At 71.4% G+C, this 57400-nt stretch carries 50 protein-coding genes (2 of these 50 running past the window's edge); 32 read left to right on the top strand and 18 right to left on the bottom strand.

Annotated features, from left to right (window positions below):
- From IPJ17_06150 to IPJ17_06090, 13 genes are all read left to right on the top strand, one after another.
- Window positions 1-101, top strand: the 3' end of a protein-coding gene (locus tag IPJ17_06150; GenBank protein QQR75162.1) for a diguanylate cyclase. Its footprint begins 1336 nt before the window's first position; the window shows 101 of its 1437 coding nt (coding positions 1337-1437); its start codon lies beyond the left edge, outside the window; the stop codon is at window positions 99-101.
- On the top strand, window positions 34-582 hold the full coding sequence (locus IPJ17_06145; GenBank protein QQR76101.1) for a Smr/MutS family protein: 549 nt from the start codon (window positions 34-36) through the stop codon (window positions 580-582). Before IPJ17_06150 ends, IPJ17_06145 begins: the two co-directional genes overlap by 68 nt.
- Before the next feature lie 725 nt (window positions 583-1307).
- Complete coding sequence (locus IPJ17_06140; GenBank protein QQR75161.1) at window positions 1308-4100, top strand: hypothetical protein; 2793 nt, start codon at window positions 1308-1310, stop codon at window positions 4098-4100.
- A 47-nt stretch (window positions 4101-4147) separates the two neighbouring features.
- The gene (locus IPJ17_06135) at window positions 4148-4318 is read left to right on the top strand and encodes a hypothetical protein (GenBank protein ID QQR75160.1); all 171 of its coding nucleotides are present in this window, start codon (window positions 4148-4150) and stop codon (window positions 4316-4318) included.
- On the top strand, window positions 4309-4575 hold the full coding sequence (locus IPJ17_06130; protein QQR75159.1) for a diguanylate cyclase: 267 nt from the start codon (window positions 4309-4311) through the stop codon (window positions 4573-4575). Before IPJ17_06135 ends, IPJ17_06130 begins: the two co-directional genes overlap by 10 nt.
- Window positions 4576-4598: 23 nt before the next feature.
- Entirely contained in the window at window positions 4599-5150 is a 552-nt protein-coding gene (locus IPJ17_06125) for a Smr/MutS family protein (protein ID QQR75158.1), read from the top strand.
- 62 nt (window positions 5151-5212) lie between these two features.
- Entirely contained in the window at window positions 5213-5749 is a 537-nt protein-coding gene (hslV, locus tag IPJ17_06120) for an ATP-dependent protease subunit HslV (GenBank protein ID QQR75157.1), read from the top strand.
- Window positions 5746-7143, top strand: coding sequence for an ATP-dependent protease ATPase subunit HslU (gene hslU, locus IPJ17_06115; protein ID QQR75156.1), 1398 nt, complete (start codon window positions 5746-5748; stop codon window positions 7141-7143). Before hslV ends, hslU begins: the two co-directional genes overlap by 4 nt.
- Window positions 7133-8317, top strand: a complete 1185-nt coding sequence (locus tag IPJ17_06110) for a hypothetical protein (GenBank protein QQR75155.1) — start codon at window positions 7133-7135, stop codon at window positions 8315-8317. The genes hslU and IPJ17_06110 overlap by 11 nt, the downstream gene beginning before the upstream one ends.
- On the top strand, window positions 8314-9162 hold the full coding sequence (gene dapF / locus IPJ17_06105) for a diaminopimelate epimerase (GenBank protein QQR75154.1): 849 nt from the start codon (window positions 8314-8316) through the stop codon (window positions 9160-9162). The genes IPJ17_06110 and dapF overlap by 4 nt, the downstream gene beginning before the upstream one ends.
- Window positions 9163-9221: 59 nt before the next feature.
- Window positions 9222-9797: an RNA polymerase sigma factor gene (locus IPJ17_06100; GenBank protein ID QQR75153.1), complete on the top strand. Its 576-nt coding sequence runs from the start codon at window positions 9222-9224 to the stop codon at window positions 9795-9797.
- Window positions 9794-10105 (top strand): hypothetical protein, encoded by a 312-nt coding sequence (locus tag IPJ17_06095; protein QQR75152.1) that lies wholly within the window; start codon window positions 9794-9796, stop codon window positions 10103-10105. The genes IPJ17_06100 and IPJ17_06095 overlap by 4 nt, the downstream gene beginning before the upstream one ends.
- Window positions 10102-11379, top strand: coding sequence for a hypothetical protein (locus IPJ17_06090; GenBank protein ID QQR75151.1), 1278 nt, complete (start codon window positions 10102-10104; stop codon window positions 11377-11379). Before IPJ17_06095 ends, IPJ17_06090 begins: the two co-directional genes overlap by 4 nt.
- 25 nt (window positions 11380-11404) lie before the next feature.
- Here the strand turns inward: IPJ17_06090 and IPJ17_06085 are convergent, their stop codons facing one another.
- Window positions 11405-11830 (bottom strand): universal stress protein, encoded by a 426-nt coding sequence (locus tag IPJ17_06085; GenBank protein QQR75150.1) that lies wholly within the window; start codon window positions 11828-11830, stop codon window positions 11405-11407.
- A gap of 2 nt (window positions 11831-11832) precedes the next feature.
- Window positions 11833-13248: an Nramp family divalent metal transporter gene (locus IPJ17_06080; protein QQR75149.1), complete on the bottom strand. Its 1416-nt coding sequence runs from the start codon at window positions 13246-13248 to the stop codon at window positions 11833-11835.
- Between the two features lie 20 nt (window positions 13249-13268).
- Between IPJ17_06080 and IPJ17_06075 the strand changes: the two genes are divergently transcribed.
- The 11 genes from IPJ17_06075 to IPJ17_06025 all read left to right on the top strand — a co-directional run bounded on the left by IPJ17_06075 (window position 13269) and on the right by IPJ17_06025 (window position 24156).
- Entirely contained in the window at window positions 13269-14144 is an 876-nt protein-coding gene (locus tag IPJ17_06075; protein ID QQR75148.1) for a transporter, read from the top strand.
- A 27-nt stretch (window positions 14145-14171) separates the two neighbouring features.
- Complete coding sequence (locus IPJ17_06070; protein ID QQR75147.1) at window positions 14172-14834, top strand: metal-dependent transcriptional regulator; 663 nt, start codon at window positions 14172-14174, stop codon at window positions 14832-14834.
- 78 nt (window positions 14835-14912) lie between these two features.
- Window positions 14913-15500: an RNA polymerase sigma factor gene (locus tag IPJ17_06065; GenBank protein ID QQR75146.1), complete on the top strand. Its 588-nt coding sequence runs from the start codon at window positions 14913-14915 to the stop codon at window positions 15498-15500.
- Entirely contained in the window at window positions 15497-15823 is a 327-nt protein-coding gene (locus IPJ17_06060) for a hypothetical protein (protein ID QQR75145.1), read from the top strand. Before IPJ17_06065 ends, IPJ17_06060 begins: the two co-directional genes overlap by 4 nt.
- A complete protein-coding gene (locus IPJ17_06055) occupies window positions 15820-17235 on the top strand; it encodes a hypothetical protein (protein ID QQR75144.1) in 1416 nt (471 codons plus the stop codon). Before IPJ17_06060 ends, IPJ17_06055 begins: the two co-directional genes overlap by 4 nt.
- Window positions 17232-17870, top strand: coding sequence for an NAD(P)-binding domain-containing protein (locus IPJ17_06050; GenBank protein QQR75143.1), 639 nt, complete (start codon window positions 17232-17234; stop codon window positions 17868-17870). Before IPJ17_06055 ends, IPJ17_06050 begins: the two co-directional genes overlap by 4 nt.
- A 49-nt stretch (window positions 17871-17919) precedes the next feature.
- Window positions 17920-19173: a tyrosine--tRNA ligase gene (locus IPJ17_06045; GenBank protein ID QQR75142.1), complete on the top strand. Its 1254-nt coding sequence runs from the start codon at window positions 17920-17922 to the stop codon at window positions 19171-19173.
- A gap of 62 nt (window positions 19174-19235) precedes the next feature.
- Window positions 19236-20279 carry an FAD:protein FMN transferase gene (locus IPJ17_06040; GenBank protein ID QQR75141.1) on the top strand — a complete coding sequence of 348 codons (1044 nt, stop codon included), beginning with the start codon at window positions 19236-19238 and terminating at the stop codon, window positions 20277-20279.
- A gap of 56 nt (window positions 20280-20335) precedes the next feature.
- Entirely contained in the window at window positions 20336-20887 is a 552-nt protein-coding gene (locus IPJ17_06035) for a YbhB/YbcL family Raf kinase inhibitor-like protein (GenBank protein QQR75140.1), read from the top strand.
- 105 nt (window positions 20888-20992) lie between these two features.
- A complete protein-coding gene (locus IPJ17_06030) occupies window positions 20993-22600 on the top strand; it encodes a vanadium-dependent haloperoxidase (GenBank protein ID QQR75139.1) in 1608 nt (535 codons plus the stop codon).
- Window positions 22601-22665: 65 nt separating this feature from the next.
- On the top strand, window positions 22666-24156 hold the full coding sequence (locus tag IPJ17_06025; GenBank protein ID QQR75138.1) for a hypothetical protein: 1491 nt from the start codon (window positions 22666-22668) through the stop codon (window positions 24154-24156).
- A 55-nt stretch (window positions 24157-24211) separates the two neighbouring features.
- On the opposite strand, the gene IPJ17_06020 is transcribed toward IPJ17_06025, so the two are convergent.
- Window positions 24212-27484 carry a PAS domain S-box protein gene (locus IPJ17_06020; protein ID QQR75137.1) on the bottom strand — a complete coding sequence of 1091 codons (3273 nt, stop codon included), beginning with the start codon at window positions 27482-27484 and terminating at the stop codon, window positions 24212-24214.
- Window positions 27485-27741: 257 nt separating this feature from the next.
- On the opposite strand from IPJ17_06020, the gene IPJ17_06015 reads away from it, so the two are divergent.
- Window positions 27742-28347 carry a hypothetical protein gene (locus IPJ17_06015; protein QQR75136.1) on the top strand — a complete coding sequence of 202 codons (606 nt, stop codon included), beginning with the start codon at window positions 27742-27744 and terminating at the stop codon, window positions 28345-28347.
- Between the two features lie 52 nt (window positions 28348-28399).
- Here IPJ17_06015 and IPJ17_06010 read toward each other — a convergent pair whose 3' ends face one another.
- Both IPJ17_06010 and IPJ17_06005 read right to left on the bottom strand, forming a co-directional pair.
- The gene (locus IPJ17_06010; protein ID QQR75135.1) at window positions 28400-29704 is read right to left on the bottom strand and encodes a sigma-54-dependent Fis family transcriptional regulator; all 1305 of its coding nucleotides are present in this window, start codon (window positions 29702-29704) and stop codon (window positions 28400-28402) included.
- Window positions 29701-30930 carry a HAMP domain-containing histidine kinase gene (locus IPJ17_06005; GenBank protein QQR75134.1) on the bottom strand — a complete coding sequence of 410 codons (1230 nt, stop codon included), beginning with the start codon at window positions 30928-30930 and terminating at the stop codon, window positions 29701-29703. The genes IPJ17_06010 and IPJ17_06005 overlap by 4 nt, the downstream gene beginning before the upstream one ends.
- Window positions 30931-31140: 210 nt before the next feature.
- On the opposite strand from IPJ17_06005, the gene IPJ17_06000 reads away from it, so the two are divergent.
- From IPJ17_06000 to IPJ17_05990, 3 genes are all read left to right on the top strand, one after another.
- The gene (locus tag IPJ17_06000) at window positions 31141-31710 is read left to right on the top strand and encodes a hypothetical protein (protein QQR75133.1); all 570 of its coding nucleotides are present in this window, start codon (window positions 31141-31143) and stop codon (window positions 31708-31710) included.
- Window positions 31711-31798: 88 nt separating this feature from the next.
- The gene (locus IPJ17_05995; GenBank protein QQR75132.1) at window positions 31799-33028 is read left to right on the top strand and encodes an MFS transporter; all 1230 of its coding nucleotides are present in this window, start codon (window positions 31799-31801) and stop codon (window positions 33026-33028) included.
- Window positions 33025-34215, top strand: coding sequence for an MFS transporter (locus tag IPJ17_05990; GenBank protein ID QQR75131.1), 1191 nt, complete (start codon window positions 33025-33027; stop codon window positions 34213-34215). Before IPJ17_05995 ends, IPJ17_05990 begins: the two co-directional genes overlap by 4 nt.
- Window positions 34216-34270: 55 nt before the next feature.
- Here the strand turns inward: IPJ17_05990 and IPJ17_05985 are convergent, their stop codons facing one another.
- The 3 genes from IPJ17_05985 to IPJ17_05975 form a co-directional block, all read right to left on the bottom strand.
- Window positions 34271-36175 (bottom strand): sigma 54-dependent Fis family transcriptional regulator, encoded by a 1905-nt coding sequence (locus IPJ17_05985; GenBank protein QQR75130.1) that lies wholly within the window; start codon window positions 36173-36175, stop codon window positions 34271-34273.
- A 198-nt stretch (window positions 36176-36373) separates the two neighbouring features.
- Complete coding sequence (locus IPJ17_05980; protein QQR75129.1) at window positions 36374-39052, bottom strand: protein kinase; 2679 nt, start codon at window positions 39050-39052, stop codon at window positions 36374-36376.
- The gene (locus tag IPJ17_05975) at window positions 39049-41661 is read right to left on the bottom strand and encodes a protein kinase (protein ID QQR75128.1); all 2613 of its coding nucleotides are present in this window, start codon (window positions 41659-41661) and stop codon (window positions 39049-39051) included. Before IPJ17_05975 ends, IPJ17_05980 begins: the two co-directional genes overlap by 4 nt.
- Before the next feature lie 210 nt (window positions 41662-41871).
- On the opposite strand from IPJ17_05975, the gene IPJ17_05970 reads away from it, so the two are divergent.
- Window positions 41872-42162, top strand: coding sequence for a DUF454 family protein (locus IPJ17_05970; GenBank protein ID QQR75127.1), 291 nt, complete (start codon window positions 41872-41874; stop codon window positions 42160-42162).
- 64 nt (window positions 42163-42226) lie between these two features.
- On the opposite strand, the gene IPJ17_05965 is transcribed toward IPJ17_05970, so the two are convergent.
- The 10 genes from IPJ17_05965 to acnA form a co-directional block, all read right to left on the bottom strand.
- Window positions 42227-43486, bottom strand: coding sequence for a citrate synthase (locus IPJ17_05965; protein QQR75126.1), 1260 nt, complete (start codon window positions 43484-43486; stop codon window positions 42227-42229).
- 157 nt (window positions 43487-43643) lie between these two features.
- Complete coding sequence (locus IPJ17_05960; GenBank protein ID QQR75125.1) at window positions 43644-44843, bottom strand: ABC transporter permease; 1200 nt, start codon at window positions 44841-44843, stop codon at window positions 43644-43646.
- 3 nt (window positions 44844-44846) lie between these two features.
- Entirely contained in the window at window positions 44847-46010 is a 1164-nt protein-coding gene (locus tag IPJ17_05955; GenBank protein ID QQR75124.1) for an FtsX-like permease family protein, read from the bottom strand.
- Window positions 46007-46690: an ABC transporter ATP-binding protein gene (locus IPJ17_05950; GenBank protein ID QQR75123.1), complete on the bottom strand. Its 684-nt coding sequence runs from the start codon at window positions 46688-46690 to the stop codon at window positions 46007-46009. Before IPJ17_05950 ends, IPJ17_05955 begins: the two co-directional genes overlap by 4 nt.
- Window positions 46691-46784: 94 nt before the next feature.
- Window positions 46785-48020, bottom strand: a complete 1236-nt coding sequence (locus IPJ17_05945; protein ID QQR75122.1) for an efflux RND transporter periplasmic adaptor subunit — start codon at window positions 48018-48020, stop codon at window positions 46785-46787.
- Window positions 48021-48118: 98 nt separating this feature from the next.
- Entirely contained in the window at window positions 48119-48817 is a 699-nt protein-coding gene (locus IPJ17_05940; GenBank protein QQR75121.1) for a radical SAM protein, read from the bottom strand.
- Window positions 48818-48851: 34 nt separating this feature from the next.
- Window positions 48852-50900, bottom strand: a complete 2049-nt coding sequence (locus IPJ17_05935; protein QQR75120.1) for a right-handed parallel beta-helix repeat-containing protein — start codon at window positions 50898-50900, stop codon at window positions 48852-48854.
- Between the two features lie 74 nt (window positions 50901-50974).
- Entirely contained in the window at window positions 50975-51340 is a 366-nt protein-coding gene (gene queD, locus IPJ17_05930; GenBank protein QQR75119.1) for a 6-carboxytetrahydropterin synthase QueD, read from the bottom strand.
- A gap of 152 nt (window positions 51341-51492) precedes the next feature.
- Window positions 51493-52500: an NAD-dependent epimerase/dehydratase family protein gene (locus IPJ17_05925; GenBank protein QQR75118.1), complete on the bottom strand. Its 1008-nt coding sequence runs from the start codon at window positions 52498-52500 to the stop codon at window positions 51493-51495.
- 203 nt (window positions 52501-52703) lie between these two features.
- Window positions 52704-55424, bottom strand: coding sequence for an aconitate hydratase AcnA (gene acnA / locus IPJ17_05920; GenBank protein QQR75117.1), 2721 nt, complete (start codon window positions 55422-55424; stop codon window positions 52704-52706).
- 413 nt (window positions 55425-55837) lie between these two features.
- Here acnA and IPJ17_05915 point away from each other — a divergent pair, with 413 nt between their 5' ends.
- The 3 genes in view from IPJ17_05915 to IPJ17_05905 are tightly spaced (each overlapping or abutting the next) and all read left to right on the top strand, a layout consistent with a single transcriptional unit that may run on beyond the window.
- The gene (locus tag IPJ17_05915) at window positions 55838-56479 is read left to right on the top strand and encodes a YqgE/AlgH family protein (protein ID QQR75116.1); all 642 of its coding nucleotides are present in this window, start codon (window positions 55838-55840) and stop codon (window positions 56477-56479) included.
- Window positions 56476-57057: a pyridoxamine 5'-phosphate oxidase gene (pdxH, locus tag IPJ17_05910; protein QQR75115.1), complete on the top strand. Its 582-nt coding sequence runs from the start codon at window positions 56476-56478 to the stop codon at window positions 57055-57057. The genes IPJ17_05915 and pdxH overlap by 4 nt, the downstream gene beginning before the upstream one ends.
- A protein-coding gene (locus IPJ17_05905) for an NUDIX hydrolase (protein ID QQR75114.1) crosses the window boundary here: on the top strand, window positions 57030-57400 show its 5' portion. 118 nt of this gene lie beyond the right edge of the window; only the first 371 of its 489 coding nucleotides appear in the window; it begins with the start codon at window positions 57030-57032; the stop codon falls past the right edge of the window. The genes pdxH and IPJ17_05905 overlap by 28 nt, the downstream gene beginning before the upstream one ends.

The following is a 57400-nucleotide window of genomic DNA, read 5'->3' as shown; positions in this document are numbered from 1 at the left end:
AGTCCTGCCTGCGCCGCGCCGACGCCGCCCTCTATCGCGCCAAGGACGGCGGGCGCAATCGCGTCGAGCTCGACGAGTCCGCCGCCCCCGAGGCAAGCTGACGCAACGCCGTGCCGGCCGAGCGATGCGCGACCCGCGAGCACGCCGGCGCCCGCCCGCGGCGCTGACGACCGACGAGCCCGACGAGATCCTCGCCGCCGCGCTCGACGACGTGCAGCCCCTGCCGGCCGACGGCCCGGACCGCGTGCGCGTCCGCCGCCCGGCGCGCCCACCCGCCGCTCCCGGTGCGCCGGCCCGCCCGCTCCTCCACGTGGAGCGCACCGGCTCGCGCGTCGCCGGCTGGCAGGGCGAGCTCCCCCCCCGCGAGCTCGCCACCCTCGGCACGGCCGCCGTCCGATCGAGGCCACGCTCGACCTCCATAGTCTCTCCCGCGAGGCGGCCCGCGAGCGCCTCGTGAACTTCCTCGCCTTTGCCCGCCGCCGTTGCCTCCGCACCCTCCTCGTCGTCATCGGCCACGGCCGCCATCGCCCCGACGCCGGGCTCCTGCGGCGGAGAGGTACCCTCATGGCTGGCTGGCCCTGAAAATTCCGCCAGCGTCCTCGCATTCGCGACCGCGCGCCCGGCCCATGGCGGCCCAGGTGCGACCTGTTTGGCTCTATCGCGGGCCGATGGACACCGGACCCGCTGAGTCCCGACCAGGAGAGGACGGGTGGATCTATACTGACGCCAAGCGCTGCGGTGATCGCCCTCCGGCGAGAGAGTCCGCAAGGCGACGACAGCGCTTCGACAGAGAGTGGGATTCTCTTTGCCTCCTGGTCGCACGACAACCCGCGTTCGTCAGGGCACCTGGGTTGCAGCGTTTCTCCGCTGCTTCCGTACGAGCGATCGTCGTCTTCGACGCTGGGCACGGGCCGGCTATCTCTGCGGCTGGGTGGTTTACCGCCGCCAGAGGCTCGAGGACCGGGCCGGCCCCCCGGATGGAGCGGCCGCACGTGGCCTCCGATACCAGACCGGGCCACGAGCACTTTCATCGGGAAAGTCGAATCGCTCGCTTCCTTTGACAATGGCATTGGCCCGAGCCTGAACACCAGAGGACGCTCCGTGAGCACACGACGTGGTCAGGATTCTCAACTCGCGAGTTGGGATGGGAAAGGGCCGATCAGACCTTCGTGCCCGGCAGGGGACGGAACCGATGATCGAGTTCTGTCGCCTCGTGGATTCGACGGCAGGTCGGGGCCTGGTCTCTTCGTCGGTGCGAATTTCGCGCTTGCTAGAGGTCTGCCGTCGAGCCCAGTAGCCCGCTGGGCGTGGACTCCGAGACCGACCTTCTCGCGCGACCTCGAGTCGGTGAGCATCTCGACATGGTCTGCCGTTTGCGAGCCATGAGCGCTTCGAGTCACTGGCGTCGGATCGACGCGGCCTTGATCGCATTCGCGTGCGTCGGATTCGCCGTCCCGGCGTGGGGCCAGGATGCTGCAGGGGCAGCGCCCTCTCTCTCCGCCGTCTGCATTGGCCGGGTTACTCAAGAACAACGGACTACCGTCGCGGTCCATTGGTCCGGTGCGGATCCAGTCGAAATCGTCATCTGGGAGGATCTGGATGGTGATGGTGCGCCCGACGACGATGAACCTCTGCTCGCAACCCGCCGTGTCGCCTTAGGAGTCGATACCCTCGAGATCGACGCTGTACGTAGGAAGCGCGTGCTCATCGCAGCGTTTCCCCTGGCGAGGAGCCTCTCCTCAAGCGCGATTCGATCGATTCCGCTGCCGAGCTGTGGCTGGTCGACCGGATTCTTCGCACCAGGGATCAGCGGAACGGTCCATGCACTTGCGAAATTCGATGACGGTACCGGCCCCGCCCTCTTCGTCGGCGGCAAATTTACTTCTGCTTCTGCGACGAACGCGAATCACATTGCCAAATGGGACGGAGCCCGTTGGACAGCGCTGAACGGACCCAATGGCAACGGTGTCGACGGAGAGGTACGAAGCCTCCACGTGTTCGACGACGGAAACGGTGCTGCGCTGTACGTCGGCGGGTCCTTCACCGCGGCCGGCGGGGTTCCAGCCTCCGGAATCGCGCGCTGGAATGGCTTGGCGTTCTCGCCGCTTCCGGGCCTTTCCGGAAGCGGTGTGCAAGGGGTCGTTCGTGCGCTGACGAGCTTCGACGACGGGCGCGGAAGCGCTCTCTACGCCGGAGGAGCGTTCTCCTCAGCTGGAGGAGTCACCGCGAACAGCATCGCGAGATGGACACTCAACGGGTGGTCTGCTCTCACCGATGGGACCGGCAACGGCGTCGGCGGAACCGTAGATGCCCTCTCGTCATTCGACGACGGCAGCGGCCCTGCCCTCTTCGTTGCCGGGAGCTTCCCGTTGGCAGGCGGACGCGCGGCGAACTCGATCGCGAAGTGGAACGGGTCTGCCTGGATGCCCCTCTCCGGGCCTTCAGGTGCAGGCGTTTCCGGCTCGATCCACGCGCTCGCGGTCTTCGATGACGGCACAGGTGCGGCCCTGTTTGCTGCCGGCGAGTTCTACACCGCCGGAGGGATTCCGGCGCACTCGTTCGCCAAATGGAACGGAGTCGCGTGGCAAGCGCCGATGGGCGTTTCCGAGATGTGGATCAACTCGCTCGTGACTTTCACCCGAGGTGAGCAGACCTCGCTCATCGCTGGGGGTTTCTTCTGGTACGCCGGAAGTACCGAAGTCCGTCATATCGCCCAATGGGACGGCCGCTCGTGGAGAGCCCTCGCGGGCCCATCGGGAACCGGGACCAACGACGAGGTTCATGTTCTTGCCGCACTCGACGACGGACTTTCCTCAGCCCTGCTTGCGGGAGGGAGTTTCACGACTGCCGGCGGTTCGAGTGCAAACGGAATTGCCAAATGGGACGGGTCCACCTGGTCCGCCCTACCGGAAGTCCCCGGCCACGGACTGAACGGTCGCGTTCTCGCTCTTGCAGTCCACAACGATGGCTCCGGGAACGCACTGTTCGCAGGCGGCACTTTCACCACCGCAGGAAGTGCGAGCGCAAACTACATTGCGAAGTGGAATGGAAGCGAATGGCTGCCACTCTCCAGTCCTGGAGGAAACGGCGTGAGCTTCATCGTGACGAGTCTCGCGGTGTTCGACGACGGGACCGGCAAGGCGCTCTTCGCCGGAGGGCGCTTCACTCGAGCTGGGGGACTAGCGGCCCAGCACATCGCCAAGTGGGACGGCGTCGGCTGGTCTCGGCTTGCGGGATCGCAGGGAGACGGGGTCGACGGCTACGTAGAAGCGCTGGCGACCTACGATGACGGTACCGGCGAGGCGCTCTACGTTGGCGGCTACTTCGTCCTCGCGGGTGGAACGCCAGCAAACTCCATCGCCAAATGGAGCGGGACGGCCTGGTCTCCGCTGCCGGGACAGCTACGAAACGGTGTCGGCGGAATCGTCTACGCCCTCGCCGGGATCGACCAGGGCCCCGACTCCACGCGCGGCCTCTACGTCGGAGGCTGGTTCATGATGGCGGGAGATGTGGAAGCAAATCATGTTGCTCGCTGGAAGGACGGATCCTGGTCCGCCCTCTTCGGTCCGACGGAACCCGGGGTGAATCTCCCCATCCACGCTCTCGCGACGTTCGACGATGGCTCGGGGCGTGCTCTTTACGCGGGAGGCGAGTTCACGAAAGCGGGCGGTACGAGCGCGACTCATCTCGCCCGTTGGGACGGCGCGTCCTGGGCCGCCGTAGGTACTCCCCCCACTTCCGACCCGAACGACCGCGTCTACGCTCTCGCTGCCCTCGAGGACGGAACGGAAAGGGCGCTCTATGTCGGAGGTCGATTCTTCGGATTCGACGGAGTCAAGGCCGACTACCTCGCGCGCTGGGATGGAGCACAATGGTCGGATCTCTCCGGACCAGGAGGGACCGCCCTCGATGATGAGGTGCGCTCACTCTCGATCTTCGAAGATTCGGGAAGCCGCGACATCTTCGCGGGAGGTCTCTTCTCCTCTGCCGGCGGAATTCCCGCAACCCACATTGCCCGCTGGCGCTGTCTCGTGTTCCTACTCTCGGACGGCTTTGAGTCAGGTTCGCTATCGACCTGGAGCGCAGCACTCTCACACTGATGCCTCTTCTCACCGACCCTCTCGACCCGGTTGCTATGATCCCCGCCATGTCGCGGATGCGATCGACGACGGTGTTGCTGGTGCGGCGGGACGGCGTGGTCCGTCTTGCCGGCGACGGGCAGGTGACGCTCGGCAACACGGTGCTCAAGGCCGGGGCGAGCAAGGTCAAGCGCGCCGGGCGGGACAAGGTGCTGGTGGGGTTCTCGCGTTGCGGTTGAGGCGACATCTCCTCCCGGAGACGCCGCTCGCCGGCGCAGCCGTCGCCGCCGAGAAGCTGCGGGCCGCGCTCGCCGAGCCGCTCGACCTGCTCGGTCACCGCATCCCGCTCTCCGTCTCGATCGGCGTCGCCGAAGCGCGCGTCGGCGAGCCGCTCGAGTCCTGCCTGCGCCGCGCCGACACCGCCCTCTATCGCGCCAAGGACGGCGGGCGTAATCGCGTCGAGCTCGACGAGTCCGCCGCCCCCGAGGCGAGCTGACGCAACGCCGTGCCGGCCGAGCGATGCGCGACCCGCGAGCACGCCGGTGCCCGCCCGCGGCGCTGACGACCGACGAGCTCGACGAGATCCTCGCCGCCGCGCTCGACGACGTGCAGCCCCTGCCGGCCGACGGCCCGGACCGCGTGCGCGTCCGCCGCCCGGCGCGCCCACCCGCCGCTCCCGGTGCGCCGGCCCGCCCGCTCCTCCACGTGGAGCGCACCGGCTCGCGCATCTCCGGCTGGCGCGGCGACCTGCCACCGCGCGAGCTCGCGGCGCTCGGCGGCGAGAGCGCGCCGATCGAGGCGACGCTCGACTTGCACGGCCTCTCGCTCGAGCGCGCCGAAGAGCGACTCGACAGCTTCCTCACCACCGCCCGCCGCCGCGGCACCCGCACCGTCCTCGTCGTCACCGGCCACGGCCGCGACCGCCCGACCCCCGCCGTTCTTCACTTGGCCGTCCCGGGCTGGCTCGCCGCCCCACCTCTCGCCCGCCTCGTTCACTCCTTCGCCACCGCCCGCCCCGAGCACGGCGGACACGGAGCGCTGTACGTGCGGCTGGCGAAGGCTCGATCCTGACGGAAGCCGGCGCTTCCGACTCTCGCCGCGACGCCCTCGCCCCGGTTGCTATGATCCCCGCCATGCAGCGAACCCGATCGACGACCGTCTTGCTGGTGCGGCGCGGAGGAGCGGTCTGTCTTGCCGGGGACGGGCAGGTGACGCTCGGCAACACCGTCCTCAAGGCCGGGGCGAGCAAGGTCAAGCGCGCCGGGCGCGGCAAGGTGCTGGTGGGGTTCGCCGGCGGCGCGGCCGACGGGCTGGCGCTCTTCGCCCGGCTCGAGGCGAAGCTCGAGGAGCACGGCAGCAACCTCGAGCGGGCGGTCGTCGAGTTGGCCAAGGACTGGCGCACCGACCGGGTGCTGCGCCAGCTCGAGGCGATGATGATCGTCGCCGACAAGGAGCGGTCGTTCCTCGTCTCGGGCACCGGCGACCTACTGCAACCCGACGACGACGGCCTGCTCTCGGTCGGCTCGGGCTCGGCGATGGCGCTCTCCGCCGCCCGCGCCCTGGTCCGTCACACGGCGATGCCGGCGCGCGAGGTCGCCGCCGCCGCACTGGGCATCGCCGCCGAGCTCTGCATCTACACCAACGACCGCTTCACCTTCGAGGAACTATGACCCCGACCGAGGCCGGGCGCGGCCTCGCGCTCGACGACCAGCCGCCGCGCGCGATCGTCGCGGAGCTCGACAAGTACGTGGTCGGCCAGCGCGCCGCCAAGCGGGCGGTGGCGATCGCCCTGCGCAACCGTTGGCGTCGCCAGCAGCTGCCGCCCGAGGTCGCCGAGGAGATCCTGCCGAAGAACATCCTGATGATCGGCCCGACCGGCGTCGGCAAGACGGAGATCGCCCGCCGCCTCGCCCGCCTCGCCCGCGCACCGTTCCTCAAGGTCGAAGCGAGCAAGTTCACCGAGGTGGGCTACGTCGGCCGCGATTGCGAGTCGATCGTGCGCGACCTGACCGAGATCGCCGTCGGCCTGGTGCGCGAAGAGCAGCGCGCCGAGGTGGCGGGCAAGGCGCGAACGCGCGCCGAGGAGCGGCTCCTCCAGCTCCTGCTGCCTCCCCCGGCGCCGAGCTACGCCCCACCCACCGCCGGCGCGCCGTCGCTGCCCGCGGCGCCCGAGGCCGAAGACCCGGCGACGACGCGCGAGAAGCTGCGCGAGCGGCTGCGCTCGGGGTCGCTCGACGCTCGTTTCGTCGAGATCGAGGTCGAGGACCGCTCGGGCCCCAGCCTCGAGATGTTCACCGGCCAGGGGGTCGAAGAGGTGGGCATCAACCTCAAGGAGATGCTCCCCGGGATGTTCGGCCGCAAGAGCCGCCGGCGGGTGACGATCGCCGAGGCCCGCGAGATCCTCGAGGGCGAGGAGGCCGAGCAGCTCATCGACCGCCAGCAGGTGGCGCGGGAGGCGCGGCTGCGCGTCGAGCAGGGCGGCATCGTCTTCCTCGACGAGATCGACAAGGTGGCCGGACGCGAACGGGGCGGCGGCGGCCCGGACGTCTCGCGCGAGGGGGTGCAGCGCGACCTCTTGCCGATCGTCGAAGGGACGACGGTCACCACCAAGCACGGCCCGGTGCGCACCGACCACATCCTCTTCATCGCCGCCGGCGCTTTCCACGTGGCCCGGCCCTCCGACCTCATCCCGGAGCTGCAGGGCCGCTTCCCGATCCGCGTCGAGCTCGAGCCGCTCACCGAAGCCGACTTCGTGCGCATCCTCGTCGAGCCGGAAAACGCGCTCACCAAGCAGTACGCCTCGCTGCTCGCCACCGAGGGGGTCACCCTGCGCTTCGGCGACGACGCCATCGCGGCGCTCGCCCGCCTCGCCGTCGAGGTCAACTCGACCACCGAGAACATCGGGGCTCGCCGCCTCGCCACCCTGCTGGAGCGCCTGCTCGAGGAGGTCTCGTTCGAGGCTCCCGACATGCAGGGCGTCGAGCTCTCGATCGACGAGGGCTACGTGCGCCGCGCGCTCGCCGACATCGTCCAGAACCAGGATCTCTCGCGCTATGTCCTCTGATCTCGCCCGTAGCCGCTCGCTCGCCGCTCCTGCCGCCGTCGCCGCACTGCTCTGCGCTCTCGCTCCGCTCGCCGGCTGTGGCAAGAAGAGCGATCCGCTGCCGCCGCCCCGCGCGGTGCCGGCGCGCATCGCCGATCTCGCCGTGCGACAGCGCGGGCTCGAGGTGGTGCTCGAGATGGGCTATCCGAAGACCACCGCCGCCGGAATGGTCCTGCCGGGTCTCGAGACGCTCGAGGTGCTCCAGGTGATCCGGGGCGGCGCCCCGGCGACCGCGTCGGTCGTGGGCGGCAAGAAGGCGCCGGCTCCGACGCCGACGCCCGCTCCGACACCCGCACCGACCCCGGCGCCGACCCCGGCACCAACCGCCGCCGCGACGACGACGCTTGCCATCGACGGGCGCGAATTCGCCGTTGCGGCCAAGCCGTTCCTCACACTCGAGGGAGCCGAGCTCAAGGGGGCGATCTCGGGCGACCGGATCTCGATCCGCTTCCGGCTGAGCGAACCGTTGCCGAGCCCCCCCGAAGCGCACTTCTACGCCGTGCGAACGCGCGCCGAGCGTGGCGGCTGGGCCGATCTTTCCAACATCGCCGCCCTCGCGCCGAGCGCTCCGCCACTGCCGCCCTCGCCGCTCACCGTCGCCCCGAAGCCCGAGGGTGTCGAGGTCGCCTGGGGAGCGGCGCCGCGCGCCGTCGGCTACCACGTCTATCGCCGCGAGGCCGAGCGGCCGAGCTACGGCGCGCCGATCAAGGTGGCCGAGGCGAGCGACAGCCGCTTCGTCGACACCACTGCGCGCTTCGGCCAGCGCTACATCTACACGGTGTGCACCCTGGCCTCGAAGACGCCGGTGGTCGAGAGCGCGCCGGCCGGCGAGCGCGAGCTCGTCTACGAGGACCGCTTCCCGCCGCAACCGCCGGCGAAGCTCTCCGCACTGCCGTCCGACGGCGCCGTGCGCCTGATCTGGGAAGCGAGCCCGGCCAACGACGTCGCCGGCTACCGCGTCTACCGACAGGACCCCGGAGCCGAGTTCCGCCTGATCACCCCGGAGCCGATCACCGGCCGCGAGCTCGCCGACAGCGGCCTCGCTGCGAAGCTGACCTTCAAGTACCGGGTGACGACGGTCGACCTGCGAGGCAACGAGGGACCCCCGGCGCTCGTCGAGGTGCGCGTGCCTTGAGGACGGCCTGGAAGCTCTCGGGCGCCGGCAACGACTTCGTCGCGCTCGTCGAGCCGGAGGTCGATCCGACCGCGTCCGAGATCGCCGCCTGGTGCCGCCGCGGGCTCTCCCTCGGTGCCGACGGCCTCTTCACCCTGCGCCGCGCGCCGGACGGCGCGCGGATGGCCTACTGGAACGCCGACGGACGGCCCGCCGAGCTCTGCCTGAACGGCACTCGCTGCGCTGCCCGGCTCGCCTTCGAGCTGGGATGGGCTGGCGCGGGGGACGACGAGTTGCGACTCGAGACCGGCGCCGGCCGGGTGCTCGCCCGTCGCCACCCCACGGACCGCTCGGCCATCGTCCTCGACCTTCCCGCTCCGACCGAGCTCCCGCAACGGGTCGCGCCGGAGATCGACGGGGTGATCCACGAGGGGTGGTTCCTCGCCGTCGGCGTTCCGCACCTCGTGCTCCTCTGGCCCGGTGCGCTCGAGCGCGCTCCGCTCGCCGCGCTCGGCCCGGCACTGCGCGCTCACCCCCGGTTCGCTACCGGCACCAACGTCAACTTCGTCCGCTTCCCGGCGCGCGACCGGATGGAGATCCGCACCTACGAGCGCGGCGTCGAGGCCGAGACCCTCGCCTGCGGCAGCGGCACGCTCGCCGCCGCGGCGGTCGGACTCCATCTCGGCCTCGCCGACCTCCCGCTCACCGCCCTCACCGCCGGCGGCTTCACCCTCACCGTCGGCGATGGCCGGCGCGACGGCCACCCCACCCGCTGGACCCTCGCCGGCGACGCCCGCCTCGTCGCCCGCCTCGAGCTCACCCCCGAAGCCGCCGCCGTCCCGCCGCCGCCGAGCTGGTCGGCGTAGGACGGCTCCCGCAACGGGAGTCGGTGACAAGATGGCGAGGCTGGTGCGTCTCTCCTGCGATGGACGTCTCCGCCGCGCTCCTCCCGCTGTCGTTCGCTACGCCCCGTTCGGAAGCGGAGAGGCTGCGCCCCTGCTTCCTCCGTGCCGCCGACGGCGACCCTGACGCGCTGGCCGTCCTCTACGACGCGCTGTCGCGCGACCTTTACGGCTTCGCGCTGTGGAGCTGCGGCTCGCCGGAGCTCGCCGAGGACGCGGTGCAAGAGGTCTTCTGTCGCCTCGCAGCCCGCCGGGTGCGCCTGCCTTCGCGAGTCCGCGAACCGCGGATCTGGCTGCTCGTCGCGGTCCGACGGGCCGCCCTCGACAGCGTTCGCAGGCGATCGCGGGACATCGAGCTCGACGAGCGGCACCTCCTGGCCGAGCCGACTGAGCCGGGTCCGGCGATCGACGCCCATCGGGCCGCGCGTGCCGTCGCCGAGCTCCCGAGGAAGCTCCGCGAGGCGATCTTCCTCCGCCATTTCGGCGAGCTCACGTTCGGCGAGATGGGACGGGTGCTTGGCGTGCCGCGGTTCACGGCGGCGAGCCGCTACCGGCTCGGCCTGGCGCGTCTGCGCCGGATGATGGGGGTCTCGCGATGACGGGTGCCTCCGATCCGCTCGACAGGTTGCGACCCTCCGCTCCGCCACCCGGCCTCCGCGCGCGGGTCCTGGCCGCGGCGCGGGCCCGCGCGGCGGAGCAGAGGGCACCCGCGAGCGGACGGTTCGATCCCGACCGCCTCTTCGGCCTCGTGCTGCTGCTCACGCTGCTCGCCCACCTGGCCGTCGAGCTGCTCGCCGGGGTCCGGCCCTCCTTCGTGCTTCCGCTCGACCGTCCGAGCTTCGACCCGTGGGCGACGGAAGCCCCCGTGGTGACGCAACCGCCCACGCCGGCGGAGGTCCGGCGATGAATCCGACTGCGCGGACGCTCTCCTTCCGACTCGGATGGGGCCTGCGACTGACGCTGCTCGCGCTGCTGCTGCTCTGGCTCGGCGCCCGTCTCTGGGCGGTCCGCGTGGCCTGGCAGGGCGAGAAGCTGCAGGAGCGGCTCCGAGCCCCCATCGCCGCCCGGCTCGTCGAGCCACCGTGGACGGGACCGGCCGAGAACGCCGTGCCGTGGCTCGCGGCCGCCGCCCTCGTCGCTGAGACGAGGACCACTTCGACTCTGCCCTTCCCCTCGCTCGTCGACTTCACAGCGCCTCTGTCGGCAGCGCGCGAGAGCGACCTGCGCGCCGTGCTCGAGATGAACCAGCGGGCCCTCGAGCTCTACCGGGAAGCGGCGGCAAAGCCGGAGTGTGTCTTCAGGCCGGTCCTTCCCGAGCTCTCGAACCCCCGGATGAACCTCATCGCCGTTCTCGATCTCGCCCAACTCGACCTCTGGCAGGGTCGTCTCGCCGATCCGGCGAAGGAGCCTCTCGCCCGGTCGGACAGCATCCTGCGGAACCTCGCCGTGGCCGGCTGCCTCGGCTCGGATCTCGGCGCGATCACCCGCCTGACGGGCCTGGCCATCGAGCGATTCACCTACGGCGAGCTCGCGGGAGGACTCGGCGAGGGAACCTTCGACGTCGCGCTGGCGCGGCTTCGCGAGCGGCTCTCGACCCTCGGGGACCCCGGCTCCTACGAGTCCTCGCTGCGCGCCGAGGCGCTCGCGCAGGACTGGAGCAGGAGCGGTCAATGGGTCTCGCTTCCCGGAACAGGTCTGTCGTCGACCTCGCTGGTCGATCCGTTCGCCGTCCGTGGCTTCTCCGCTGCGATGACCAACCGGGCCATCCTTGCGCTGATCGACCTCGTGCAGCGTCCGGCGATGCCGCCCGAGCCGCCGTCCGACACGGAGTTGGTCTTCGCCTGGAACCTCGACGATTGGATCGTCGGGCGTCTGGGCCGCGGGGAGTGGATGCGCGAACGCTGGCTTCGCGCCCTCCTCGACGCGCGCCGGCTGGCTCTCTCGGCGCTCACCCTGCGCGAACGTGCCCTCGCCGAGCGCCGCTACCCGGCGGCCCTGCCGGCGGACCTCGACTTCGTCTCCCCCGCGCGCTTGACCGACGAGCCTCTCCGCTACGAGATCCTGGCCGACGGCTCCGCCCGCCTCTCCCTTCCGGCGTCAGCGGCCCAGGACGCCGTTCTCTTTCCCAACACGACGAGTCGTCGTTTCCCCCGGACCTGGACCCTGGCGCCGCTCCGCTGAGCGTGGCGGCCTGCCGCGGCCGCCGTCAGCTCGTCGCGCGCAGCAGCAGGACCGGCACGTCGACGACGTGGCGGAGCTTGTTGGCGGTCGAGCCGAGGATGAGGTCGGCGAGAAAGCGGTGGCCGTGGGTGCTCATCGCGATGAGGTCGACCGGCCGCTCGCCGCAGAGGCGCGCGATGGCGTCGGCGGGTTCGCCACGGAGCAGCACGGTGTCGGCGGGAATGCCCCGCTCGGCGAAGCGGAGGCGCACCTTCTCGAGGTAAGCGCGGTCCTCGCGCATCTCGGCCGACTCGGCGAGGTTGAGGTCGTCGAGGTGACGCGCCACCCAGCCATCGGCCACGTGCACGAGGAGAAGCCGGCTGTCGAAGTGCGGCGCCAGCTCCTCGATGTGGCGGAGGATCGCCTCGTCGGTGCGACTGTTCTCGAGCGCCACCAGGATCGTCTGGTACATGGTCACTCTCCCCGATAGAACCATCGTACCCAGATCGCGAAGCCGGCGGCCACCGCGGCGACGAGGGCCATCCAGATCCAGCCGAGCGTCTGGAAGAGGAGTGCCAGGTTGAGCACGGCGATGAGCGTGCAGATGCCGTAGCCGAGGATCTTCACCCAGCGCGGGTTGACGAACTCGCCCATCAGCGCGCGGTCGGAGGTGAACTTCATCAACGGGAAGGTGGCGAACGACAGTTGCATCGAGAGCACGACCTGCGAGAACACCAGGAGCTCGACCGTCTCCTTGCCCCCGGAAGCCGAGATCAGCAGGACGGCCGGCCCGATCGCCAGGAGGCGCGTGATCAGCCGCCGCAGCCAGGGCCGGATGCGGATCCGCAGGAAACCCTCCATGACGATCTGCCCGGCGAGCGTACCGGTGATGGTCGAGGACTGGCCCGAGGCGAGCAGCGCCACGGCGAAGGCGGTTGCAGCGATCGGCGCGCCGAGCAGCGGCGCCAGCAGGCGATGTGCCTCCTGCAGCTCCGAGACATGGTGCAGCCCGGCGCGGTGGAAGACCGCCGCGGCGACGATGAGGATCGCCGCGTTGACGAAGAAGGCGGCGCCGAGGGCGATCACGGTGTCGGTCGTGTTGTAGCGGATCGCCAGCCGGCGCCCGGCCGAAGTCGGTGCCACGTCTCTCGTCTGCACCAGGGCGGTATGCAGGTAGAGGTTGTGCGGCATCACCGTGGCGCCGAGGATGCCGAGCGCGATGTAGAACGCCTCGCGACCGGGGAGGGTCGGCACGAACATGCCCATCGCCACCCCGCCCCAATCGGGCGACGAGAGGAAGACCTGGAGGGCGAAGCAGAGCGCCACTGTCGACACCAGGGTCAGCACGATCGCCTCGATCTTGCGGAAGCCGAAATGCATGGCGGCAAGCAGCAGCATGACGTCGAAGCCGGTGATCAGGACGCCCCAGACGAGCGGCAGGCCGAACAGCAGGTTGAGCGCCACCGCCGAGCCGATCACCTCGGCGAGATCGCAGGCGATGATGGCGATCTCGCAGAGCACCCAGAGGACGTAGGCCACCGGCTTCGAGTACTGCTCGCGACAGGCCTGCGCGAGGTCGCGGCCGGTCACGACGCCGAGGCGCGCGCAGAGCGTCTGCAGGAAGATCGCCATCAGGTTCGAGAGCAGAATCACCCAGATCAGCGCGTAGCCGAACTGCGCGCCGCCGGCCAGATCGGTTGCCCAGTTGCCCGGGTCCATGTAGCCGACGCTGACCAGGTAGCCGGGCCCGGCGAAAGCGAGGAAGCGGCGCAGCCAGCCCTTCGCCCCGGAGACCGACACGCTCCCGTGGACCTCGGGAAGGGAGAGCCCGCCTTCCCTGTTCCCGACCCGGGATGAGGACACCTCGACCGGGGCTAGGTTTTTTGACATATCAAAATTAGAATCTTTGAATGAGAAGAAGTCAAGCCCCTCGATCCACCGGGACGCTCCGCAGCGGTCTTGTCGGCGTCGGATGTCTCCACCTCCTGCTCGGCTGTGCCGGCGCGGGGGCCTTCGCGCAGGGAGCCGAGACACCTGCCGGGCTGGTGACCGACCGGCCCGATCAGACCGAGTCGGCCGTCACCGTCCCCGACGGCTCGCTGCAGGTCGAGGTCGGCGTGCAGCTCGAACGAGACCAGGCATCAGGTCGTTCGAGTGTCCGGTTCGAGGCACCGGGCACATTGCTGCGATGGGGGCTTTCCGAACGCTTCGAGCTGCGCCTTGCCTGGCCCGGGGCGATCTGGAGCGAGATCACCTCGAACGCCGCGGGCGGAAGGCGCCGCGACCGCTCGCGCGGCGTGACCGATCCCGAGGTGGGCGCCAAGCTCGGTTGGTTGGCGCGGGGCAACGGCGACCGGCTCGACCTCGCACTGCTCGGCCATCTCACGCTCCCCGCGGGCGACGACGAGCTCGGCTCACCGCGCGCCGACCCGTCGCTGCGGATCTGCGCCTCGCTTCCCGTCAACGATCGGGTGGACCTCGGCTTGAACCTCGGATGGGAAACGGCCTCCACCGCTCGCCCATCGGGCGGCCAGACCACGGCCACCCGGTGGATCTACACGGTCGCGGCAGGTTTCGATCTCTCGCCGCGCTGGGGCGCCTTCGTCGAGCTCTTCGGCGACCTTCCGGCGAGCGATCCGACACCGGCCGCTCATTCGCTCGACGCCGGCCTCACCCTTCTCCTCTCCCCCAGGCTGCAGCTCGATCTGGTGGCCGGCCGGGGACGGTCACGGGCAGCGCCGGACCGCTTCGTCGGGCTCGGGATCAGCGTGCGGATTCCGCTATGAGCCACAGCATGCGGTAGCCTCCGCCGGATGCCGACCTCGACCGTCGAGGACTACCTCAAGTGCATCCTGCTCGAGGAGCAGGAGCGCGGCGACGCCCGCGTGCCGACCGGGCGTGTCGCCGCCGCGCTCCAGGTGACGCCGGGCACGGCGACGACGATGGTCAAGGCGCTCGCCGACGGCGGGCTCGTCGACTACGAGGCTTACGGCGGCGTCCGGTTGACCGCTTCCGGCCGCCAGCTCGCGCTCCACGTCCTGCGGCGTCACCGGCTGATCGAGCTCTTTCTGGTCAAGGTGCTGGGGTTCGACTGGACCGAGGTGCACGACGAGGCCGAGCGGCTCGAGCACGCCGTCTCCGAACGGCTGATCGAGCGGATCGACGCGATGCTCGGCTTCCCCGCCGCCGACCCGCACGGCGACCCGATCCCCAGCGCCGCCGGCGAGGTGCCGGTCGACGAGGTCGTGCCGCTCGCCGACTGGGCGCTCGGTGCGCCGGCCCGGGTCGCGCGGATCGCCGACCAGGGACCCGACTTCCTGCGCCGCATTGAACGGCTCGGCCTCGCCCCCGGCGCCACCCTCACCCTCCTCGCCCGCGACGACGTGGCCGACACGCTCGATCTCGAGCTCGCCTCCGGCACCCACGTCGCCCTCGGCCTGCGCGCCGCCGAGAAGATCCTCGTCGCGGCGAGGTAGCGGCCGCAGGCTCGGCCTTCGCACTCCTCGATCGACCGCGAGTGACAAGAACGCCGCGTCGGTCCGTCTTCCTTCGCGATGACCGATCCCGCGGCCGAGTCGAGCGCGTTGCCGGTACCGACCGTCGGCGAAGCCGACGCCCTCGGTGAGCTGTTCGCTCGCCTTGCCGGCGGGGAACGCGCGGCGCTTGGCGAGATCTACGACCGCATGGCACGTGCGCTCTTCGGCCTCGCGCTCGTCCGCAGCGGCTCACGCACGACCGCGGAGGAGGCGGTGCAGGAGACCTTCGTGCGCCTGGCCGCCTCGCACGCCGACCTCGCCGCCGTCCGCCGGCCGCGTGCCTACCTCTTTGCCAGCCTGCGGTCTGCGCTGGCCGATCTGCAGGGCCAGGAGAAGCGCACCGCGGCGCTCGCCGACGACGAGGCCGCACGACTGCTCGAGCCTCGCGCCGGCGATCCTCTTCGTGCCGTCGAGATCGAACGCCTCGATGCCGCTCTCCGCCGTCTCTCACCCAAGCTGAGGGAGGCGATCTACCTGCGCTATCTCGAGGAGCTCTCGCTGCGCGAGGTGGCCGAGGCCACCGGCGTACCGCTCTTCACCATCGCGAGTCGTTGCCGCCTCGCCCTCGCACGCCTGCGACGGCTCCTCGACGGGAGGTCCCGATGAACGATCTGCGCCGTACTCTGCGCGCGGTCCGCACGGTCGCGCCGCAAGATGACTTGCGAGAAGCGACGCTCGCGCGAGCGCACGCCACCTGGAGCGACGCACCCCGGCGCGAGCACTGGATCGACCGCCTCTGGACGAACCGCCGACTGCGGCTGGCATGGGCGCTCGCACTGCTGTTGCTCGCGGCGCTCGATGTCGTCGCGACCCCGGGAGCCGTGCCCGGAGTCAGTCGCTCCGGCCCGACCCTCGCAGAAGCTCGTCTGGCCTTCTCGACGGTCACGGTCCCCACCGAGAATCGATGGGAACGGAGGCCCGGCTCATGAGAGCCCATGCGGTCCGCCGCACGGTTCGGCTTGCCGGCCTCGCGCTCATGGGCCTCACCCTTCTACTTGCCCTGCGCATCGTCGCCGGCAAGCTCCTCGGCCCCTTCGTCCTCGCCCGAGCCGAGCGGGAGTTCCAGCGCGACGTCGGCTCGCTCGAGCTGGCCGACTGGTTCGCACCCGCACCGCCTTCCGATCAGAACCTCGGGATGCGACTCCTGGAGATCGGCCGCCGCTTGCCGCCGGACCTTCGCAAGCAACTGAAGATCGTTCGAGACGTGCCGTTGGGTGGCGAGTCCGAGAATGCGATCGTCGGTCTGCAGGAAGTCGTTGCTCGGCAGCAACGGCTTCTCGACGAGCTCCGGACGCTCCCGGAGCTCCCGCAGTCGGGCGCCGAGCGCATCGGAGGTTCCGCCGACACCTTCACGAGATCCTCCGGGGCCTACGCGAACCCAGACGAGCTGCTGCTGCCCGCACAGATCCTCGCAGCGGACGCTCGACTGGCTCTCCATTCGGGCGACCGCACTCGAGCGCTCGCGGACCTCCGGGCGCTCCGATGGATAGCGACGATCCTGCGTCGCGACCCCGGTGCCTTCCCCTGGATGCTGGCGCGACCCGCCGAGCAGCATGCGCTCACCGTCGCCAACATCCTGCTGCAACGCGACGGCGCCGCGGTCGCAGCTGGAGTCTCGGCTGAGCTGGCCGCCCTCGAGGCGGGGGGGTCCGATCTCCGTCGGATGCTCGCGGGAGAGGCCCTCCTTGGCCGCAAGATGACACGCGAGCGCACGCTCGTCCCGGCGGCGCATGAGCAAGACGCGCCGTGGGCAGATCTCTTCTTCCCCTTCACCTCGGCCCACCTTGAAGCCGCGAGCCTCTCCAGCTCGGCTTTCGTCGCGCGCGCCCTCGAAATTCCAGTGCCCCGCTGGCCGCGAGACTGGGCCGATCCGTCGCTGGAACGTTCGCAGCTCGTTGGACTGATCTGCCCCTGGGCGCCCTTTCCGGTCGTGGAACCGACGCTGCAGCGACTCGATTTCGACGGACTACGTGAGGCCCAGAGACTCGCTTCGGCTCGGCGACTGGGACGGATCGCTGCCGCCCTCGCGATCGAACCGCCACGAACCGATGCCACCACCCCGCCACCTGAGCCTTTCGCCGGTGCTTATGCGCCCTTGCCTTGGAGCGACGAGCCTCCCCAGATCGAGCGACAGCCTGACGGATCGTGGACTGTCTCTTCTCCCCTTGGCGCCGAGCTCTGCCGCGAACGGCAGCCAGGAGAGCCCGACACCCCAGCCACCATGCGAGAGTCTCGAGCGCTTCTCTTCCGCTGGGAGGTCCCCGCACCGCGCGTCGGGAATGCCGACCCACCTCTCCCGGTTGAAGGGAAGACCAACCCGAACCTGGAGAGACAGCGATGAAGATCGGCATCCTCGGCACCGGCGTCGTCGGCAATGCGCTCGGCAAGGGGTTTCTGACGCTCGGCCATGAGGTGATGATGGGCGCCCGCGAGGCGGGCAACGAGAAGGCCGCGGCGTTCGCCGCGGCGGGTGGGGCGAAGGCCTCCGCCGGGACCTTCGCCGAGGCGACGGCGTTCGGCGACTGGATCGTCCTCGCGACGCTCGGCACGGCCAACGAGTCGGCGATCCGCCAGGCGGGGGTCGAGCGCTTCGCCGGCAAGATCGTTCTCGACACCACCAACCCGCTCGCCTTCGGCCCGAACGGACCGGCGCTCAGCGTCGGCTGGAGCGACTCCGGCGGCGAGCAGGTGCAGCGACTGATTCCCGCGGCCAAGGTGGTGAAGGTGTTCAACACGGTCGGCAACGCGCTGATGTTCCGCCCGCAGCTCGCCGGCGGACCGCCGTCGATGTTCATCGCCGGCGACGACGCGGACGCCAAGACCGCCGTCGGCGGCATGCTCACCGACTTCGGCTGGGAGACGATCGACCTCGGCGGCATCGAGGCCTCGCGTCTGCTCGAGCCGATGTGCATGGCCTGGGTGATCCACGCCATCCGCTCGGGCAGCTGGGGACACGCCTTCAAGATGCTGCGCTGAGGCCGCACCGGCCGGGGCGGGGAGGTCGGTTTGCTAAGCTTCCCTGTCCATGGCCGAGAAGCAGGAGTTCCCTCCCGTCGAAGAACAGATCGCGCTGCTCAAGCGGGGCGCGGTGGACCTCGTCTCCGAAGACGAGCTGCGCCGCAAGCTCGAGCGCTCGCGCGCCACCGGCAAGCCGCTGACCGTCAAGGCGGGGTTCGATCCCTCCTCGCCCGATCTCCACCTCGGGCACACGGTGCTCATCCGCAAGATGCGGCACTTCCAGCAGCTCGGCCACCAGGTGGTCTTCCTCGTCGGCGACTTCACCGCGATGATCGGCGACCCGACCGGCAAGAAGGCGACGCGGCCGCAGCTCTCGCGCGAGCAGGTGCTCGCCCATGCCGAGACCTACGCGAGCCAGGTCTTCCGCCTGCTCGATCGCCAGCGCACCGTGGTGCGATACAACAGCGAATGGCTCTCGCCGCTCGGCGCCGAAGGGATGATCCGCCTCGCCGGGCGTTGGACGCTGGCGCGGATGATGGAGCGTGACGACTTCCGTACGCGCTATCAGACCAACCAGGCGATCTCGCTCCACGAGCTGCTCTACCCACTCGTTCAGGGGAAGGACTCCGTCGAGATGGCGAAGATCCCCGGTCTCGGCTGCGACGTCGAGCTCGGCGGCCACGACCAGATCTTCAACTTGCTTGTCGGGCGCGACCTGATGAAGGAAGAGGGGCTCGAGCCGCAGGTCGTCATCACCGTTCCGCTCCTCGTCGGCCTCGACGGCCACGACAAGATGTCGAAGAGCCTCGGCAACGCCATCGCCGTCGAGGACTCGGCCGCCGAGATCTACGGCAAGACGATGTCGATCCCCGACACGCTGCTCGGCGACTGGTTCCTGCTGCTCACCGACCTGCCGGCCGACGCGGTCGACGAGCGCAAGCGCCGCCTGGCCGCCGGCGAGCTCCATCCGAAGGCCGCCAAACAGGAGCTGGCGCGGCTGCTGGTCGCCGACTTCCACGGGCAAGACGCGGCGCGCGAGGCAGAGGCCGAGTTCGAGAAGGTCTTCTCCTCGGGCGGCGTGCCGGACGACATGCCGGAGATCGCCCTCACCGGCGAGCGGCCGCTCCTCGGATTGCTCGTCGAGACCGGGCTCGCTCCGAGCCGCAACGAGGCGCGCCGCCTGCTCGACCAGGGTGCGGTGTCGATCGACGGCGAACGGGCGAGCGATCCTCAGGCGCGGATCGCCCCGCGTGCCGATGGCTACGTCGTCAAGGTCGGCAAGCGGCGCTTCGCACGCCTCGTCGTCAGCCCGGGAGACTGATCGCCTCGCCGGGCCCCCGCAGCCGGGAGCGTCTCTCCGCCAAGGCGCATAGGATGCGGGTCGTGCTTTCCCTCTCGTCCATCGGCCGGGCCCCGGCTGCGTCGCTCGTCGCGTTGCTGGTCGGCGCCGTGCCACTCGTCGGCCAGACCGTTCCCGCCGGAACCGAAGCGGCGATGCCGGCCGCCGCGGTCCGTTTGGAGGGCCGCGCGTTCGGGCAACCCGCGTCGGTCGAAATCGCCGGTCTCCCCGGCGACCGGGCCGAAGCCGCAGGGCGCACAGCGTTCGCCGAGCTCGCCGCGGCGGAGGCGGCGCTCGCCCCCGAAGGCCCGCTCGCTGCGCTGGCGACGAGCGCCGGCCGGGCGGTCGCGCTCGACCCGGCTCTGCTCGAGCTCCTGGAGCGCGCGCTCGGTTTTTGTCTGTGGAGCGACGGTCGTCTCGGACCGCTCGGCGGTGAGCTTTACGCGCACTGGGGGCTGCGCCGCCCGGTTCCCGCCCTCCCCATCCCCGAAGTGCTGAGCCGCGCCGCCGAGAGCGCGCGCTGCGATCGACTCCAAGTCGATCGGCGGACCGGCAAGGCCTCCCTGGCGGCGGGCAGCCGGATCGAGCTCTGGGGCTTCGAGCGCGGCTGGGCGGTCGACCGGGCGGTCGACCGACTGCGGCGCGACGGGGTGACGAACGCTCGGGTCGTCGTCGGGCGGGTGCTCCGCGCCTTCGGACCCGGGCCGCGCAACCGCGGCTGGATGGTCGAAGGGTTGCGCTTCCCCGGACTTGCCGAACCGCTCGCTCCGGTCGTCCTGCGCGATCGCGCGCTGGCCGCGGCAACTTCCGACGACGCGACGATCGAAATCGCCGGCGAACGATTCGCCCCCTACGTCGACCTGCGCAACGGCAAGCCGTCGCACGGCCTCGTCGCGGCCCTGGCGGCGAGCGATCTCGCGGTCGACGCCCAGGGGGTGGCGACGGCGATGTTCGTCGCCGGATCGACCCAGGGACAGCTTCTGCTCGGGTCGCTGCGCCCGGCACCCGCGGTGCTCTGGCTGGTCGGATCCGGCGTCGGCGAGCCGCTCTTCGAGGGCTCGCGCTGGTCGACGCTCCGCCCCCAGTGAGCCCGGCGGCAGACGCCTGTCGGGGTGAGGAGTACCATCGTCGACGAGGGCCGACGATGAACCGCCCCGTTCGACCGCTTGCCTGGACCGCGTCGCTGGCGCTCGCCGCGGCGATCGCCGCCGGCTCGGCGCCGGAGGCTCCCATGGAACTGACCTCGACCGCCTTCGCCCACCAGTCCGCCATTCCGGCTCGCCACACCTGCGACGGGGCGGACCTCTCGCCGCCGCTCGCCTGGAGCGGCGTTCCGGCCGGCACGCGGTCGTTCGCGCTCGTCGTCGACGATCCCGACGCCCCCGACCCGACGGCACCGAAGATGACCTGGGTCCACTGGGTGCTCTTCGATCTACCGCCCGAGACGACGGCTCTGCCGGAGGGCGCGAGCGAGCGGCTCCCGCCCGGCGCGCGCGACGGGCTCAACGACTGGCGGCGCTCCGGCTGGCGCGGGCCCTGCCCGCCGATCGGCCGGCATCGCTACTTCTTCAAGCTCTTCGCGCTCGACACGACCCTCCCGCAGCTCGCCCGGCCCGACAAGGCGGCGCTCGAGAACGCGATGGCCGGTCATGTGCTGGCGCGTGCCGAGCTCGTCGGCACCTACCTGCGGCGCTAGATTCCCGGCGGCTTTGCCGATCCGGCAGCTCCGCTTCCCGAGATGGCGGCTGTTGCACTAGTCTGCGCGCCACAACTCACGCTGTCGGCACCTGCAGGAGGAACCATGCGTTCGATCTCCGTGCGCCTCTCCGCTCTCGCTGCGCTCGCGCTGTTCGGCACCCATCCGCTCACGGCTGACGTCGTGCGCGACTGGAACGCCGTACTGCTCGGCGCCGTTCGCGTCGACAGGACACCGCCACCGAAAGCCTCGCGCGCCATGGCGATGACCCACGTGGCGATGTACGACTCGGTCGTCGGCGCGCTCGGCGGCTACGAACCGTATGCCGTCACCGAACCGGCGGGGCCGCTCCCGCTGTCGGCCGAGGCCGCGGCGGCCGCCGCGGCACACATGGTGCTCGGCGAGCTCTTCCCCGCACAGCAGGCGACCTTCGACGCCGCGTTGACGAGCTCGCTGGCCACCATCCCGGACGGCGCCGCCGAGACCAACGGGATCGCCTGGGGCCATCACGTCGCCGCGGCGATCCTCGCTCTGCGCGCCGCCGACGGCGCGGCCGCGGTGGTTCCCTACAGCGGGCCGGAAGGCGCCTCCTGGTGGGAGCCGACGCCGCCCGCCTTCGCCGCACCGGCATTTCCCAACTGGCCGTACGTCATGCCCTGGAGCCTCGCGCGCGGCTCCGAGCTCCGCGCTCCGGCACCGCCCGCTCCGATGACCGCCGAGTATGCCGCGGCGTTCGACGAGGTGAAGCGTCTCGGCGCGATCAACAGCCTGGAGCGCACCGCCGACCAGACCGAAATCGCGCTCTTCTGGGCCGACGGACCGGGCACCGCGACCCCGCCCGGACACTGGCACGAGATCGCCCAGCAGATCGCCGAACGCGAAGGGCTCTCGCTCGTCGCGAGCGCCCGGCTGTTCGCCTTGCTCGCCATCTCCGAGGCCGACGCGGCGATCGCCGCCTGGGACATGAAGTACACCTACGGCCATTGGCGCCCAATCACCGGCATTCGCGAAGCAGCGAGCGACGGCAACCCGGCCACGGTGGCCGATGCGAGCTGGACGCCGTTCATCACCACGCCGAACTTCCCCGCCTACGTCTCCGGCCACAGCACCTTCAGCGGCGCAGCCGCGCGGCTGCTCGGTCTCTTCTTCGACGGCGACGATTTCGCCTTCGACACCACCACGGCGGCGATGCCCGGGGTCGAACGCTCCTTCACCGGCTTCTGGCAGGCGGCCGAAGAGGCCGGCCAGAGCCGCATCTACGGCGGCATCCACTGGCAGTACGACAACCGGGTCGGTCTCGAGATGGGTCGCCGGCTCGCCGAGCAGGTCTACTTCTCGCACCTCGCGCCGATCGAGACCCCGGGGCCGTGCCTCGCCGAGACCGCGGAGCCCTGTCTGCTCGGCGACCGCTACCGCGTCAAGGTCGACTGGGCTGCTCCGACCTTCACCGGCGGCGGGACGGCGATCGAGCTCGGGCGGGACTCGGCGGGCTTCTGGTTCTTCTCGCCGGACAACGTCGAGGTGGTCGTCAAGGTGCTCGACGGCTGCGCGATCAACGACGCCGCGTGGATCTTCGTCGGCGGCGTGACCGACCTCGAGGTCACGGTCACCGTGGTCGACACCTGGACGGGACGGACGCGGCGCTACTTCAACCCGGGCGGGCGGCCGTTCACGGCGATCCGCGACGTCCACGCGTTCGCCAACTGTTCGTAGGCACCGGGAGCGGGCCGACGCCGCCGGCGGGCAACCTGCGGCGGCGTTCGGCGTAGGAGGGTTCGATGCGACGCGCTCTCGCCGCCCTCGTGCTGATGGGAGGGCTCGGCTCGCTCTGGTGGCTCTCGCGGCCGAGCGCGAGCACGCGCGCCGCCTGGGTCGCCGACCTCGAGCGACTCGAGAGGCACACCGCCACCGCCTACGCCAACCTGGGCGACCGCCTGGCGAGCCGGCACCTCTCGCCGCGCGAGCTCGACCGTGTCGCGCGTGCCGCACTGGCACGCGCCAGCAGCCGGTCGGAAGCCCGCCACGCGCTCGAACGCTTCGTCGCCGCCTTCGACGACGCGCACTTCCGGGCCGCTGCCCCGGTCGGTGCGGGACAGCGGCTGCTGCGGCGATTGCTCGGCCGAGAGCGCCGCGATGCCCGGCCGATTCCTCTTGCCTTGCCGGGCGACGACGCCTGCGCCCGATTCGGCGCGCACGATCGGCGGGACGGCCCGATCGCCTGGTCCACGCTGGACGGATTCACCCCTCTCGACGGCGACGCCGCGACCCATCCGTTCCCGGCCGGGTTGCTTCGCCGCGCCGACGCAGGACCGCTCGCGATCCTGCGGATCGGCCTCTTCGACGCCTTCGCCTTTCCTGAGCTCTGTGCGGCCGAGTGGGACCGCTTCCGCACCGACCCGACGACACCCGAGGCGGCGTGCGACGAGGACTGCCGTGAGCGGTTCGCCACGCGGCTGGAACGAGCGCTGCTCGATCGGCTCGACGCCGAGCTCGCCGAGCTCGCCGAGCTCACGACGAGCGGGGCGAACACGTTGCTCGTCGACATCACCGGCAACGGCGGCGGCAGCGGTATCGTCGGCGCGATGACTCGGGCCATGACGACCCGGCCGATTCCACCGCGCGCGACCGGCTTCATCCGCCATCCCCACTCGACCCGGCGGCTCACCGCGATGGCCGAGGACCTGCGGACCGATCTTTCCCGATCGGATCTCTCGACTCGGCAACGGGCGCTGCTCGGTGAGGCCCTTCTCCGCCTCGACACCGCGATCGCCGAAGCGGCGAGTCCATGCGATCTGCCCGACCTCTGGTCGAGCCCCACGGGAACGTCGCTCCCGTGCGCGACGATCGGCCGACTCGAGCCGCTCGCTCCCGCTGCCACCGCCGCCGACTTCGCGGGCCTCGAGAGCCGCTGGCTCGCCGGCAGCGAGGACGGCCGGAGGCCCGGCGCCTGGCGCGGCGAGCTTGTCGTGCTCGTCGACCGTCGCACCGCGTCGGCGGCCGAGGACTTCGCCGCCAGCCTGCAGGACGCCGGTGCGGCGCGCGTTGCCGGCGAACGCACGATGGGCGTCGGCTGCGGCTACACCGACGGCGGCGTCACCCTCGAGCTCCCGGCAACCGGCCTGACCGTGCGCGCCCCCGACTGCGTCCGCTTCCGCGCCGACGGCCGCAACGAAGCCGAGGGCGTCGAGCCCGATCTGCCGATCGCGCGCAACCCCGGCGACGACGCTCAGGCCGCCGCACGGAGGATCGTCGCGGCGATCTCGAGCTGATCCTTGCCCCGGGACGTCCGAGCCGGCTGTCGCCCGGACGATCCCGCGGGGGGACTCAGCCCCGAGGCTCGACCCCCGCGAGCAGCCGGTCGAGCGTTTCGGCGAGGGCTTCGACGGTGTCGGGCTTGAGGATCAGGGCGCGAATCCCGAGGCGTTCGGCGGCGGCCTCGTCCTCCGGGCGCAGATAGCCGGAGAGCAGAACCACCGGAAGGGCCGGGCGCAGGGCGAGTGCCGACTCGGCGAGCTCGAGCCCGGAGAGCCGCGGCATCGACAGGTCGGTCACCAGGGCGTCGAACGCCTGCGGGTCGGACTCGAGCGCCCGGAGCGCCTCGTCGGCATCGACGTAGCCGTGGACGACGAAGCCCCGACGCTCGAGCAACCGGCGCGCCAGGAAGACCAGCGCCTCGTCGTCGTCGACGTAGAGGAGCCGGCTCTTCGTGCGCTCGGTTGCCGACCCGTTCGGCGACTGCGACGGGGCCGGCTCGATCGCGTCGCTCGCCGCGCGCTGCAACGCCTCGGCGGAGACCGCCGGCAGATAGAGCGCGAACTCGGTCGGCCCCCCGATCCGGCTCTTCACCCCCACGGCTCCGGCGTGACCGACGACGAATCCGTGGACGACCGAAAGGCCGAGCCCCGAGCCCATCCCCGGCGGACGACTGGTGTAGAACGGATCGAAGACCCGCTGCACGACTTCCGGTGACATGCCGCAGCCGTCGTCCGTCACCCGGATGCGGACGTATCGCCCCTCCTGCAGCTCCGCCACCTCGCGAGCGAGCTCCGGCCCGACGTCGATCGTCTCGACCCGCAGGGCGATGCGCCCGCTCGCCTCGCCGATCGCCTGGCCGGCGTTGGCCAGCAGGTTCACCACCGCTTGATGGAGCTGCCCGCCGTCGATTTCGAGCCGCAGCTCGGCCGGACCGGCGTCGACGTCGAGGGTGATCCGCGCCGGAAGCGTCGCCCGCAGGAGCGCGACGGCCTCCTCGAGAATCGGTCGCACGGCGAGGATCTCGCGGCGCGGCATCTCCGGCCGGCCGAAGGCGAGGATGCGGCGCACCAGCTCGGCGCCGCGAACGCAGGCCTTCTCGACCTCGTCGAGACTGGTGCGTGCCTCCCCTCCCGTGGGCGAGTCGGCGGCGGCGAGCCGCGCATTGCCGCGGATCGCCAGCAGCAGGTTGTTGAAATCGTGAGCGATGCCGGTGGCCAGCGTGCCGAGCGCCTCGAGCTTCTGCGAGCTCACCCGCACCGCTTCGAGGCGCCTGCGCTCGGTCAGGTCGCGCAGCACGACGTGAATGGCGCGGACACCTTGATCGAGGAACGGAGCCGCTACGACTTCGACGTCGACGGTCTGCCCGTCGAGCCGCACGATCCGCTCCTCGGCAAGCGGAACCGGCTCGCCGAGCTCGCGCAACCGGCGCACCCGCTCGCGGATCGCCTCGTGGAAATCGGGATGGAAGAGCTCGAGCGTCGGACGGCCGAGGAGCTCCTCGGGGCTCGTGGCGCCGAAGAGGCGGAGACAGGCCGGATTGACCAGCGTCACGCGATCCTCGCGATTGACGTAGATCGCCTCGGGCGAGGTCTCGACCAGCGCGGCGTAACGCGCCTCGCGCTCGCGCAAGACCGCTTCGGCTCGCTTCCGCTCGGTGATGTCGCGATCCATGCCGCGATAGCCGGTGAGCTCGCCGGCGGCATCGAACACCGGGACGCCACTCGTTTCGAGGACGACCTCGTGACCGTCGCGGTGCAGGTTCACGTTCTCGACGGCGGTCAGACGCTCGCGGCGGGCGACGGCTCCGGCGAACAGCGCGGCGACCCGTTCCGCCTCGTCGGGGCGCATCAGCTCGAACGGAGTGCGGCCGATCATCTCCTCCGGTGCGTAGCCCAGAAGGTCGGCAACGCGTCGGCTGGCGAAGGTGTAGCGCCCGCTCGCGTCGACCTCCCAGATCCAATCGAAGGTGGTCTCCATGAGCGCCCGGTAGCGCTCCTCGCTGGCGCGAAGCGCCATTTCGTGCAGCTTCCGCTCGGTGATCGACTCGTGGGCGACGATCACCCGACGCGGCGGAGCTCCGTCCATCGCCGTGACCTGTACGACGAACCAACGCTGCGCATCGGGCGAGTGGCACGGATACTCGAAGCTCGCCGAGCCGGTCGTGCCGGCGATCGTGGCGCGGATCGCCGCGGCGACCCGAGCCGCCGTCGGCCGGTCGACCCCTTCGACGCGATCGCACGTCTCCAGGTAGTTGGCCCCTTCGCACACCGCCGCGAGCACAACGCCGTTGGCCACGGCGAATTCCCTCCAGGCGCGATTCACCGCGACGATCCGCCCGTCGGTGTCGAGCACGGCGAGATGGGCCGAGAGTCCATCGAGCGTGGCGCGCTGCAGGCTCAGCGCCTCCCGCACGGTCGCCTCGGCGCGGAGTCGCAAGGTCACGTCGGTGACCACTCCGTGCCAGACGGTTCCTCCGTCGGCCTCGCGCACCGGCGACGAGCACCCTTCGAGCCAGATCTCGCCGCGCTCCGGATGACGCACCCGGAAGGTACTGCGCCAGAGCGACAGGTCCCGCTCGGAGATCGCGCTCGTTTCGGCGAGCGCCGGAACGTCCTCCGGGTGGAGGTAGTCGAAGAGCGTCGTGCCGTCTCGCGCCGCCGCCGCCCGCGGCACCGGGAAGAGTCTCTCGATCGCCGGCGACATGTAGGGGAACGACATCTTCCCGTCGGGCCCGCGCCGGAACGAATAGACGACGCCGGGCGAGGTCTCGACGATGCGCGCCAGCTGCTCGCGCAGCTCGAGCTGACCGCGCGCGGCCGCCTCTTCGGCCAGCCGCGGTCGCAGGTCGCGCAAGAAGATCGCCACGCAGCGCCGGCCGCCGATGTCGACCTTGCTCAGGCGTCCTTCGAGCGGAATCTCCTCGCCACGGGCCGTCACTCCGCGCAATTCGCCCATCGGCTGCGGCGTCGACAGTCCGTCGCTCGAGGTGGCGAATCGCGCCACCCACTCGCGATGCTCGTCGCGGATCGCCTGCGGCAGCAGCCGGTCGAGCGGACCGCCGGCGATCTCGTCGCAGGTCAGGCCGAAGAGCTCGCTGCCCGCCCGATTGCACAGGAGGACGCGCCCGTGCTCGTCGGCGACCAGGACACCCTCCTCGGTGCAGTCGAGCATCCAGTCGAAGAGGAGCTCGCGCTCGCTTCGCGAGATCGGTTCGAGCGAGTCCTTGGCGGAACGCACGGGGCGTCGTGGATCTTCGGGGGAGTCCGGCATCATCGACAGGTTGCCGTTCGGCGAGACGATGGGCGATCGCCGCGCGCCGCGACGGCGCTTGCCGGGAATCATCGCACCGGAACGGCCTGCTCGCACGGGGCCGACCGCGGATTCATTTCCCCGGAGGCTCGCGGCGGACGAGCTGCATGTCTTGCCGTCGTCCGGCAGATCTTGCAGGACGGCGAGCTGGCGCGCTTTCGCCTCTCTTCGATCGTCATCGCCAACCCGTTGATCTCAGGGCGGTTACGCTACGAGCGCCGCTCGGCGCTCGCTGGCACCGCCCGTGCGATAGGAGATCGGCGCGGGACTCGACCCCAAGGAGGTTCACGATGAGTCACGACGCACGCTATTGCACGCTCGCCACGGTCGCTGTTCTTCTGCTCGCCGGGATGCTCGAAACTCCGGCCGTCGCCCAACGCGGCGGGCGCGGCGGAGGCGGCGGAGGCCAGACGGGGCTCGGACCGGGAGGAGGGAGCCGGTCCGGACAGGGGCACGGCCAGGCCAACGGCGATCGCCAGAGGATCCACGCCACGACGCCCGGAAGCGGTCCGCTCGCCGGCTGCGACGGCACGGCGCAGCAGGCTCGCGACCAGGCGCGAGACCTCGCTCGTGGGGCGCGCCGCAGCCAGTTCGACGCGTCGGCGGCGCGGCGCGATCGCGACCGCTTGCACCAACAGGTCGATCAGATGCTGGCCGGCTATGCGAGCTACCGCCAAGGTCTCGACGCCGCCTCGGCGAGCCGGATCGAGGAGCGACAGCGCGATCTCACAGCCTCGTCCGACCGCCTGCGTCAGCATCTCGTCGCGCTCGACGGAGCGCTCGACGTCGCCGATCCCGACCCGGCGCGAGTCGCCGAGGCGGCCCGCAGCGTCGCGCGGGCGACCCGCGACTGGCAGTTGCACCTGCGCGAGCTCGGCAGCGCCGCGGGTTCGTGACCGGATCGCGGAGCTCGACCGGCGAGGAGGCGCGCGAGCCCTCCTCGCCGGCTCACCTCAGACCGAATTCGCGCAGTCGGTTGTAGAGCGTTCGTACGGAGATGCCGAGGAGGCGCGACGCCTGCTCGCGGTTGCCTCCGGTGCGCGAGAGGGCTTCGAGGATCGCCCGCTTCTCCCGTTCGGCGAGCAGCAGCGGGTCGTCGCCCTTCGGAGCGCCCACGCCGCCGCTGTCGAGCACCGGGAGATCCACCGACCGGATCGTCGAGCCGCTCCCCGCGATCAAAGCCCGCTCGAGCACGTTGCGCAGCTCACGCACGTTTCCCGGCCAGGAGTGACGGCGCAGCCGCGACCAGCACTCCGCATCGGGCTCGCGGGGCGGAAGACGGTGGCGATCGGCGAGCGAGCGCACCAGCGCCGGCACCAGCAGATCGAGGTCTCCCGGACGTTCGCGCAGCGGCGGAAGCTCCAGCGTCACCACGTTGAGGCGGTAGAAGAGGTCGGCCCGAAAACGCCCCTCGGCGGCCCCGCTGGCGAGGTCGCGATGGGTCGCCGCGAGCAGACGGATGTCGACGCCCACCGGCCCCGTGCCACCGACCCGTTCGATCGCTCGCTGCTCGAGAGCGCGGAGGAGCTTGGCCTGCACCGGCTCGGCGAGCTCTCCCACCTCGTCGAGGAACAGCGTGCCGCCGCTCGCCAGCTCGAAGCGGCCGCGTTGCCGCTGGACGGCTCCGGTGAAGGCGCCCCTCTCGTGACCGAACAGCTCGCTCTCCGCCAGGCTCTCCGGCAAGGCCGCACAGTTGACGGCGACGAACGGCCCGCGCGCCCGCGCGGAGCGACGATGGACGCGCCGGGCGAGCAGCTCCTTGCCGGTGCCTGACTCGCCACGCACGAGGATCGTCGCGTCGGTTGCGGCCGCACGGTCGGCGAGCGCCAGAACCTCGAGCGTCCGCGCGTCGTGGGTCAGGAACTCCTCGCCGCTCGGCGCCCGCTCCGGCTGACCGAGGGCCGAACGCACGACCCTCCGGAGCTCCGCGGGGCTCGCCAGCGGCTTGGTCAGGTAGTCGACGACGCCGGCCCGCATCGCCTCGACCGCCTGCGGGATCGTCCCGTAGGCGGTCATCAGCACCACCGCCGGGGGATGCGGCAGCGCCGCGAGGCGCCCGGCGAGCTCGAGGCCGGAGAGACCCGGCATGCGCTGATCGGTGAGCACCAGATCGACGTGGTGCTCGCTCGCCAGGCTGAGCGCCCGCACGCCGTCTCCGGCCTCGAGCAGCTGGTAGCCGTCCACCCGCAGGATGTCGACCAGCAACTCGCGAAAGGCCGCGTCGTCGTCGACGAGGAGGACTTTGGCGATCATGCCCCGCCCTCCACCGCGAGGAGTCGCAGCCGCGCCACGGCACCCCCTCCGGGACGCGCCACGAGCTCGAGCGAGCCGCCGTTGGCCATCGCCAGCGCGCGGGCGATCGGCAAGCCGAGTCCGGTGCCGTCGTGGCGACCGGTCGCATAGGGCTCGAACCAGGCCTCGGGGTTCGAGCCCGGACCCGGGCCGCGATCGGCGACGTCGGTCTCGAGAAGACGTCCGCGACGCCGCACCACGACCTCGATCCGGCTCCCGTCGTCGCTCACCGCCCGGGCGTTGTCGAGCAGATTGACCAGAATCTCCCGCAGGTGCTCGGGATCGACCGTGGCGGCCAGATGCGGCGGACAGGCCACGACCACACGCTCGTCACCCCGCGCGATCTCGGCGAGGAAGGGCTCGAGCTGCAGCATGGCGGGCTCCGCCGTCGGAGGGCGGGCGTAGTCGAGCAGCTCCGCGAGCAGCCGGTCCATCCGGTCGACTTCGCCGAGGATGCGCTCGAGCCGCGGGCGCGAGTCCCCGTCGCTTTCCTCGAGCAGCAACTGACAGGAGCCCTTGACCGTCGCGAGCGGGTTGCGCAATTGGTGGGCGAGACCGGCTCCCGCCCGCCCGAGCCCTTCGAGGCGACGCCGGTCGACCGCTTCGAGCTCGCGAGCTCGCTCGCGTCGCGCCCCGCGGACCGCCACCAGGGCCAAGCCGACGAGAGCCGCGGCCGCCGCGCTCGACGCCGGCAGGAGCGCTCGCTCGACGAGGGAGGGCCTTCGGACGGCGGCGTCGACCCAGATGCCGAGCGTCCGCCGCGCCGGGGCTCGCGCACCGCGCCAGCCGCCGCCGGTGGCGAGCCCGGCCGAGGGCGGCCCTCCACCCCAGGTGCGACCCAGCGAGAGCTCGACGCGCTGGTCGGGATCGCGCTCCAGGCGTGCGACGGAGGCTCCCGCTCGCCGCTCCCAGTCGCCCTCGGGAGTAGCGAGCGCGATGCCCTCGATCCAGTCGGCGTTCTCGTCCTCCATCGTCGCGAGCAGACCGGGTGCCGCGGCAGGTCCGACGTCGCGCAGCTCCGCCTCGATGCGGTGAGCGAAGCGGAGCACCCGGCCGTCAAGAGCGGATTCTCGACTCTCCGCCAGCCCGCGTGCCGCCGTCCAGCCGAGAGCGACGAGAGCAGCGGCCGCCCCGACTGCGGCGATCACCGCGCCGACCTCCCAGCGGTTCGCTCGCCGGTCGTCCATGCCGACCACTGTACTTCTCGAGGGCCTCGGCGCGAATCCCCTGCAGCCGTTGCAGTGCCTGGCTGCAAGAGCTGCAGTCTCGTCGCTGCCGGCCGAGCGCGCGAAGCCGCGGGGACAGCGCCTCTCGGCCCACTCGCCCCTGGCATCGCCCTTGATACCCGTTCGGAGCCGACCGGGATGACCCCGGCGCCACGATTCGGAGATCTCGCGATGAACCCGCGCGCCCCCTTTGCTCTCGCCTCCCTGTTCGCCCTCGCCGCCACCACCGCTGCTCTCGCGGGACCTGGCGGCAACCGCTGTTCGCGGTCGAGCAGCGGCGAACCGCTCCCCTTCGCCGGCAAGGTGGTGACCGTGGAGCGCGAACCGGGGGCCGGCACGACGCTCGTGCTCGACAACGGCCAGGAGCAGCAGCGGCTTCACCTCGGCCCGGTTGACGTCCTGGAACGCCAGAAGATCGTCTTTGCCGCCGGCGACGCCGTCGCTGGGGTGGCCTTCGACGCCCCCTGCCGCCACGACGCCCGGGTCGTGGGATGGATCGAGAAGTCGGCATCCCACGAGAAGGTGACGTTGCGCGACGAGGCCGGGCAGCCCTCCTGGCGGGGCGAAGGACGGGGCTCTGCGGGCGAGGGACGCTGCCTCCGAGCCGGCGACGGCGAGCACGCCGGACGGCACCGGGGAGCCCGCGCCGAGCGGGGTCCACGGTGCGGCGCCGAGCGCGAGCAGGAGTCGCGCGCTGGGCGTGGCCCGGGCCGCGCGGCCTGCGTCGGCTCCCGTCGCTGAACGCGTCTCGATGCCGGACGGGTGGAACCGCGCCGGTCGAAACGGGGGCATGGCATGATCCGCCACGGCCCGCACCGCGGGCGTTCCCATGCCGACGCCCGCACCGACCCTCGTCCACGTCTCGCCCCGCGACCGCACACCCGGATTCCGGCGCGCGGTCGCGCTGCCCTGCCTGCTGCTGCTGGGCGCGATGTTCAACCTCACCCTGCCGGTCGCCGGGTTGAAAGAGCTCATCCTCGACGAGCTCGGCGGCACGGTCACCGACGCGGCGCTCTTCCTCACGGTCGAGATGGCCGCCTATCTGCTGTTCGCGCCGCTCTGGGGGGTGCTCTCCGACCGCACCGGGCGACGCAAGCCGTTCATCGTCGCCGGGCTCGCGGGCAGCGGCGCGGTCTATTTCGCCTATCTCGGGGTCGACTCGGTGGGGACGCTGCTCGCCTTGCGGTTTCTCCAGGGAGCGCTCTCGGTGATGGGCTGGTCGACGGCGATGACGCTCGTCGCCGACCACGCCGAGGAGTCTCGGCGCGGACGCACGATGGGTCTGCTCGGCGCGGCGCTGATCCTCGGCGTCGGTCTCGGCGCGCCAGTCGGCGGTTACGTGACCCGCCACCTCGGTGCGCGAGCACCCCTCGAATGGGCCGGCTGGATCTTCCTCGCCCTCGCCGTCGCCGCTCTCGCTCTCCCCGAGGGAGGACAGGGCGGCGCACACGCCCCACGGCTCGCCGAGATCGGCGCGGCGCTGCGCGCTCGCCCGCGCCTCCTTCTCCCGTGGGCGTTCCATCTCGTCGACCGCCTGACGGTCGGCTCCTTCATCGTCGTCTTCCCGCTCTATCTCGCGGCCCTGGGCGCCGGCGACGCCGCCCATCGCGGTCGCTATCTCGGCCTCTTCTTGCTGCCGTTCGCGCTCCTCCAGGCGTGGACCGGGCGATTGTCCGAGCGCACCGGCGCGGCGCTGCCGCTCGTCTGGGGAACGCTCGGCTATGGGCTGGTGCTGACGTTCGTCGGCCTGGCCGACCTGCTGCTGCTCTGGCCGGCGATGATCGCCCTCGGCGTGCTCGCCGCCTTCATGTTCCCCCCGACCCTTACCCTCACCGCCCAGCTCGCCGACCCGCGCACGCGCGGTAGCGCGATGGGTGGCTTCAATTTCGCCGGCTCGCTCGGCTTCGCCCTCGGCCCGCTGCTCGGCGCCTGGGCACAGCGTTCGGGCGGCTTCGCCACCGTCTTCGCCGTCACCGGCGCCCTGCAGATCGCCCTCGCCCTCACCGGCGCGGCGCTGCTCCGCCGCTGGGGAGCGCTCGGCGGGAAGGACCCAGCATGACGACGACTTCGAGCTCGCCCAACTCCGGCCCAGCTCTCCGCACCCGCGGAGCGCTCGCCACCGTCTACCTCGCGGTCTTCATCGACCTGTTCGGCTTCGGCATCCTGCTGCCGGCACTGCCCTACTACGCGCAGAAGCTGGGAGCGAGCGGACTGACCCTCGGCATCCTCTTCTCGTCGTACTCGATCGCCCAACTGCTCGGGGCCGCCGCGCTCGGGCGGCTTTCCGACCGCTTCGGTCGCCGCCCGGTGATGATCGCCAGCCTCGCCGGGTCGGCGGTCTCGTTCGGTCTCTGCGCGCTCGCCTCGACACTGCCGATGCTCGCCGGCGCGCGAGCGCTCGCCGGGCTCTTCGGCGGTTCGATCGCCGCGGCGCAGGCGGTGATCGCCGACGTGACGCGCCCGGAGGAACGAGCGAAGTACATGGGGTTCCTCGGCGCCTCGATCGGGCTCGGCTTCGTCGCCGGACCGGCGGTCGGCGCGCTGCTCGCCCCGTGGGGCTTCGGCGCTGCGGCGTGGGCTGCTGCCGGCCTCGCCCTCGTCAACCTCGTGCTCGCCGCCGCGCTGCTGCGCGAGACGCGCCATCCGGACAGCGACGCCGCACGCCGCTTCCGATTCGACCTGCTGTTCGACGCGCTCGAGCGCAAGCCGCTCAACCGCTACCTCGCGGCCACCTTCCTCAACACCTTCGCCTTCCTCGCCCTCGAGGTCACGCTGGCGTTTCTCGTCGCCAGGCGCTTCGCCCTTCACGAGCGAGGCTTCGGCAGCATCATGGTCTTCGTCGGCGTGCTGATCATCATCGGTCAGGGCGGTCTCGTCGGTCCGCTCACCCGTCGCTTCGGCGAGGCGCGCCTGGCCACCTGGGCCTGTGTCGGCCTCTCCGGCGCCTTGCTCGCCGTGCCGTCGATGCCGAGCCTCCCGCTTCTGCTCGTCGCCCTGGCCGCCGCCGCGCTCGCGCAGTCGCTGGCGTCGCCGTCGCTCGCCGCGCTCCTCTCGCGCGCCAGCGGCGCCGACGAACAGGGCGGTGTCCTCGGCCTCGGCCAATCGCTCTCCGCTCTGGCGCGAGCCATCGGCCCGGCGATCGCCGGAGCGCTGTGGGATCTCGGCGCGACGTGGCCCTATGCGGTCGGGGCGGTCGTGGCGATCGCGGCGGGCCTTGCCGTGGGATTCTCAGCCGAGGTCGGCTGAGGCGGCCACGCTCCGCTCTCTGCTGCGGCACGCGATCGGCCGGCCCCCTCCCCGCTCAGCGGATCGACAGCCGCTGCATCTTCATCGTCAGGCCGTTGCGGGTGATCCCCAGGCGTCGGGCCGCCTCCGTCTTGTTGCCGCGGGCGGCTGACAGAGCCTGCTCGAGCGCGGCCCGCTCGACCTCGTCGAGCCTCGCCTGGAGCGGGCGCTCGTCCACCGCGAGCGCGGAGGCGACGGCGTCGACCCGCCCCGGAGAAGCGGCGGCACCCCGGTCGTGGTCGCTTCCCTCGCGATCCCACGGCCCGGCACCATGTCGCGCCCGCTGCTCGATCGCCCAACGGATCGGGGCGAACCGCTCGCTCTCGAGGGCGTGGCCGTCGGCGGCGAGCAGTGCCGCGCGTTCGACCTCGCTCTTGAGCTCGCGCACGTTGCCCGGCCAGTCGTGCTCGACGAGCAGGGCGAGCGCCTTGCACGAGACGCCGCGCAGGTGCTTGCCGTAGCGCGCCGCCGCGGCCGAAGCGAAGGCCATCACCAGCGCCGGAATGTCCTCACGCCGCTCGCGCAGCGGCGGCAGATGGAATTGGAGCCCGCGCAGGCGATAGAAGAGGTCGGCGCGGAAGCGGCCGGTGTGCACCAGGTCGGGGAGGCTCTTGTTCGATGCCGAGATCACGCGCACGCGGATCTTCTTCGGCTGATGGCTGCCGATCGGCAGCACCTCGCGCTCCTGGAGGGCACGCAGGAGCTTCGCCTGCAGCGGCTCGGGCATGTCGCCGATCTCGTCGAGGAAGAGGCTGCCGCCTTCGGCCTTCAGAAAGAGCCCGGGGCGCGGGTCGACCCCCGTGGCCACCCGCGCCTCGACGCCGAAGAGCTCGGCCTCGAGCAGGTCGGTGGGGATCGCCGCGCAGTTGATGGCGATGAACGGCCGGCCCGCCGTGCTGCCCGAGGAGTGGATCGTCCGCGCCACCATCTCCTTGCCGGTCCCGGTCTCGCCGAGCAGCAGCACGTCGAGATCGCTCCTCGCCGCCGCCTGCAGGCTCTCGAGCAGACCGCGCATCGCCGCCGATTCGCCGAGCACGAACTCCGGAGGCAAGGCGAGCGGCTGCGGCCCGACGGCGCGCACCTCCCCCCGGCGTCGCGCCGACGGCCGGACGCGCTCTGCCAGGTGCTCGAAGAAGTCGCGCTGCCAGGCGCGCAGTCGACTCGCCGGCTGCGCGAGCACCGCGGCGAGCACAAGCGTCTCGCCGGCCGGGCTCGTGAGGAGCGAGCGCTCGCTGCCGAGCGGCCGAGAGCGCGCCCCCCCCGAGGCGGGAGCACGCGGACTCTGGCGCCCCGTCTCGTGCGCCGCCTCGCCGAGCAGCGCCTCGGTGGGCAGCGGACCGACGCAGAGCAGCAGCGAGGGCTCGACGGCGCTCGCTCCGCGGTCGAGGACGAAGAGGCTCTCGGCAGCGAGCACCTCCCGCGCGCCTTCGAGCAGCGACCGGGAGTGGGGTTCGGCGGGATCGAGTCCGCGCCCCTGGGCACCGCGAACCCAGCGGAGCGCAGCGAGCGCCGCCTCGCCGTCGCCGTGGGCGTCGAGGATGCCGAGGATCGAGTCGGTGGCGGCCGCCGGAGCGATCGTTGCCGCGACGTGGGTGGCGTCGGCGACGAACTCCAGCCCGAGCCGCGCATCGGAGCTGTCGACCTCCTCGAGGCGCAACCAGGCGCGACCGATCTGCACCGCATCGCCGGGCGCAAGCGTGATCTCGGTGTGGCGTTGCCCGCCCTGCAACAGTCCGTTCTTCGAGCCGAGATCGACGAGCCGCAGCGAGCGACCGCATCGCTCGACCTCGGCGTGGTGACGCGAGATGCCCGGCCAAGGCAGGTGCAGGTCGGCATCGGGCGCGGCGCCGAGCGAGCAGCGCTGCTCCGGCAGGTCGAAGTACTTCGTCGATTCCTCGAAGCGAACGGCGAGGCGGAGCATCTCTGCAGCCTCCGGCGGAGCGGGTCTGCGCAGAAGTATATGACGGCGTAGTGCAGTCGGAGTCGCCTGTCGTCCCGCTCGGGAGGGCGTCGCTGTCGCGCCCCGCCGCCGGGAGGGCGCGCCGTCTGACCCGCGACGAGGCTCGATCCGACCTTGCAACCGCCCTCGCCTTCATCCTTCGGGAAGGTCCCGACTCGATCACTCCTTCGTGGCGACTGCCCGGCGCGCGATGCGGACCTCGCGTGCGCGCAGCTCGCCGAGGAGCGCGCGCGCATGGACGCTCCGCTCTCGATCGCGCTCGGCGAGCGCCACCGCCTCGCTGGCGGCGCGGTGCGCCTCGTCCCATCGGCCGAGCCGGGCGAGGGCCTCGGCTTCGGTCGAGCGCAAGGCGAAGACCGTCTCGGAGGCGAGCTGACGGTCTCGCGACAGCTCGTCGAGAAGCGCTTTCGGATCGTCTCCCAGAGCCAGCCGGAGCTCGAAGGCGAGCCAGCGGAAGAAGTCGGGGCTGCCGCTCGTGTCCCAGGCGACAAACGGCACATCTTGACGCCGCAGCTCGCGCCCGCGATGCAGCTCTGCCCAGGCAACCAGGAGATCGCAAAGAATGCGCTCCCCCGGCACACCCTCACCCCGCCGTGTGGCGATCGCCGCGACCTCCTCCCACCGCCCCTGCTCGGCGAGCGCCAGGCTCGCGCCTTCGAGAAACTCCCAGCTCTTGCGGCCGACGAGCTCGTTGCTGCCGGCACTGATGCCGCGCTGGTACCAGTCTGCGGCCCGCGCCAGCTCGCCACGCAGGTGGAACGCCCGCGCCACGTCGTAGGCGATCTCGGCCGGCGCCTCGGCGCGCGCACGCAACGCCTCGGCGCGTGACTCCGCCTCGCCAGTCGCTCCACCGGCGATGGCGACACGGAGCACCACGCGGCTTGCCCACTCGCCGAGAATGCGATCGCCGGCCCGCCGTGCGAGCTCGCTCGCCCTCTCGGCCTCGCGCCGAGCTTCCCCGAAGGCCGCGGTCGATTCGAGCTTGCGCACCTGGCGGAGCGCTTCGTAGGCGGCCACTCGGTCCCGCTCGCGCTCGGCGGCCGGCACGCTCGATGTCTCGTCCTCGCGCAGGAAGCCGTCGAAGCCGACCGCGAGATCGCGTCCATCCTGGTAATGGACTCGGATCGTTCGCTGCGCTGCGTCCACCTCGACCGCCGGCCGCGATTTGGTCATGAAGCCACGCGGCAGCAGGGCGTACCAGGCCAAGGACGTGGCCGAAACGACGCGACTCTCCTCCGGGGTCGAAGCTGCCTCCACGCCGACAAGAGGGGCGGCCGGCTCGCCGATCCGAGGCGAGAAGCGCACTGCCGCAAGCGCCGAGTACCAGCCCATGCGGTTCGCGGTGCCCTGAAAGATCAGCTCCGGTCGCCCGTCATCATCGACATCGGCGGTCGCCATCGGATAGTGGTGACCGCCAGCGACGAGGATCGGTCGCCCCCGGCGCAGGCGCGGCTCGTAGAGCACCGTGAAGCTCGGCCAGCCGATGGAGTGCGTCGACGTGGCCACGATCTCGTCGACGCCGTCGCCGTCGAGATCGAAAGCCCGAAGCCGCGTTCCGTAGCTGTTGGACATCTCCGCGAAGACCGTCGACAGATCGGCCAATATCGCCTCTTCGGCGACGGCTCCCGTCTGCGGATCGAGGAAGGCGAGATGGCGGCGCGACTCCGGATCGTACTTGCCCGGCGGACCGAGCAGCGCCGCGAGACGCATGGGGCCATGCGGCTGCAACCGCACCGGCACGAAGTTGTCGGCGAGCGCCACGTCCGTCCGCCGCCAGAGCTCCCGGCCGGAACGATCGACAGCCGCCAGGGCGTCGTCGCCGACGATCGTCATGTGATCGAACCCGGCGCGCCACCGCATCCACGCCAGGCCGGCGATCGCCACCGCGACGAGCAGGGACGACGCCGTGACGATCGCACCGCGCCGCAACAGTTTGCGCCGCAGCACGGTCCGCGGGATCCGCTCCCCTTCGAGGTCCGCCAGCACCTCCTCGGCGGTCGCATAGCGCCGATCGGGCTCCTTCTCCAGCAGTCGCCCGACCACCTCCGCCAACCACGCCGGCACCTCCGGCCGCAGGTCGCGCACGTCGGGCGCCGGCTCGTTCAATCGGGCCAGGACCGTGGCGAAGGTCGAACGCCGCTCGTGCACCGGCTTGCCGGCGAGCATCTCGAAGAGGGTCACGCCGAGCGCATAGAGATCGCTCCGGCCGTCGATCTCCTCGCCGAGGGCCTGCTCCGGCGACAGGTACTCGGCCGTGCCCACCACCGCGAGCGACGAGGTCGCCCGCGTCGCGTCGGCGTCGAAGCGGCGCACCAGCCCGAAGTCGGCGAGCTTGGCCCGCCCCTCGCCGTCGATCAGCACGTTGCCCGGCTTGACGTCGCGGTGCACGATGCCGCGCGCGTGGAGCACCGCGAGACCCGAGAGCACCTCGCGAGCCACCCGCACGGCGTCGGCGACCGGGAGCGGCTCGCGCAGCAGCCGTTCGCGCAACGGCTCGCCCTCGACCAGCTCCATCGTCAGGAAGGCCACCCCGTCGCTCTCGCCGGCGCCGTCGACGCGCACCAGGTGCGGGTGAGCGAGGCCGACGAGCAACGCCGCCTCGCGCGCGAGCCGCTGCCGACTCGCCCTTGACAGCCTCTCGGCTCGCAGCGCCTTGACCGCGATACCCCGGCCGCTCTCCTGGTCCACCGCGCGATACACCACCCCATAGCCGCCGGCCCCGAGCACCTCGCCCAGCCGGTACCGACCGGCGAGCAGCGCACCGACCGGCAACGGCGGCGGGAGCCCGGGGGGCTCGAGCAGCGAGCCCACCGTCTCGGTCGACGGCCGCTCGGTCAACCGCGCGGACTCCGCAAGAGATGTTCGAGGCGCCGGGCCCGCTCGCCGAGGTCGGCGAGGAAGGCTCGGGCATGGATCTCCTGTGGCGCTCGCCGCCTGGCCTCGGCGAGAGCCGCGCGGGCGTCGGCCAACGCCTCGCCGGATCGCCCGAGCCGCGCCAGGAGCTCGCTGCGCAACGACAGAAGAAGGAAGGAGGTCTCGGTCGCCGACGCGCGCTCCCGTTCGACCGCGGCGAGCAGCTTCTCGGGAGCCTCGCCACTCGCGGCCGCGAGCTCGAAGCGAAGCAGGCGGACAAGCTCTGGCGCATCGGCCGCCGCGGCGGGAAGTCGGGTCTCGGCTGGCGGCTGGCCGGCTCGCCAGCGCGCCCAGGCCTCGTAGGTCCTCCCGAGCTCGCCCATCGCGGCGGGGTCGACCTCTTCGGCCCGCCGACAGGCTTGCGGAATCTCGTTCCAGCGCCCGAGCTCGGCCAACACCAGGACGGTTCCCTCGAGGTACCCGCCGCACCGGCGGGCCACCGCCCGGCGATCGGAGTCGGCGAGCCCTCGCTCGTACCAGACGAGCGCCCGGTCGAGGTCACCCGCCAGGTGGAAGGCCTGCGCCGCCTCCATGGCGACGGCCAGGCCGGCAGCCGAACGCACGGCGAGAGAGGAGGCGAGGCGGTCGGCCTCGAGGCGCGCTCCCGCCGCTACCAGGGCGCGCACGCGGATTCGTTCGCCCCATTCGGCGAGCGGACGGTCGCCCGCCTCCGTCGCCCGCGCGCTCGTCTCGCGCGCCAGCGCTTCGGCTTCTGCCGGCCTCCCGGCCGACAGTTGGCGATCGGCCTGCCGCATCGCCGCGTAGGCTCGCGCACGCGCCGCGGCGCGACCGGCCGCGGGCATTTGCGGCTTCGAGGCGTCGGCGAGGAAGCCGTCGAAGCCGACCTCCACGACGCGACCGTCGCCGTACACCACGCGGAGTCGGCGTTGCGCCTCGTCGATCTCGAGCGGCGCGTTGCCTCCGCGCGGCGTCCCGGGAGGCAGCAGTGCATACCAGAGTGGCCCCCTCCCGCCGACCGGCTCCACGTCCGGGGTCGTCGGGGGCGAATCGTCCGGTCCAGCCGTCGAGTCGGCTCCGCCATTCCCCGGCACCCGAACGGCAGCGAGCGCGGTGGACCAGCCGATGCGGCTCGCCGTGCCGAGCAGGAGCAACTCCCGCCGACCGTCGCCGTCGACGTCCACCGCCGCGCCAGGGCGATGATGGCCCGCTGCCACGAAGAGGGTCTGCGACCGCCGCCGGGCCGGATCGTAGGCCACGACGTAGCTTGGCGGGAGCGATTCGTGGCAGTAGGCGACGTAGACCTCGTCGATTCCGTCGCCGTCGATGTCGAAGGGATGGAGCGTCCAGAGGTAGCGGTTGGATAGCCCAGCGAAGGCACGCGGGGCGACGTCGGGCAGCTCGACGCGGTCGATCTCCGCGCCGCTCTGCGCGTCGAGCAGGGAAAGACGATGACGGGCTGTCGGATCGATCACGGCCGCCGGAGCGAGGATCGACGCGACCGCTCGGCGCCCTCCGGGCAGCTGCAGGGCGACGAAGCTCCGGCCGCGCCAGTCCCCCTCCTTTCGCCACAGGACGCGCCCGGCACGGTCGAGCGCCACGGCGGCGCCCGTCGCGTCGCTGGCGACATGGTCGAAGCCGGCCCGCGAACGGGCGAATCCCCAGCCGGCGGCGAGCGCCCCGGCGAGAGCGGCAACCCCCAACGCGACCAGCCCCGAGCGCACCAGACGGCGCCGCCGCACGTCGCGTGGCGTCCGCTGCCGCTCGAGATCGGACAGCGCCTCGCGAGCGGAGCCATAGCGCCGCTCGCGGTTCTTCTCGAGCAGGCGCTCCACCACCCCGGCGAGCCAGAGAGGAACGTCGGCACGCAGCTCGCGCACATCGGGCGCCGGCTGGTCGAGGTGCGCGAGGACGAGGGCGAACGTCGAGCGCGGTTCGTTCACCGGGCGACCGGACAGCATCTCGAAGAGCAGCACGCCGAGCGCGTAGAGATCGCTTCGCCCGTCGAGCTCCGCGCCCAACGCCTGCTCCGGCGAGAGGTACTCGGCCGTGCCGATCACCGCCAGCGACGACGTCGCCCAGGTGGCCTCCGCCTCGAAGCGCCGCACCAGGCCGAAATCGGCGAGCTTCGCTCTCCCCGCCCCGTCGAGCAGCACGTTGCCCGGTTTGACGTCCCGGTGGACGATCCCGCGCGCGTGCAACGCGGCGAGCCCCGACAACAGCTCGCGGGCGATGCGCACCGCCTCGGCGAGCGGCAGCGGCCCGCGGAGCAGCCGCTCGCGCAGCGTCTCGCCTTCGACGAGCTCCATCGTCAGATAGGCGACGCCGTCGGCTTCGCCGGCGGCGAAGACCTTGACCAGGTGCGGGTGCTCGAGCCCGTCGAGCAGCAACGCCTCGCGGCGGAGTCGCTGGCGGATGCTGTCGGAGAGCCGCTCGGCACGCAGCGCCTTGACCGCCACCTCCTCGCCGCTTTCGCCGTCGACGGCGCGGTAGACGACGCCGTAGCCGCCGACGCCGAGCACTTCGCCGAGCCGGTAGCGCCCGGCGAGCCGCGTCCCCGGCGCAAGCGGCGGCACGGGCGTCCCTTCGGGCGACGGCCCTACCGTCTCGGTCTCTCGCGTGCGCTGCCGCATCGACTGAGCTCGAAGTCAGCGGGATTCTAGCTTCGTGCGGTCGGCTTACCAGTCACCCGGTCGAGAATGCCACCCCCGCGGGGGCCGACACCCACCCGACAGGCGACGGGACACCGCCTGTGCTACCTTCCCGGACCCGGAGCCCCGCCGACGATGGACCTGCGCCGTCCCCGCCGCCCACGCCGTCATCTGGCGCCCCTGCCGCTGTGGATCCGCGGCATGCTCTGGCTGGTCGGCTGGCTCTTCCTCCTCCTCGGCGTCGCCGGTCTCTTCCTTCCGGTGCTCCAGGGCGGTCTCTTCCTCGTCATCGGCGCGGCGATCATCTCGCTCGTCAGCCGGCGCGTGCACCACTGGCTGCGCTCGGCCTTCGGCAAGTGGCCGCGCGCCTGGAAACGCGTCGAGCGCTTCCGCCGCTGGCTGCACGGCAAGCTGCATCGAGAGTAGACCGGGAGTAAAGCAAACGGCCCGGCGCGAGCCGGGCCGTGGGTCGAACCGCAGGAAGTGTGGGTCAGCGCTTCTCGAGCGGCACGAACGGACGCTGCGTCTCGCCGACGTAGATCTGGCGCGGGCGGTTGATGCGGGCGCCACCGTCGCGCATCTCCTTCCACTGGGCGATCCAGCCGGGCAGGCGGCCGAGCGCGAACATCACGGTGAACATGTTGGTCGGGATGTTCATCGCGCGGTAGATGATGCCGCTGTAGAAGTCGACGTTCGGGTAGAGCTTGCGCTCGATGAAGAACTCGTCCTTGAGCGCCACTTCCTCGAGGTTCTTGGCGATGTCGAGCATCGGGTCGTTGACGCCGAGCTTGGCGAGCACCTTGTCGGCGGCCTTCTTGAGGATCTTGGCGCGCGGGTCGAAGTTCTTGTAGACCCGGTGGCCGAAGCCCATCAGCTTGAAGCCCGAGTTCTTGTCCTTCGCCATGTCGATGTACTTCTTGTAGTTGCCGCCGTCCTTGGCGATGACGTCGAGCATCTCGATGACTTCCTGGTTGGCGCCGCCGTGACGCGGGCCCCACAGGGCGCAGACGCCCGCGGCGATCGTCGCGAAGAGGTTGGCGTGCGACGAGCCGACCATGCGCACCGTCGACGTCGAGCAGTTCTGCTCGTGGTCGGCGTGCAGGATGAGCAGCATGTTGAGCGCGTCGTCGAGCTCCTTGGCCACCGAGTGCGGCTCCGCCGGCACGGCGTACATCATGTGCAGGAAGTTCTCGGTGTAGGACAGGTCGTTGCGCGGGTAGACGAACGGCTGGCCGATCGACTTCTTGTACGAGAAGGCGGAGATCGTCGCCACCTTGGCGATCAGACGGACGATGTCGAGCTCCGGGTCCTCGTTCGGGTAGTAGGTCGAGAGCGTCGCCACCATCGCCGACAGGATCGCCATCGGGTGGGCGTTGGTCGAGTAGCCCTCGAAGAACTTCTTCATGTCCTCGTGGATCAGGCTGTGGTACGTCAGCTTCTGCTTCCACTCGGCGAGCTCCGCCGCGTTCGGCAGGTGCCCGTAGATCAGCAGGAAGGCCGTCTCGACGAAGCTCGCCTGGCCGGCGATCTCGTCGATCGGAATGCCGCGATAGCGCAGGATGCCGCGGTCGCCGTCGATGAAGGTGATCGCGCTCTTGCAGGAGCCGGTGTTGCCGTAGCCGTCGTCCAACGTGATCGCGCCGGTCTTGTCGCGGAGCTTCGAGATGTCGATGCCGACCTCGCCCTCACTGCCGACCGTCACCGGAAACTCGTACTCTTTGCCATCGAGAATCAGTTTCGCCGTGCTCATTGAGGTCCTCTGGGGAATGACTGAGGCCGCGGGACTGCGGTCGGGCCGATTGTAGTCCCGGCACCGGGGGCTCAACCCCGCCCTCCGGGGTGGGAGAGGCGGACCCGATGACCCTCGTCCCGGGCCGGGCGCCCCGCGCCCGACCCGGGAGGGCGGGTCACGCCTCGCGCAGGGCCGCCACCACCGGCAGCCGGGCCGCGCGGATCGCCGGCAGCAGACCGCCGAAGAGGCCCATGAGCAGGGCGAAGAAGATCGCCTGGACGAGCAGCGCGGGCGTCACGTCGAAGGCGAACGAGACCTGGCTGAAGCTCGACCAGTTGAGCGTCGAGGCCTTGAAACCGTCGAATGCCGCGTAGGCCAGCCCCCCGCCCATCACGCCGCCGGCGAGCGCCAGGAGCAGCGACTCGACGAGCACCGAGCAGACGACCGGTCCGGCACCGAAGCCCAGGGCGCGCAGGGTGGCGATTTCGCGGGTGCGCGCCGCCACCGCCGAGTACATCGTGTTGAGCGCCCCGAAGATCGCGCCGATCGCCATGAGCAGGGCGATGGTCGTCCCGAGCCCGCGAATGATGCCGACGATCGCCCGCGACTGGGCGGCGTAGTGCTCGCTCTGGCGCAGCACCTTGACGTCGAGTCGCGGGTCGGTGGTCAGCGCGTCCTTGAAGCGCTCGAACGCCTGCGCCGATTCGAGCTTCACCGACACGCTCTGGAACGACGAGCCGCGACGGTAGGCCGGCTGCAGGACGCCGACATCGGTCCACAGCTCCGACTCCCAGAGCGAGCCCCCGGCCTCGAAGAGCCCGACCACCTCCCAGGTGTTCTCGCCCCAGCGCTGCTTCGACCCGACGGTGAGACCGGCGAACTGCCCGGCCGCCGCCCGGCCGACGATGATCTCGTTCTTGCCCCACTCGAACATCCGGCCTTCGACGATCTTCACGTTGCCGCGCACCGCGAAGGCCGCCGGCTGGACGCCGCGCAACGGCACGTTGGCGGGCGTGTTCGTGGTGCGCTTGGGCAGATCGACGACGACGAAGAGCTCGGCCGAGGCGAGCGGCCCGCTGGCATCCCGGGCGACACCCGGAGCCTGGGCGACGATCTGCGTCGCATCGCGTAACAGCGCGCTCATCATCTCCGAGTCGCCGCCGGAGCGCATCACCAGCGCGTTCTCGGGAGATCCGGCCTCGACCAGGGTCTTGCGGAAGCCTTCGCCGATCGACAGCACGCCGACGAACACCGCCACCACGCCGGCGACGCCGACGACCGTGGCCAGGGCGGCACCGCGGCGCTGCGGCACGGTGGCGAGCGAGACGCCGGTGACGACGCCGATCTGACGAATCCAGGCGATGGGAGAAGCCATGGGTCACGCCCTCCGGAGCGCGTCGACGATGCGCAGCCGCATCGCCGCGAGCGCGGGCAAGAGACCGGTGGCGACGCCGAGCGCCACCACCAGGACGACGCCGAGCACGAGGTCGCGCCCCGGCAGGAAGAAGATCGGGAGGAAGCCGCCGGTCGGATCGCCGCGCGAGGCGAGCAGCCAGGCGAGCGCGAGGCCGGCGAGGCCGCCGACGAGCGCCAGCAGGCAGGATTCGGTCAGCACCAGGCGCAGGACGCGACCGTCGGAGAATCCCAGCGTCTTGAGCACGGCAAGCTCGCTCGTGCGTTCGCGCACCGCCTGCGCCATCGTGTTGCCGGCCACCAGCAGCATGGTGAAGAAGACGGCGACGAGAATCGCCGTGAGGATCGAGCCGATGTCGCCGACCTGCTGGGCGAAGCCCTGGGCGAGCGCCTTCTCGGTCGTCGTCTTGGTCTCGAACGGGGAGTTGGCGAACTCCTTGTCGATCGCCGCCGCGACGGCGGCGGACTTGTCCGGCTCGGCGATCTTCAGCGTGAACCACCCGACCTGACCGGCACCGAACCAGCGCGCCTCGTCGAAGTAGTCGTAGCGGAAGAGGAACTGCGTCGTGTCGGTGCCCTTTTCGGCGCCGTCGTAGATGCCGACCAGGTTGAACTCCCAGGTGCTGTCGCCGCCGCGCTTCTTCCAGATCGTCGCCTGGATCGGGATGCGGTCGCCGATCTTCCAGCCGAAGCGCTCGGCCGTCGCCCGCCCCACGACCGCCCCTTCGCGGTCGGCGAGCCAGGCCTTCATCTGCTCGGGCGGCAGCTTGTACTCCGGGTACAGGGCGAAGTACGCCTCGGGCTCGACCGGCGACTGGAAGAGGTTCTGGAAGTTGCGGTTGGGGTTCTGGTAGATGCCGCCGAACCAGGTCGAATGCGTCACCAGCTTGACGCCGGGCACGCGCGCGATGCGGTCGCGGTAGGAGACCGGCAGCAGCATGATGATCGACGTCTTGTGCGTGGTCACCAGGCGGTCGACGCCGGCGAGCTCGACGCCGCCGGAAAACGCCAGGCGGATCGCCGCGAGGTAGCCGAAGAGCAGGAAGGCGACGAGGATCGACGCCACGGTGAAGCCGGTGCGCAGCTTCCGGCGCCGCAGGTTGCTCCAGACGATCGGCCAGGTCTTCATGCCGCCGCCTCCACCAGCACGCCCTTGTCGAGGTGGAGCACACGACTCGCCCGCGCCGCGGCATGCGGGTCGTGGGTCACCATGACGATCGTCTTGCCCTGGTCGCGGTGCAGCGCTCCGAGCAGGTCGAGGATCTCGTCACCGGCCTTGCGGTCGAGGTCGCCGGTCGGCTCGTCGCAGAGCAGCAGCGTCGGATCGGTGACGATCGCCCGCGCGATGCCGACGCGCTGCTCCTGGCCGCCCGAGAGCTGCCGCGGATAGTGCTTGGCCCGATCGGCGAGACCGACGACGCCGAGCGCCGCCGCCACGTGCGCCCGCCGCTTGCTGCGGTCGAGCGGCGTCAGCAGGAGCGGCAGCTCGACGTTGCGCTCGGCCGAGAGCGCCGGCAGCAGGTTGTACATCTGGAAGACGAAGCCGACGTGGCGCGCCCGCCAGGCGGCGAGCTCCCCGCCACCGAGCTGGTCGATCCGGTGCCCGCCGACCTCGATCGCCCCCGAGCTCGGCTTGTCGAGGCCGCCGATCAGATTGAGGAGCGTCGACTTGCCCGACCCCGAGGGCCCCATCAGCGCGAGGAACTCCCCGCGCGCGATCTCCACGTTCAAGCCCTGCAGCACGTCGATGCGCTCGTCGCCCCGACGGAAGGTCTTGTGCACGTCCACGACACGAACCAGTGCGTCCATTGTCACCTCCACGGCAGAACGATACGAAGGATCCTTCGGTCCGACTCCACCCCGCCGGCCAACGGCGACCCGGCGCCGGCGAGCGGTGCCGATTTCACGGCTTCGGGCTGACCGGACGCACCCGCTGTCCGGCGACGAGGTCGGCCGGGCCGGCGATCACCACCCGCTCGCCGGCGGTGAGCCCGGCGGCGATCTCCGCCGGGTCGCCGCTGCCCGGCGCGAGGCGCACGGCGCGCCGCTCGAGGCGCTCCTCGGCTCCGACGACCAGGACGTGCTCCTCGCCCGCGCCGCCGCGCAGTGCCGCGCGTGGCACTTGGGTGGCGCGCGCGGCGTCGGCGGGCGTCGCCGCCTCGGGTGCGCCGAGAAAGGCGACCTTCACCCCCATGTCGGGGAGGATGCGCGGGTCGAGCGCGTCGAAGCCGACGCGCACCTTCACCGTTGCCTTCTGGCGATCCGCCGCGGGAATCGTGGTGATGACGTGCGCCGGAATCTGCCACTCCGGGTAGGCGTCGAGCACCGCGGTGACGCGCTGCGCCGGGGTGACGCGCTGGATGTAGGCCTCGTTGACGTCGACCTCGATCTCCAGCGAGGCCATGTCGACGACGGTGGAGATGCCGGTGCGGGTGAAGCCTCCACCCGCCGAGACCGGCGAGATCATCTCGCCCGGCTGGGCGTTCTTCGAGATGGCGATGCCGGCAAACGGCGCGCGGATCGCATGGTCCTCGACCTGCTGGCGGACCACCGCGACCTCGCGCCGCGCCACCTCGACGTTGCTCCCTTCGGCCTCGAGGCGCGCCGCCAGCGAGTCGACGCCCGCCTGGGCGGCGTCGAGGTCGGCGACGCTGCGAATCCCCTGGCCGGAGAGGTCGCGTGTCCGTCTCAGGTTGAGCTTCGCCTCGTCGAGCCGCACCGCGGTCTCCCGGCGAGCGGTTTCGGCGGCAGCGAGCTGTGCCTCGGCGAGCGCCAGCTGGGCCCGGATCTGGGTGTCGTCGAGCCGCGCCAGCACCTGGCCCTCCTCGACGCGCATCCCCTCCTCGACGTGGACCTCGGTGACCTTCCCGGTGACTTTCGACGAGACCGTCGCCTGCCGCCGCGCCGTCACGTAGCCCGAGGCGTTCAGCACGGCCGCCGGGCCTCCCTTGCCGGACGACGCCTGGGCGAGCGCGACCGTCACCTCGGGGGTGCGGGGCCAGAGGAACGCCGCCGCGCTCGCGGCGACGAGGACGAGCACCAGTCCGATCCACAGCCAACGGCGCGGCGAGGCAGCGTCGCCCCGCTCGTCGCCGCGATCGATCTTCAATGAGTTCAGAGCCTCTCGGTCAATGGCCATGGCGGGAGGCTACAACGGCCGCGGGGCGAGCCGCGAGCCACTTCCGGCAGACGGCGGCGCAGCGCCGGTGAACGCCGCACCCCACGAGGCAGCGGCGGTCAGACGCCGTGCGCTTCGGGGCCCCAGAGCAGCTTGTGGACCTGCAGCGTCAGACGCACCGGGAGGCGGTCGCGCAGGATCCAGGCGGCGAGGTCCGCCGCTGCGACCGCGCCATGGACCGGCGAGAGGTGGATCGGGCAGCGCCCGGCGAGCCGGCGTTCGGCGATCACCCGAGACGCCCAGCGGTAGTCCGCCTCGCTGGCGACGACGAACTTGAGCTCGTCGTGCGGCCGCAGCGCCTCGAGGTTCTCCCAGCGGTTCGCCGCCGCCTCGCCGCTGTCCGGGCACTTCACGTCGACGATCCGCCGCACCCGCGGATCGACCGGGGCGATGTCGCGTCCGCCGCCGGTCTCGAGTAGCACCTCGTAGCCGGAATCGCAGAGCCGGGCGAGCAACGTCAGCGCCCCGGGCTGGAGCAGCGGCTCGCCGCCGGTGACCTCCACCAGCGGACAACCGAACCCCGCCACCTCGGCGAGCACCTCGTCGATCGTCCGCCACGAGCCGGCGTAGAAGGCGTGCTCGGTATCGCACCAGACGCAACGCATCTGGCACCCGGTGAGGCGCACCAGCACGCACGGCTGCCCGGCGAAGGTCGACTCCCCCTGGATCGAATAGAAGACCTCGTGCACCTTCACCCGCTCCGCCGCCGGCAAGGAGAGGCGCGGGTCGGGAGGGCGCAGGGGAAGCGGGCTCGTCATCGCCGGGGCAAGCTACTCCCCGCGGCGCGGGCGGTCAATCGGCGGGCGGAGCGTCGACCACCGGCTCGGGGCGGTGCCAGGCGCCGGCGCTGCCAACTTCGAACCCGTCGACGAAGATCGCCGAGCGCCACTCGACGGCGCCGAGGTCGGGGGCGGCGCCTTCGAAGCCGTCGTTGATGCCGGCGATCGCCACGCCGGCGTCGCGCAACGGGCTCGTCGCCTGCGGGCGGTAGACGCCGGCGGCCGGCGCCACGAGGCGCGGCGGAGCGGAGATGCCGTGCGTCTCCTGACCGGTTCCGGCGGCCAGGGCGGCGAGCGTGGCGTAGCTCGTTCCCAGCCACCAGACGAAGTGGCTCGCGTGCGTGGTGACGAGATCGTCGCGGTCCCAGTCGAGGGCGATCGGGTTGACCTTGTAGAGGGCGTAGTCGGTGCCCGCCATCACGTTGTTGCGCGAGCGCACGAAGGTGCTGTTGCCCGGATTGAGCAGCGCCGTGGCGCTCGTTCCCGGAGCTTCGGAGAAGAAGGTGTTCTGATAGACGAGCAGCGGCCCGACCGGCGTCGAGTAGCCGCTGTTGACCTTGAGCCAGCTCGCCGTGTACCCGTCGAGCTGGCTGGTGCGCGTGTTGCCGAAGTCGTGGGCGACGTTGCCGACGATCCAAAGCGGTCCGGTGCCCGCCGGCGCGACGGCGAAGGCCATGTGGACGTCGCGGATCCGGTTGTCCCAGAAGCGCACGTTCGGGCACTCGCCTTCGGGCTCGAAGGCGTCGTCGGCTTGCTCGGCGAGGTCGTTGCCGTAGACGTCGACCTCGAGCGTCGCCACACCCGCGGCGAGCGCCGAGCCGCAGGGGGCGATGCCGTTGAAGAGACCGCGCAGCCGGTTGCCTCGCACCACGTGCCCGCGACCGACCGCGTCGGTGAAGTAGATGCCGGTGGCTTCGGCGCTCGACCCCTTCGTCCAGTCCCAGGGCCAGTCGAAGACCGAGCTGTCGGCGAGCTCGTTGCCCTCGAGGCGATGCCGCTCTCCCCCCTTGACCCAGATGCCCGCCGCCTCGACGTCGCGGATGCTGCAACGCAGGACGGCGCAGTCGGTCGCGTAGCGCAGGTAGACGCCCTTGCCGTAGTCGCCCGAGCCGTAGTGGCGGATCTCCAGCCCTTCGATCCGCACCTGCGTCCGTCCGTCGAGGTAGAAGCCGTTCTCCAGTCGCGCGACGTGCAGCGTGTGCGCCGCCGGCGCCGAACCGTCGGCAAAGTGCACCGAGAGACGGCTGCCGTCGAAATAGAAGCCTCCCGGCGCGCCGGCGCCGAGCGTCGCGAGCTCGGCGAGCGACCCGTAGCGGAAGAGGCGACCGAGCTCGCAGACGACGTGGCCGGTGGCGAAGCCGGTCACCCGCGAATAGACACCGCCGCCGTCGTTCGTCCAGCTCACCCCGGCGGCGATCGCCGCGTCGGCGCCGTCGAGAATCGCCCCCGGCCCCTCGGCCCGGAAGACGATCGGCGCCGCGGCCGTGCCCGACGTCGGCACCGTGACGCTCTCGCGGTAGACCCCGGGCGCGATCATCACGAGATCGCCCGGCTGCGCGAGGTCGGCGGCGCGCTGGATGGTCGCCAAGGGGAAGAGGGGATCGGTGCCGGGGTTGCCGTTGCTCCCGCCCGGGGCGACGTAGAGCGTGCGCAGCGACGGTTCGACGAGCGTTGCGGAGCGGGTGGCGAAGGAGGCGACGAGCGACGGCGCACCGGTGACCCCGTTCGGGTCGCTCAGGGTGACTCGCACCTCGTAGCTCGTCGCCGGCTCGAGAAAGAAAAGGCTGCCGACGAAGCGCGTCGCGCCGGTGCGCAGCAGCGGATGCCCGGGCCGGAAGGTCGGCTCGCCGCTCCGCCGCCATTCGAGCGCCGCGGCGGCGTTCCCTTCGGCGTCGCCCGCGACCGTCGCGACGACGCCGGCCGCGTGGAGGTTGCCGTAGCCCTCGACGGCCGAGAGCGAAACCGCCGTCTGGGCGGCGGCGCGGGCCGCGAGCGTCACGGCCAGGACGACCAGGAGAGCCGGAGCCCGACCGGCCCGCAGCGACCGCACGAAGGGAGGCACGCCCCGAGGGTAACCCCGCGGCGCGGCGCGGCGAAGTGGAGCGGATCACCCCCCGGCCGGGTGGCGACGGGGGCTCAGGGCTCGTAGATCGCGCAGGAGGTCGGCGTCTCCCAGATCTCGACGCGGCGCGCCAGGCGGCCGGCGGGAAGGCGCGCCGCGACCTCGTCGAAGACGTACTGGGCGAGCAGCTCGGCGGTGGTGTTGCGCTCGGTGAAGGGCGGCAGCTCGTTGATCACCGCATGGTCGAAGCGCCCGACCACGTCGTCGATGATCGCCTTGAGGTCGGCGAAGTCGATCACCATGCCGAGCTCGTCGAGCTCGCGGGCGCCGACGTGCACTCGCACGCGGTAGTTGTGCCCATGCAGGTTCTGGCAGCCCCGCGCATGCCCGCGGATGGCGTGCGCCGCCGAGAAGTTGTAGTCCTTGAAAACGGTGAACATGGCGCTCCTCTGCGGACGGGAGACTACCAGGGGGTGTCGGCGGACGACGAGGTCGTCCGCCCGGGCGACTCGTCGGCGGGGGCCGCCGTTCGCGACCCCACCCCGGGAGGCATCTCGCTCGCAGCCTGGCCAGGTGTCAATCTGGCTTCGGGTCAGCCGCGCACGACACGACCGCCGTGGTCCCGTTCCTGCTGCCGGATGTACTCGAGGGTCGGCGGCAACCCCACGGCGAGGGGGCGCGGGTGCCATTCGAGCTCGGTTCGGGCGCGGCGGTCGTCGAAGGCCCAGTGGCGTCGCAGCGACGCGAGTTGAGCGGGTGGGATCGGCGGGCGTCGTCCGCGCAGCCGGTACCACGGGGTGCCGAGCGAGAGCAGCGCGTGCGCCAGGCCGACCGGCATCTCGCGGCGCGGTGCCGGGGTTCCCGAGAGCTCCGCCACCCGACGCGCCAGGTCGCGCACCGTCACCACCTCGCCGGCAAGCAGGTAACCGCGCCCGTCCTGGCCGACGGACATCACGCGCAGGATCGCCTCGACGACGTCGTCGAGGAAGACCCAGCTCGACCGGCGGTCCGCACCGACCAGCGCCGGGAAACGCCCGAGGAGAAGCTGCCGCAGGAAACTGTTGGCGCCTTCCTTCTTGCCCGGAGGGCCGTAGACGAGACCGGGGTAGACCGTGCGCAACCGCAGCCCCCGCTTGCCCCACTCCTCGATCGCCCGCTGACCGTCGTACTTGGTCGCACTGTAGGGCGTCGGGAACGGGCGCCGTACCGGCGAGCTCTCGTCGGCGGGGCTGCCGTCGTCCGGGCTGCCGCCCCAGGCCGCCACCGAGGAGATCGACAGCAGGGCACCGACCCCGAGCTTGTAGGCGAGCGAGGCGACGTTCTCGCTCCCCTCGACGTTGACCCGCGCCATCTCGGCACTCGGGACGCCGAGATCGAGCTGCGCCGCGGCATGGATCACCCAATCCGCTCCCGCCATCCCTTCGCGCAGGGAGACGCGCTCGGTGACGTCGCCGACGAAGGTGGCGACGCCGGCGTCGCGCAGCGGCGCCGCCTTGTCGGGAGAGCGGACGAGTGCCTGGACAGCGTGCCCGTCCGTCGCCAGGCGCCGGCAGAGCGCCCGCCCGATGTAGCCGGTGGCGCCGGTGACGAAGATCCTCATCGCGGACTCTCCCGTGCGCTCACCCCCTCCCCGGCGAGGGAAATCCACTCGCCGGGGAATCTGGCGCGCCTCTTGCAACGTTCTCTCGATAGACGGGCCGATCGGGGAGTTGGGCTCGTCTGAGGGCTCTGCCCTCCCCACCAACAGACTCCCTCTCCTCCCCCCGTGTCGTCCCCTCCACGACACGGGGCTTTTTTTTCGTCTCAGCCCTGCTGCACGAGCTGTCGCAAGACGTACTGCAGGATGCCTCCGTGGCGGTAGTAGACGATCTCCTGCGGCGTGTCGAGGCGGACCCGGGCGCGGAAGCGGAGCGTCGAGCCGTCCTCGCGACGCGCCACCACCGTCACCTCGCGGCCACCGCGGAACTCGTTCGCCACCCCCTCGACCAGCCCTTCGATCGAAATGATCTCTTCGCCGGTCAGTCCGTGGCTCTGCACCGACTCCCCGGGCAGGAACTCGAGCGGCATGATCCCCATGCCGATCAGGTTGCTCCGGTGAATCCGCTCGAAGCTCTCGGCCACCACCGCGCGTACGCCGAGCAGGCGCGGCCCCTTGCCCGCCCAGTCGCGCGACGAGCCGGAGCCGTACTCCTTGCCGGCCAGAATGACCAGCGGCACCCCCTCCTCGCCGTACTGCATCGCCGCGTCGTAGATCGTCATCGGCGTGCGGTCGGGCAGGTGCATGGTGAAGCCGCCCTCGATCTCCGGCACCAGGCGGTTGCGCAGGCGGATGTTGGCGAAGGTGCCGCGCACCATCACCTCGTGGTTGCCGCGCCGCGAGCCGTAGGAGTTGAAGTCCTTGGGATCGACGCCGTGCTCCATCAGGTACTTGCCGGCCGGGCTGTCCTTCTTGATCGAACCGGCCGGCGAAATGTGGTCGGTGGTGATCGAGTCGCCGAACACGGCCAGCACGCGCGCCCCGGTGATCTCCCGAAGCGGCGCCGGCTCGGCCGGCAGGTTGTCGAAGAACGGCGCGCGGCGCACGTAGGTCGAGGCCGGATCCCAGGCGTAGGTGTCGCCGGTGGGCACCGGCAGCTCGCGCCACGCCGGGTCGCCGGCGAAGACGTCGGCGTACTGCCGCTTGAACATCTCGGGGAGCACGGCTGCGGTCATCGCCGCCTCGATCTCGGCCTGGGTCGGCCAGATGTCGGCGAGATAGACGGGCTTGCCGTCCTTGCCGGTGCCGATCGGGTCCCTGGTCAGGTCGACGTCGATCCGCCCGGCGAGCGCGTAGGCGACGACGAGCGGCGGCGAGGCGAGGTAGTTGGCCCGCACCTCGGCGTTGACGCGACCTTCGAAGTTGCGGTTGCCGGAGAGCACCGACACGGCGACGAGCTGTCCCTCCTCGATCGCCTTCGAGATCGGCGCCGGCACCGGGCCACTGTTGCCGATGCAGGTGGTGCAGCCGTAGCCCACGAGATTGAAGCGCAGGGCGTCGAGGTAGGGGGTGAGCCCGGCCTCGGCGAGGTAGTCGGTGACCACCTTCGAGCCCGGCGCCAGGCTGGTCTTCACCCACGGCTTGGCGGTGAGCCCCTTCTCGACCGCCTTCTTGGCGACGAGGCCGGCGGCGATCATCACCGACGGATTCGAGGTGTTGGTGCAGCTGGTGATCGCCGCGATCACCACCGCGCCGTGGCCGAGCGAGAAGCTCTCGCCGAGGTAGGTGGCATCGGCCTTCGAGTCGGGCGAAGCCGGCGCGGTCGCGCCCTTGCGCGGTGCGGCGAGCAGCTTCTCGAGCTCGACGGCGAAGCCCGACTTCACGTCCGGCAGCGCCACGCGGTCCTGCGGGCGGCGCGGACCGGCGAGCGCCGGCACCACGTCGCCGAGGTCGAGCTCGAGTACGTCGGTGTACTCGGCCTCCGGTGAGTCGGCGGTCTGGAAGAGCCCCTGCGCCTTGGTATAGGCCTCGGCGAGAGCGATCTGTTCGGCCGGCCGGCCGCTGAAGGCGAGGTAGTCGATCGCCACCTGGTCGACCGGGAAGATGCCGCAGGTCGCCCCGTACTCGGGTGCCATGTTGGCGATCGTCGCGCGGTCGGCGAGCCGCAGCTCGGCAAGCCCGGGGCCGAAGAACTCGACGAACTTGCCGACCACGCCGCGCTTGCGCAGGATCTGGGTGACCATCAGGACGAGATCGGTCGCGGTCGCGCCTTCGCGCAGCTTGCCCTTGAGGCGGAAGCCGATGACCTGTGGGATGAGCATCGAGATCGGCTGGCCGAGCATCGCCGCCTCGGCCTCGATGCCGCCGACGCCCCAGCCGAGGACGCCGAGGCCGTTGATCATCGTGGTGTGCGAGTCGGTGCCGACCAGGGTGTCCGGATAGGCCCAGAGGGCGCCGTCCGGCCCGGTCTCGGCCATCACCAGGCGGGCGAGGTACTCGAGGTTGACCTGGTGGACGATGCCGGTCGACGGCGGCACGACGCGGAAGTTGCGGAACGCCGACTGCCCCCAGCGCAGGAAGGCGTAACGCTCCTGGTTGCGTTCGAACTCCTTCTGCCCGTTGAGCAGAAAGGCGGCCTCGGTCCCGTACTCGTCAACCTGGACCGAATGGTCGATGACCAGCTCGGCCGGCTGCAGGGGGTTGATCCGTCCCGGTTTGCCACCCATCGCGCGCATCGCGTCACGCATCGCGGCGAGGTCGACGACCGCCGGCACGCCGGTGAAGTCCTGGAGCAGCACGCGCGCCGGCATGAAGGCGATCTCGCGCGAGGGCTCGGCCTTGGCCTCCCAGGCCATCAGCCCCTCGATGTCGGACGCGGTGACGTGGACCCCGTCTTCGCGCCGCAGCAGGTTCTCCAGCAGGATGCGGAGGGCGTACGGCAGACGGGAGAGCGAGCGGCCGCCGCGCTCGAGCTCGGGGAGGGAAGCGTAGCGGAGCTCGCGCCCGCCGACCGAGAGGAGCTTGAGGCTACCGAAGCTGTTCTTCATGGGTCTCTCCACAGGGGTTCCAGGGGGGTCCAGAGGATCGGGCTTTCACCGAGGCGGCTCGTCGCCGGATTCGACCGCGGACGCGGTCGCACGCGAACCTTAGCGCATTCACGCGCGCCGCGCAGCATCCACACGACGAACTCCTCCGCAGCACCGACAGCCCCTTCGTCACCCCGAGCGAGAGCGAGTGGCCCGGGTGGGCGGGCGGTGCGGCAGCGGCTCGCACTCGGCGGAGGTCCCCCGCCCAGGTCCCTCCCGTTGGTCGGGACGACGAGGGTGGGAAGCGGACCGAGCGGCGGGAGGACGCGGGGTGGAGGCGCGCACCTTTCGTCGACTCGAGCGAGGCGCCGGAGAGGGCTGGGCGTGTCGCGATCCTCGCTCCGGCCGGGCTGAACCGCTAAGATCGGCCGGCGATGCCGCCTGTCGAGCTGTCTCCTCCGGTCTTCCTCCTGGCAATGCCCCAGGTTCAGGACCCGTTTTTTCACCGAAGCGTCGTCCTGCTGCTCGGCCACACCGAGGAAGGAAGCTTCGGCTTCGTGGTGAACCGCCCCACCGGGCTCCAGCTCACCGAGATCCTCCAGGGGATGGAGCTCGAATGGCGCGGCGACCCGGAGGCCGAGGCGTTCCTCGGCGGGCCGGTCCAGCCCGAGGCCGGCACGGTGCTCTTCGCCGCGGCGCCCGAAGGGGCCGCGGACGACCTGCGGGCCCCCGGCGACCCGAACGCCGATCCCGAATTCAACGATCCCGGACCGCTGGCCGCCGACCAGGAGATCCTCCCTGGGGTGCGGCTCTCGCAGCACCAGGGCGACCTCGAGACGCTCTCGGCCCGCCCGCCGCACCAGTTCCGCCTCTTCCTCGGCTACGCCGGCTGGGGTGCCGGTCAGCTCGTCTCGGAGATCCTGCGCAACGACTGGCTGACGGCGCCGGCCGACCGCACGCTGCTCTTCGCTGCGGAGCCGGACACCGTCTGGGAGCGGGCACTGCGCTCGGTCGGCGTCGATCCCACGAGCCTGCCGGCCTGGACCGCGCCGGAGCCCGAGGGAGCGGCGAATTGAGCCGCCTCGATCCGATCGCCGAGTTCCGCCAGGTGTACGCGCGAGCGGGCGAGGACGCGCCGTTCGACGTCACCGCCTGCACGCTCGCCACCTCCGGAGCGGACGGCCGGCCCACGGCGCGGATGGTCCTGCTCAAGAAGGTCGACGAGCGCGGCTTCTCCTTCTTCACCAACTACGCCAGCCGCAAGGCGCGCCAGCTCGCCGAGAACCCCCAGGCCGCCCTCTGCTTCCACTGGCCGTGGATCGAGGAGCAGGTGCGCGTCGAAGGCCGGATCGAGATCCTCCCGGCCGAGGAGTCCGACGCCTACTACCGCAGCCGCGGCCGCGGCAGCCAGCTCGGCGCCTGGGCTTCGCGCCAGAGCGAGCCGATGCCGTCGCGCGCCGCGCTCCTCTGGCGGGTCGCCAAGGTCGAGGCCCGCCACGTCGGCGGACCGGTCCCGCGGCCGCCCTTCTGGGGTGGGTACCTGCTCGTCCCCGACCGGATCGAGCTCTGGCACGGCCGCCCCGACCGCCTCCACGACCGCCATCTTTTCTTGCGCCAGGACGACGAATGGACCGACCAGCGGCTCTACCCGTAAAGCCGCGCTCGCGCGGACGTCGCCCCCGGCGCGACCACTCGGCCGGCGGACTGGTCGTCCGCGGCGAGGAGGTGCTGCTCATCTCGACCCAGGAGGGCGCCCGCTGGCAGCTCCCCAAGGGGCACCTCGAGGCGGGCGAAACGGCCGAGCAGGCCGCCTTGCGAGAGGTCTGCGAGGAGACCGGGATCACCGCCCGGATCGTCGCGCCCCTGCCCGGTGTCGACTATCGCTTCGCCGAGCGCGGACGACGGCTGGTCGACAAGCACGTCGACTACTACCTGATGAGCTTCGTCTCGGGCGACGAGCGCAACTTCGACCCCAAGGAGGTCTCCGGCGCGAGCTG

This window comes from Holophagales bacterium, from assembly GCA_016699405.1.
Lineage (GTDB): Bacteria > Acidobacteriota > Thermoanaerobaculia > Multivoradales > JAGPDF01 > JAAYLR01.
Note: the sequence above shows the minus strand (reverse complement) of the source record. Positions and strands in the feature narration are given on the sequence as shown.

Excerpts from the sequence above, each read along its gene's own strand:
- IPJ17_06135 (QQR75160.1), top strand. The coding sequence starts at position 4,148 with ATGTCGCGGATGCGATCGACGACGGTGTTGCTGGTGCGGCGGGACGGC.
- IPJ17_06125 (QQR75158.1), top strand. The coding sequence starts at position 4,599 with ATGCGCGACCCGCGAGCACGCCGGTGCCCGCCCGCGGCGCTGACGACC.
- hslV (QQR75157.1), top strand. The coding sequence starts at position 5,213 with ATGCAGCGAACCCGATCGACGACCGTCTTGCTGGTGCGGCGCGGAGGA.
- hslU (QQR75156.1), top strand. The coding sequence starts at position 5,746 with ATGACCCCGACCGAGGCCGGGCGCGGCCTCGCGCTCGACGACCAGCCG.
- IPJ17_06110 (QQR75155.1), top strand. The coding sequence starts at position 7,133 with ATGTCCTCTGATCTCGCCCGTAGCCGCTCGCTCGCCGCTCCTGCCGCC.
- IPJ17_06100 (QQR75153.1), top strand. The coding sequence starts at position 9,222 with ATGGACGTCTCCGCCGCGCTCCTCCCGCTGTCGTTCGCTACGCCCCGT.
- IPJ17_06095 (QQR75152.1), top strand. The coding sequence starts at position 9,794 with ATGACGGGTGCCTCCGATCCGCTCGACAGGTTGCGACCCTCCGCTCCG.
- IPJ17_06090 (QQR75151.1), top strand. The coding sequence starts at position 10,102 with ATGAATCCGACTGCGCGGACGCTCTCCTTCCGACTCGGATGGGGCCTG.
- IPJ17_06085 (QQR75150.1), bottom strand. The coding sequence starts at position 11,830 with ATGTACCAGACGATCCTGGTGGCGCTCGAGAACAGTCGCACCGACGAG.
- IPJ17_06080 (QQR75149.1), bottom strand. The coding sequence starts at position 13,248 with ATGTCAAAAAACCTAGCCCCGGTCGAGGTGTCCTCATCCCGGGTCGGG.
- IPJ17_06075 (QQR75148.1), top strand. The coding sequence starts at position 13,269 with ATGAGAAGAAGTCAAGCCCCTCGATCCACCGGGACGCTCCGCAGCGGT.
- IPJ17_06070 (QQR75147.1), top strand. The coding sequence starts at position 14,172 with ATGCCGACCTCGACCGTCGAGGACTACCTCAAGTGCATCCTGCTCGAG.
- IPJ17_06065 (QQR75146.1), top strand. The coding sequence starts at position 14,913 with ATGACCGATCCCGCGGCCGAGTCGAGCGCGTTGCCGGTACCGACCGTC.
- IPJ17_06060 (QQR75145.1), top strand. The coding sequence starts at position 15,497 with ATGAACGATCTGCGCCGTACTCTGCGCGCGGTCCGCACGGTCGCGCCG.
- IPJ17_06055 (QQR75144.1), top strand. The coding sequence starts at position 15,820 with ATGAGAGCCCATGCGGTCCGCCGCACGGTTCGGCTTGCCGGCCTCGCG.
- IPJ17_06050 (QQR75143.1), top strand. The coding sequence starts at position 17,232 with ATGAAGATCGGCATCCTCGGCACCGGCGTCGTCGGCAATGCGCTCGGC.
- IPJ17_06045 (QQR75142.1), top strand. The coding sequence starts at position 17,920 with ATGGCCGAGAAGCAGGAGTTCCCTCCCGTCGAAGAACAGATCGCGCTG.
- IPJ17_06035 (QQR75140.1), top strand. The coding sequence starts at position 20,336 with ATGAACCGCCCCGTTCGACCGCTTGCCTGGACCGCGTCGCTGGCGCTC.
- IPJ17_06030 (QQR75139.1), top strand. The coding sequence starts at position 20,993 with ATGCGTTCGATCTCCGTGCGCCTCTCCGCTCTCGCTGCGCTCGCGCTG.
- IPJ17_06025 (QQR75138.1), top strand. The coding sequence starts at position 22,666 with ATGCGACGCGCTCTCGCCGCCCTCGTGCTGATGGGAGGGCTCGGCTCG.
- IPJ17_06020 (QQR75137.1), bottom strand. The coding sequence starts at position 27,484 with ATGATTCCCGGCAAGCGCCGTCGCGGCGCGCGGCGATCGCCCATCGTC.
- IPJ17_06015 (QQR75136.1), top strand. The coding sequence starts at position 27,742 with ATGAGTCACGACGCACGCTATTGCACGCTCGCCACGGTCGCTGTTCTT.
- IPJ17_06010 (QQR75135.1), bottom strand. The coding sequence starts at position 29,704 with ATGATCGCCAAAGTCCTCCTCGTCGACGACGACGCGGCCTTTCGCGAG.
- IPJ17_06005 (QQR75134.1), bottom strand. The coding sequence starts at position 30,930 with ATGGACGACCGGCGAGCGAACCGCTGGGAGGTCGGCGCGGTGATCGCC.
- IPJ17_06000 (QQR75133.1), top strand. The coding sequence starts at position 31,141 with ATGAACCCGCGCGCCCCCTTTGCTCTCGCCTCCCTGTTCGCCCTCGCC.
- IPJ17_05995 (QQR75132.1), top strand. The coding sequence starts at position 31,799 with ATGCCGACGCCCGCACCGACCCTCGTCCACGTCTCGCCCCGCGACCGC.
- IPJ17_05990 (QQR75131.1), top strand. The coding sequence starts at position 33,025 with ATGACGACGACTTCGAGCTCGCCCAACTCCGGCCCAGCTCTCCGCACC.
- IPJ17_05985 (QQR75130.1), bottom strand. The coding sequence starts at position 36,175 with ATGCTCCGCCTCGCCGTTCGCTTCGAGGAATCGACGAAGTACTTCGAC.
- IPJ17_05970 (QQR75127.1), top strand. The coding sequence starts at position 41,872 with ATGGACCTGCGCCGTCCCCGCCGCCCACGCCGTCATCTGGCGCCCCTG.
- IPJ17_05965 (QQR75126.1), bottom strand. The coding sequence starts at position 43,486 with ATGAGCACGGCGAAACTGATTCTCGATGGCAAAGAGTACGAGTTTCCG.
- IPJ17_05960 (QQR75125.1), bottom strand. The coding sequence starts at position 44,843 with ATGGCTTCTCCCATCGCCTGGATTCGTCAGATCGGCGTCGTCACCGGC.
- IPJ17_05955 (QQR75124.1), bottom strand. The coding sequence starts at position 46,010 with ATGAAGACCTGGCCGATCGTCTGGAGCAACCTGCGGCGCCGGAAGCTG.
- IPJ17_05950 (QQR75123.1), bottom strand. The coding sequence starts at position 46,690 with ATGGACGCACTGGTTCGTGTCGTGGACGTGCACAAGACCTTCCGTCGG.
- IPJ17_05945 (QQR75122.1), bottom strand. The coding sequence starts at position 48,020 with ATGGCCATTGACCGAGAGGCTCTGAACTCATTGAAGATCGATCGCGGC.
- IPJ17_05940 (QQR75121.1), bottom strand. The coding sequence starts at position 48,817 with ATGACGAGCCCGCTTCCCCTGCGCCCTCCCGACCCGCGCCTCTCCTTG.
- queD (QQR75119.1), bottom strand. The coding sequence starts at position 51,340 with ATGTTCACCGTTTTCAAGGACTACAACTTCTCGGCGGCGCACGCCATC.
- IPJ17_05925 (QQR75118.1), bottom strand. The coding sequence starts at position 52,500 with ATGAGGATCTTCGTCACCGGCGCCACCGGCTACATCGGGCGGGCGCTC.
- acnA (QQR75117.1), bottom strand. The coding sequence starts at position 55,424 with ATGAAGAACAGCTTCGGTAGCCTCAAGCTCCTCTCGGTCGGCGGGCGC.
- IPJ17_05915 (QQR75116.1), top strand. The coding sequence starts at position 55,838 with ATGCCGCCTGTCGAGCTGTCTCCTCCGGTCTTCCTCCTGGCAATGCCC.